Here is a 53,715-nt window from a genome sequence, read left to right on the forward strand (position 1 = left end):
ATGGAGCTCATCGTGGAGGACGGCGTGGCCGCCGAGGTCATCAAGACCATCCAGGCCGCCGCCCAGACCGGCGAGGTGGGCGACGGAAAGATCTTCGTCTCCACCATCGACGAGGTCATCCGCATCCGCACCGGCGAAACCGGCAACGCGGCCGTCTAGCCCGGCTTCGGGGCGTTCCCCGAAGCCGTCAACAGAACACGCCCGGGGAGGAGCCACGCGCTCCTCCCCGGTTTTGCGTCGTTTCAAGGGAGAGACCGGCATGGTCCCAGCCGACAGGCCTCAAAGCGCGGCCCGCCTCGTGGAGGGCAAGGCCCTCCTGGATACGGCCCTGGCCGACGGCAACGTGGACGTGGCCTACGTCAGGGCCCTTTCCGACGTCTACGACCGCTATTTCCGCGAACGCCTGGCCGAGTACGAGGAGGGCGCCTGCGCCCGCCCGACCTTCGCCCTGGTCGCCGTGGGCGGCTACGGCCGCGGCGAGCTGTGCCCGGCCTCGGACATCGACGTGCTGGTGGTCTACGGCGGCGAAGCGCCGCCGGACGCCCCGGAACTGGCCCGGTTCCTCTTTTTCCCCCTGTGGGACCTCGGCGTGGACCTCGGCCACGGGGTGCGCGCCATAAGCGAATGCCTGGACCTGGCCCGGACCGACCACCAGGTACTGGCCTCCTTCGTGGACATGCGCCTGGTGGCCGGCGATCCCGAGGTCGGCGAGGGCCTGCTTGCGCGCCTGCGTCGGGACGTCTTTCCGGCCCGGGCGGCCGATTTCGCCCGCTGGCTCGAGGCCGCCAACGAGGCCCGCAAGGCCAGCTACGGCGACGCCGGGGGCATGCTCGAACCCAACCTCAAAAACGGCCTGGGCGGGCTTCGCGACGCCCACCAGGTCCGCTGGCTCCTGGCCCTGGATCCGGCCCGCGACGGCGACGTCCGCATCCTCGCCCCGGAGCTGGCCGCCCTGGAGGAGGACGCCGCCTTCGTGCTCGCGGCCCGCATGCACCTCCACCGGCTGTGCGGCCGCAAGAACGACAAGCTCTATTTCGAGTTCCAGGAGCGCCTGGCCGAGGCCATGGGCTTCGGTCCGCGTGGCGACCGGGCCGGGGTGGAACGGTTCCTGGCCCGGCTTTTGCGCCGCATGGCCGACATCAAGGCCCTGCGCCGCTCGGCCTGGCCGCTTCTGGCCGGGGCCGTGGGCGCGGTGGATCTGGCCGCGCCGGCCATGCCCCTGGCGGGTGGCGTGGAAAAGGCCGCCGAGGGCATCCGCTTCGCCCCGGGCCTTTCCGACGCGGCGGCCATGGACGCGGTCTTCGACCTGCTCCTGGCCTGCGCCGCCGCCGGCTTGCCCCCGTCCCACGAGACCATGCGCCGGCTGCGGGCGCTTTCCGGCGAGCTCGGCCGCCTGGCCGGGGTCTCGCCGCGCACCGGCCGGCGGCTCTACGAGGGCCTGGGCGCGGTCATGATGGCCGACGCCACGGGCACGGCCATGGAGGCGGTCATGGCCTCGGGGCTGTTGCGCGCCGCCCTGCCGGAATTTTCCCGGGTCGAGGACATCGTCTCCTTCGACATCTACCACGTGCATCCCGTGGGCCGGCACAGCCTGGAGGCGGTGCGCCTTCTGGCCGAGCTGCGGGCCGGCGGCGGCGACGCCCGCTGGCGCAGATTGCTCGCGGGGCTTTCCCGGCCGGAGCCGGTCTTCTGGGGGGCGCTGCTCCACGACGTGGGCAAGGGCCTGGGCGGCGGCCACGCCGAGAAGGGCGCGGCCCTGGCCGAGGACATGCTCGCCCGGCTTTCCGCCCCGCCCGAGGCCCGGCATGCCGTGGCCGCGCTCGTGCGCGAGCATCTGCTTTTGCCCGAGACGGCCACAGGCCGCGACCTGGCCGACCCCGACGTCGTGGCCCGGGTGGCCTCCCGGGCGGCCACCGTGGAGCTCCTCGACATGCTGGCGCTCATCGCCCGCTGCGACGGCCTGGCCACCGGGCCGCAAGCCTGGACGGCCTGGAAGGAAAGCTTGGTCCTCGACCTCTACGCCAAGGTGCGCCAGGCCATCGAGCAGGGGCGCATCTTCGACCGCGACGACGCCGAGGTCATGCTGGCCACCCGCGACCGGCTGCGCGACACCGCCCGGGGACGCCTGGACCCCGAGGCCCTGGAGCGGGCCATCCTGGCCATGCCGCCGCGCTACCTGGTCGTGGAGAGTCCCGAGGCCATCCTGGCCCACCTGGAACTCCTGGGACAGCTGGACGCGGCCGAGGCCGAGGACCGCCGCATGCGGCCCACGCCCCGCGAAGGAAGCGGCCGGGAGGTGGTGGCGCTCTCCCACGAGGCCCTGCCCGGGGGCGGGGGCTTTCGCGTCACCGTGGCCGCCCGGCGGGTGCGGGCGCTTTTCGCCACCGTGGCCGGCGTGCTGGCGCTGCACGACCTGTGCATCCACGACGCCGACGTGTTCGTCCTCGACGACGGGGTGACCATCCTCTCTCTGCGCACGGCCAATCCCCCGGACGTGCTCTACGCCGACGAGGTCTTCGCCCGGGTGGCCCGGGCCGTGCGCTACGCCCTGTGCGGCAAGCTCTTCCTGGCCTACCGCCTGGCCCGCAAGCGGGCCTCGCCCCTTTGCACGTCGGCCGTCTCCGGGCCGCGCACGCCGCCGGAGGTCAACGTGGACAACAGGATTTCCGACCTCTACACGGTCGTCGAGGTGGAATGCGACGACCGGGTGGGCCTGCTCTACGACATCGCCCGCACCCTCTACGAGCTGCGCCTGGAGACGCACCTGGCCAAGGTCATGACCCCGGCCGGCCGGGTGCGCGACGTGTTCTACGTGCGCGGCTGCGACGGCCGCCGCGTGGAGGACCCGGAGCAGGTACGGGAAATCAAGGCCGCCCTGCACCACCGCCTGGCCGACGATATGTGCGTCATGCACTGAAGGTCCGCCCGGTCCGAAACAGGGCGGCGCGGTCGTGAATGCGCCTGCCGCGCTTGACGCCGGGCGTCGATGCGGCGATATATTGGACATCCGCGCCGCGCCGTGACGTTATGACGCGGCCGGCAAGGAGCATCCATGACGGACCGCGACGCGACTCTACTGCCGCCCCGCATCGGCGAGCAGGCCCCGGACTTCGAGGCGGAAACCACCCAGGGCATCCTGCGCCTGGAGGACTTCCGGGGCAGTTGGCTGGTGCTTTTTTCCCACCCGGCGGACTTCACGCCCGTATGCGCCACCGAGCTCATCGCCTTCGCCGGGGCGCGCGAGAAGCTGCGCGGCATGCATTGCGAACTGCTGGGCCTGTCCGTGGACTCCATCTTTTCCCACATCGCCTGGGTGCGCTCCCTGGAATCCAGGTTCGCCGTGACCATCGACTTTCCCCTGGCGGCCGACGTCACCGGGGAAATGGCCCGGCGCTACGGCATGCTCATGTCCGCCGAATCGCCCAACGAACCCGTGCGCATGACCTACGTCATCGACGACCGGACCATCGTGCGGGCGTTTTCGGCCTACCCCATGACCACCGGGCGCAACGTGGGCGAGATCGTGCGGCTGGTGGCCGCCCTGCAGGCCACCGACGCCCACGGCATCGCCACCCCGGCCGGCTGGAAGCCCGGCGAGCCGGTGCTCGCCCCGCCGCCGCGCACGCAGGCCATGGCCGAGGAGAGGGCCAAGGCCGGCGGCGCGGCCTGCCCGGATTGGTATTTTTGCAAAAAGGAGACTGCATGACGTCCGACAGACGTATCGATGCGGACGAAAGCGTTGCCGCGATAAAGCCCGACGGCGCCCTGACCCAGACGGCCAAGGACATCCTGCGGGCCTGCGATCCGCCGGCCACGGAGGAGGACATCAGCCGGGCCCTGGTGCGCCATTTCTCCCAGGTCCAGCCCATGGTGCGCGACCTCGTGCACCTGGGCCTGCTCGAGGAGGTCGACGGCCGGCTGGCCTTGACCGAGCTGGCCCTGGAGAAGCTGTCGCGCTGACGCGGCCCGATGCGTTCGCCGCGCCGTCGCCGTCGCTCGCCGGGCGCGGCGCGTCGTCTCGCGTCCGTTGGGGCGTGCACGCCCTTTACGGCCGGGGCGTCGGGTATTATGTACGCCTCGCGAGTCGCGAAGACGCCGCGTCCGCGACGCGCCGGGAGGTTGGCTCATGTCCATGGATCGGCCGGGGGAGGCCCCCACGCCGCTTGCGCCGGACGTCTGCGCCCGGTGCGCCGCCGCCGGCCCCACCTGCTGCGAGCTGACCCCGGGCCACGAGGACCAGTGCTTTCCCGTGTCCGAAATGGAGCGGGGCCGCATCGTCGAACACGTGGGGCTCGGTCGCGGGGCGTTCACCGCCGAGCCCAACAGCGCCTCGTTCCTCTCCGGCATGCACCGGCTCTTCCCCAGGGAACGCCGGGCCGTGGAGGCGCTTTTCCCCGCGGGCGGCCGGCATCTGCGCCTGTCCGTCTCCGCCGGGGGGCGTTGCGTCTTCCTGCGCGCCGACGGATGCTCCTTGCCAAGGCCGGCGCGGCCGTATTATTGTCGTCTGTTCCCCTTCTGGATGTCCTCGGGAAGGGTGTCGGCCTTCGCGGCCACGAACTGTCTGGTCCACCGGCAAGGGCGCACCGTGGCCGGCATGCTGGCCCTGCTTGAGGTCGCCGAGGCCCAGGTACGGGATTTGCATGGCCGGTTGCGGTTGGCCTGGGGATTGCCCCCCAAGGAAGGCATGCCCGCCGTCACTCCCCCCCCAGCGAGATTTGGCACGTGAAAAAGCTCTTCGTCCTTTTGATCCTCCTGCTCGTCGTCGGCGGCATCTCCGGCGCGGCCGGGCTCGTGGGCCTGTACTACTGGGCTTCGAGCGATCTGCCGAGTTTTCGTAAAATCACCGATTACCGGCCGCCGCTGGTCACCACCATCTACACCCGCGAAAACAAGGTGCTCGGCTACCTCTATTCCGAGAAGCGCTTCCTGGTGACGCTCTCGGAAATGCCGGAATTTCTGCCCAAGGCCTTTCTGGCCGCCGAGGACTCCACTTTCTACCAGCACGAGGGCGTGGACATCTCGGCCATCGTGCGGGCCATGATAAAAAACCTCCAGCGCGGCGGCATCAAGCAGGGCGGCTCCACCATCACCCAGCAGATCATCAAGCGCCTGCTGCTCTCCTCGGAGAAAAGCTACAAGCGCAAGATCAAGGAAGCCATCCTGGCCTATCGCCTGGAGAAGTATCTGACCAAGGACGAGATCCTCACCATCTACCTCAACCAGATCTACCTGGGTTCCCGGGCTTACGGCGTGGAAGCGGCCGCCCGGACCTATTTCGGCGTGCACGTCGGCGACCTGACCATCGCCCAGGCGGCGCTGCTGGCCGGCCTGCCGCAAGCGCCCACCCGCTACAGCCCCTTCCGCGACTTCGAGTCGGCCAAGAACCGCCAGAAGTACGTGCTCGGCCGCATGCTGGTCCAGGGCTGGATCACCCAGGCCCAGCACGACGCGGCCGTGGTCGAGCCGCTGGTGTTCAAAAGCATGCCCGACCCGTCCTGGGAGGTGGCTCCGTTCTACCTCGAGGAGGTGCGACGGGAGCTCATCGACCGCTTCGGCGAGGACCAGGTCTACAACGGCGGCCTGCACGTGCGCACGGCGGTCGACCTCAAGCACCAGGAGGCGGCCGAGCGGTCGCTGCGCGAGGGGCTGGTCGCCTCGGAGAAGCGCCGGGGGTACAAGCCGTCCCTGGATAAGCTCGACAAGGAAAAATACGAGGATTTCTACGCCCACAGCAACGTGCCCGAGTCCCTGCTCGTGCCCGGCCGCTGGGTCAAGGCCCTGGTGCAGGAGGTCTCGGCCCAGGGCGCGACGGTGCGCTTCGGCGACAAGTACGGCTTCATCCCGGCCGAGGAGATGAGCTTCGCCAAGGGCAAGGTCGAACCCGGGGACCTGGTCTGGGCCTCGGTTCTGGCCATGCCGGAAAAGCCCGGGGCGCAGAAGGCCGCCGAGGCCCCGGCCCAGCCCGGCACGCCGCCGGCCAAGGGCAAGGCCCCGGCCAAGCCCGCCCAGCCCGCCGCCGCTCCGGCCTCGGTCAAGCCCGGCCGGCCGGTGTGGAAGCTGGCCATGCAGCTCGAGCCGCGCATCGAGGGGGCCATTGTGTCCATGGACCCGCGCACGGGCGAGGTGCTGGCCTGCGTGGGCGGCTTCTCCTTCGAAAAAAGCCAGTTCAACCGGGCCACCCAGTCCTTCCGCCAGCCCGGGTCGTCGTTCAAGCCCATCGTGTATTCCACGGCCATGGACAACGGCATGACCCCGGCCACGGTGGTCATGGACGGGCCCTTTTCCTACCGCGATCCCTGGAGCGGCCAGGTCTGGTCCCCGGGCAACTACGAGGGCGACTACGGCGGCCCCATGACCATCCGCTCGGCCCTGGCCAAGTCCAAGAACCTGGTCACGGTGCGCGTGGCCCAGCAGGTGGGCATGAAGAAGATCGTGGACCGCGCCCGGGAGCTCGGGCTTCGCGGCGAATTCGTGCCCTATCTGCCCGTGAGCCTGGGGGCGGTGGCCGTCAACCTCCTGGACATGGTGCAGGCCTATTCCTCCTTCGCCCGCGACGGCTCCACCATCAAGCCCCGCTTCGTTCTGGATGTGAAAAGTCCCTGGGGCGAGGAAATCTACGTCAACAAGCCCGAGATCAAGCAGGTGCTCTCGCCCCAGACCGCCTACGTCATGGACTGCCTGCTCAAGGAAGTGGTGCGCGCCGGCACGGCCACGGCGGTCAAGGTCCTGAACCGCCCCCTGGCCGGCAAGACCGGGACCACCAACGAGTTCCAGGACGCCTGGTTCATGGGCTTCTCGCCCTATCTCCTCACCGGCTGCTACATCGGCTTCGACCAGCCCAAGCCCATGGGCAAGGGCGAGACCGGCGGCCGGGCGGCCCTGCCCATCTGGCTCAACTACCGCAAAGTGGTGGAGGACGACTATCCGGTGGAGGACTTCTCGCGCCCGCCCGGCATCGTCATGGGCAACGTGGACGGCGTGCCCATGGCCTTCAAGGAAGGCACGGAGCGCGGCTCCATGGCCATCATGGACGAGGAGCAGGAGAAGGCCTTCTTCACCGACCCCAACGCGCCGCTCGGCAAGGGCGAAGACCTGCTCAAGCAGATGTTCTAGGCCTGCCGGCGGCTGCCTGTTCCGCTGTCCTGTCGCCGGCAGGGTCGTTTCCCGGCCGGCCTTCGTATTCCCCGGACGCTTTTTTTCAGGCCGCGGCGGCGGACGTGCAGTCCGCCGTGTCGCGGCGTGCGCGGTCGCGCCGCGCGAGCGGCTGCGGCGACGCCTCCGTGCACGGGCTGCCAACGGCCATCGGCGGCCTGGGGGGGGCCGTGCGGCTGCCGGGAGAGGATAGAGGAAAGCGTATCGCCGATTTCCGCGGGCTTTTTGACGTAAACGACAGAGCTATGGCGGATATCGTTTAGGAATAATGTGTCCTGTGGCAAAATATGGATGATTATGTGAAGGAAATTGATCTTGTGTGTCGAATAGAGCGGGAAAAATTACAAGAAGTAACGGGGGAGGATGGCCTTGTAGCTTTGCAAATGCTGTGTACTTTGAGGGCGATGCATGCTGAAGAGCTTGGTGACGATGGATAGTGTGAAAGGTTACAAGATAAAAATATTTTTTTCCCCATAAACTCCTTTGGATCATGGCCGATAAGGCCGGCAAGGGTGCACGAAACCAAAGGAGAAACGCCATGACCACTGACCTCGTCAGCCTGAATTATTCCAGCTCCACGACGCTTTCCACCTTGACCGGCAGCTCGACGTCGAGCACGAGCTCCACGTCGGACTCGGACTCCTCCACGCAGCTCACCGTGTCCGGGGACGACAAGAATTTTTCCAAGGGCGCGGAGATGATGCAAAAGCTCAGCGACCTGGCCAGCTCGGACCCCGAAAAGTTCAAGGCGGCGGCCCAGAAGATTTCCGACAGCTTAAGCGAAGCGGCCAGCAACTCGTCGGATTCCAACGAAGCGAAAATGTACAGCGAAATGGCCGACAAGTTCTCCGAGGCGGCCCAATCCGGGGACATGTCCTCCCTGACCCCGCCCAAGGCCCCCAGCGGCGGCAACGCCCAGGCCTCCGCCGCCCAGGCCTACGGCAACGCGGCCCAGCAGGCCTCGGGCAGCAATCCCATGGAAAAGATGGACAGCATCATTTCGAGCGCCCTTTCGGGCGTGGGCGCGAGCGAATCCTAGCCTGTCACCGCACGACCTTCCCCGCCGCCCCGGACCGTCCGGTCGGGCGGCGGGGAACGGCCAGCCTCCGCCGTCCCCTGTCCCGGCGTCGTCTTGCCGGCCCGGGCCGGCAGCCGGACGGGTGGTCCAGGAGGGGCCGTCGCCCCTCCTGGCCGCCGGAGGCATCCCCCCCGGCTTCTCAACCATCCGCTTACGGCAGTTCCTGGTCCTTGCGGCGGCCGGGGGCGGTGTTTTCGAGGCTTTGGCTCGCGGCCGGCGGGAAGCGCTCGGCGAGGTGGCGCATGTCGGCCAGGTAGCGCCGGAAGCTGCTCAGGTAGAAGGCCAGGGCCGGGGCGAAGTTGCGGCCCACGAGCCCGTCGATGAGCAGTCGGCTGATCTCCTTTTCCCGCAGCAGCACGTCCTGGGAGAGCAGGAACACCCGGCGTTCCTCCAGGGTCATGCCGCGCATGGTCTTGGCCAGAACCGGCCGGGCCTGGGGCTGGTGCATCCAGAAATAGAGGAAGTCCAGGGCGTTGACGATGACGATCTTCTCCAGGTCGCCGCGTCGCTGGCGCAGTTCGGCCATGAGGGTCTTGGGCGCTTCCAGCAGGCTGACCGCGTCCGCGTCGGGATAGGCCCGTTCGATCTGGCTCTGGGCCTCGTAGAGTTGGCGGCACTTGTCGCGGTAGTCGCGGATGCGCAGCCGCACGTAGCGCGCCCGGTCGGCCAGGCCCTCGATGCCGGCGGCCACGCCGTCCGAGGCGAACTTGGACACGATGGCGGCGAAGGGCTCCAGGGCGGCCTCGGGCGCGGCCGCGCCGGAGAGGCGAAGCGCCAGGGCAAGCCCCTGGTTGATGCCGAGCGCCAGGGGGATGGACAGGATGCTGCGGAAGAGGTTCCCCACGGCGGCGGCCGTGGGCAGGCCCCGGTAGAGGTTGTGGCTGGCCAGGTACAGGCCGTTGGCCAGGGCCATGACCGCGAACAGGGCCAGGGGGTCGGTGGCCGTGGTGATGCCGAGCGTCTGTTCCAGGAGGAGCTTGCGCACGAGGATGTCGAGCAGGGGCACGGAAAAGCCGGTGTAGAAAAGCGAATCCGCGATGCGGTCGACGCTGACGTAGTCCGTGAGGGCCAGCATGGGGCTGCGGTGCAGGCCGCCGCAGCCGATGGCCGCCTGGATGATGTTGCGAAGGCCGGTGATGCCGAACCAGATGCAGGCCCCGCCGTAGGCCAGCACCCACCAGGAGTTGACCGCCGCGAAGGAGGCGGCGGCCACGCCGAAGCCGACGAGGATCTTCAGCGTGTTCTTGAGCGTGCCGCTCACGTAGCGCCACTGCAGCCGGTCTCGGCAGCGCGTGGTCTCGGCGGCGAGCCTGTCGCAGGTCGTTTCCTGGATGCCGCCCAGGGTGTGGATGTTGGCCGTGTCCGGCGTGGCCTTGTAGTGGCGGCGCACGATCCAGGACAGCCGCCAGCGGTGGCCGGCCAGGCGCAGGCCGGGCAGTTCGCGCAGGCGGCGCAGAAGCCGCGTGCACGGCCCCGGCGTGAAGGCGTCGGGCAGGGCGGAAAGGCGCGGGGTCACGGCCACGCCCACGGGGATGGCCCGGCGCAGGCTTTCCCGGGGCGATTGCATCCGCCGGGCCAGGTGGGCCCTGGCCCGGGCCGGCAGGGTGTCGGCCACCACCAGCCCCATGCCGTGGCTGCGGGTGGAGCGGCCGGCGGAGTCCGAGCCCAGGCGCACGCCCAGGGGGGCGCGGCGGTAGGCGTCGCAAAGCCCGGCGGCTTCCTGGCGCAGCTCCAGGAGCCGCGCCGCCGCGTCCGTCTCGCCGGTCTGGGAGGCGGCGGCGGAGGCCGCGACGAGCAGCCGCTTGACCGCCGCCACGTCGCCGGCGTTGCAGGCGGCCAGAAGCTCCAGCGAGCCGTCCGTGGACTGGGGCAGGGTCTCGAAGACGCGCAGGTTGAAGATCTCCAGGTGGGTGACCGCGCCCTGGCAGGCGAAAAGGGCCAGCAGCACGTCCTGCTGCCGCAGCTCCGCCGCGACGAGGGTCAGCCTGGCCGGCCGGTGCAGCCCGGCCAGGCGTCTGGCCAGGGCGGCCGGGGACTGGGCCAGGCGCTCGGGCAGGGCCTGCCCCGGCGCGGCCGCGTCCGGCGGGGTGATCTCCGGGTTGGCCCGGCGCGACAGGCAGCCGCCGAGCAGGGCCTCCACCTCCAGGGCGTCGCAGGCCGCGCCCAGGGCCTTCCATTCCGGGGCGTCTGCGGGCAGGTGGGCCAGTTCCCCGGCCCGGGCTTCGAGCAGCGGCAGGGCCGATTCGTGGATGTAGCGGCCCAGGTGGTAGGCGCTCGGCTGTCCCGCGCCCACGAAGGCCAGGAAGGCCTCGGGGGCGAGCGGCGGCAGGGCCAGCCCCGTCGCGGCGCGAAGCCCCGGGGCGTGGCGCACGTTGAAGGCGGCGAGCAGGGCCAGGGCGTTGTCGCGCCAGCGCGCCGATACGGTCCGCCCCTCCTCCATGAACCGGCGCACTTCGGGGCGGCCCAGGAAGGCGGCGAAGCTCCACGGCTCGGTCAGCCCCTCGGGCGTCCACAGGAGTTTGACCGTACTTTCTCCCTGGCGGGCCATGCATTCGACGGCGATGTCCGCGGCCAGTCCCATGATGGCCGCCGCCTCCAGCAGTTCGGCCGCCGTTTCCTGGCGCACGAAATGGTAGTGGACCACGGTCAGGCGGCGGATGCCCTTGATCCAGGCGTCGAGGACCAGGTGGGTGGGCGATTTGCGGCCCTTGGTGCTGGCGTCGTGGACGTGGTCGTCGAAGGCGATCTGGTTCTGGGCCTCGGGCATCTCCAGCAGGTGGCGCTCGGCCAGCAGCCGGCGCACCAGGCGCGGCTTGCCGGTCACGGCGGCCCGGAAGTCGTGGGCCAGCTCCAGCCGGCGGCGAGGGTCGCCCCCGGCCCGCACCAGATCCTTCATGAGCTGCAGGAGCACCCGGGCGGTGTTTTTTTCCAGGCCCGACTCGGCCGTGACCAGCACCTCGTCGCGCAGGGAGCGCAGGGCGGAAAGCCGTCGCTCGACCTGGTCCGCTTCCAGGGAGTTCAGCAGCCGGGCCGTGGCGTAGGCGATGCGCAGCTCGCGCGGGGCGGCCATTTCCTTGATGCCGTGGGGGTGGAGATAGGGGGCGAGCAGCCGCTTGAGACTCGAGGAAGGATGCCCCAGCACGTCGTCCACCAGCTCCAGCAGCACCCTGTCGCGCCTGTCGAAGCGCAGGCGGGACCAGATGCCCTCCGGCGTCGCTTTTGCGTGGTCGAGGGCGGCAGGGGCCGATGCCGGCTTGTCGGTGGAGGAAGTCATGAGCGTTTCGTATGTTACGGAAAAAAGGGGTCGTTGGGAAGGGGGAAAGGGGCCGGCGGCGGCGTCCCCGCCCGGAGATGTCGACGGAACTTGGCCTGGAGGCGCGGTTTTGCTAGGATCGCGGGAGCGTGACCTGACCAAGGGTCGCGCAGGGAGGCACGATGGCCAAAAGCAAGGTTCCCGCCGAGGCGTACGATCTGGTCGCGGACGCGGCCCGGGAGGTGCGGCGTCTGGAGGCCGAGGCCTCGCGGGCGCTGCACGAGGACGGGGACGCCGCCGCGCACCGGGCCAGGCTCACGGAAAAATGCCTGGCTCTGGAGGCCCTGCCCGAGGAGGCGTCGCAGGCGTTGACGGACAGCGACGCCGACGGCGCGGCCGCCTTCGTTGCCGGGCTCGAGGATTTCGCGCGCCGGGCCGGCATGGCCCTGTCCCTGGAGAGCATCTTCTTCATGGGCGCGCTGCTCTATCCGGAAGACTACCAGGACGGCGAGCCAAACGACCTGGAACGCTTCCTGGACCGCTTCGAGGCGGCGTGAGCACCGCCATGCAGGTCTTTTCCCCCATTGCCGTAAACGGCATGCGCATCGCCAACCGCTTCGTCCGCTCGGCCACGGCCGAGGGCCTGGCCGCGCCCGACGGGTCGGTCACGGACCGGCTGGAAGCGGCCATGGCCGCCCTGGCCAGGGGCGGGGTGGGGCTCGTCGTTTCGGGTCATGCTTATGTGGAGAAGCGCGGCCAGGCCGGGGTCGGCCAGATGGGCGTGCACACGCCCGCCATGGAGGCCGGCGTGGCCAGGCTCGCCCGGTGCGTCCACGCCCACGGCGGCCGCTTCGTGGTGCAGCTGGCCCATGCCGGCGGCCGGGCCGATTCGGCCCTGTCCGGGGAGCCGGCCGTGGGGCCGTCCGAAAGCGAGGGGAATGCGGCCGCCGGCATCGGTCCGAGCGGGGCCATGACCGCCGAGGACCTGGCCCGCGTCCAGGCCGCCTTCGGCGCGGCCGCCGCGCTTTGCCGCGACGCCGGCGCGGACGGGGTGCAGATCCACGCTGCCCACGGCTATGGCTTGAGCCAATTCCTCTCGCCGCGTACCAACCGCCGCAGCGGGGCCTACGGCGGGTCGCTGGAGAACCGGGCCCGGCTGCTGCTCGAAACCGTGGGGGCCATCCGCAGCCTGGTCGGCCGGGACTTTCCGCTGCTCGTCAAGATCAACAGCGAGGATTTCATCGAGGGCGGCATGACCGCTGCCGAGAGCCGGCAGGTCGTGGCCTGGCTCGAGGCGGCCGGCGTGGACGCGGTGGAGCTTTCCGGCGGCACCCTGGATTCCGGCCGGCTCTCGCCGGTGCGGCCGGGCCGCTTCGCCATCCCGGAGGGCGAGGCCTGGTACCGCGAGTCGGCCAGGGCGCTCAAGGCCCAGGGGCTGGGCATCCCGCTCATCCTGGTCGGGGGGGTGCGCAGTCTGGAAACGGCCGAGGCCGTCGTGGCCTCGGGCATGGCCGACATGGTGGCCCTGTCGCGGCCGCTCATCCGCGAGCCCGGGCTGGTGGCGCGCTGGCGCGCCGGGGACGTCGCCCCGTCGGCCTGCGTGAGCGACAACCTGTGCTTCGTGCCCCTGCGCAAAGGCGAGGGCGTCTCCTGCCTCACCGAGGCCCGGGAAAAACGCCGGGCCGCGTCGCGCCCGCAGGGCGAGGCGGAGTGAGGGAGCGGGGGGGAATGCCTCCGGCGGCGAGGAGGGGCCGGGGGCTCCTCCTGGACCACCCCCAAGGGGGAGAATTCTGTGCGTGCGAGGGGCGAAAGGGCGGAAGTCGGTTCGCCTCTTTTTCTTTCTGACGGGCTTGTGGCGGCCTTGCGCGCCATCCGGCCTCAGTCGGCCTCGTCCCGGATGAAGGCGATGGTCTTTTCCGGCAGGGCTTTCGGCGCGCCGCCGTTGCCGAGTTCGGTCAGGTCCTCGGTGATGGTGAGCATGAACTGGGTGAAGCGGGCCTGCTTTTGCACCCGCTCCCGGGCGTCGGGGCTGTGCCAGGCCTCCTTGAGCAGCTCCGCGGCGTGGTGGTGGATCATAAGGGCCAGGGGCTTGGGCATGGAGGCGTAATATTCGAGCATGTTGGCCTTCATCTCGTCGATGCTGGCCAGGAATTCCCCGAACTGCTCGGTCTGGCGCTCCTCTTCCATCTGCGTCCGCCTGCATTCCTCGCGAAAGCGGATTTCCATGATCTCCAGGCGCTTTTTGAGTTCGGCTGCGGCCACGAGCTTCTCTCCCTTGAGCCGGTCGAGCTCGGGCTGGTTCTCGCGCTGCCAGGTCGCGGCCTCGCCGCGAAAGCTGTTGATGAGCCTGGAAAAGAATTTCCCGATGTCTTCAGGGAACGACATGCCTACCTCGTTTGTTCGAAAAAGAGATCCATGAGCAGCGAGGCCTCGGTCGGGTCGGCCTCGGCCAGATAGCGGTGCAGGGCCAGCAGGCCGTCGAAGTCCACGACGGTGACGGCCTTCTCGATGAAGACCGACGTGCGCTGGTGCATGTAGGGCGTCATGCGCCGCTTGTTGCCCTCGAGCTGCTCGCGCACGATGACGGCCAGCTCGCGGATGTTGGCGCGCTGGCGCTCCAGGGCCAGCTTGCGGCGCGCCGCGAAGCCCCGGGCGGCGATGGCCTCGCGGATGCGCTGGTGCTTCTCCTGGCGGCGGGCCAGGCGGGTCTTTTTCCGGGAAAGGTACAGGTAAAGGCCGAACGCCGCGAGCAGGGCCGGGCCATACAGGGCGGCCACGGAAAGCGAGAAGAAGATGAGCGAAGTCTGGGCGGGGTGGGGCGGCATGACGTTCAAACGGACTTACCCGGCGGTTGACGGCGCGGCGGCCGCTCCGGACACGCAACGAAAGCGTCCGGGGGCAGGCGCTCGCGCCAGTCTCCTGTTAGGGCAAAGGACCGTCTGCGTCAAGTCGGCCTGATTTTTGCAAAGCTATGGAATCCATGCCTTTTATACGGCGAACCCGCCCGGGGCCGAGACCCCGGCCCCGGGCGTCGGCGCGGGAAACGCCTACAGCGAATTACGGAAGATGCGGGCCACCAGCTCCTCGGTCACCGGCACCGGGGCCAGGGGAAGGAGCATCTTGGAGAGCGACGAGGCCATGGCCGTTTTGGTCAGGGCCGGGACGTCGGCCTCGCTGAAGCAGCCGGCCATGGACGTGGACTGCCCCACGCCGTGGCACCATTGGCGCAGTTTTTCCACAACGTAGTCCGCTTCGCCCGGAACGCCCTTGAGACCTGGAATGATCGGGGCGAAGAGTTCGGCGATGACTTCCGGCACGGCCGGATAGATTTCCTGGACCATGGCCGGCATGAGGATGCCGAGTCCGTCGCCGTGGGTGACGGAGGCGTTGAGCGTGCTCATGGCGTGCTCCATGGCGTGGGTGATGTGGAGCAGGCCCAGATCGAAGCTGATGCCGGCGATGGCCGAGGCGTACATGAGCCAGTAGCGGGCGGTGAGGTTGCCGGGCTCCACGATGGCCGTGGGCAGGTAGGTGGCCACCAGGCGGATGGCGTCGCGGGCCAGGCCGATGGAGTAGGGGGTGGTGGTGATGGTGGTGGCCGCTTCCAGGGCGTGGTTCACGGCGTCGATGGAGGTGGAGATGGTCTGCTTGGTCGGCATGGTGGCCGTGAGCGCCGGGTCCTCGATGGTGAAGGTCGCGTAGATGTGGGGCGAATTGATGGCCGGCTTGTCCTCGCCGTCGGACTGGGCCACGGCGAAGGCGTCGCACTCCGAGCCCGTGCCGTGGGAGGTGTTGATGAGCACCAAAGGCGCGGCGTCGTCGATGGGCGCGCCCTTCTCGTAGAAGTCCACGGCCTTTTGGCCGGGGTGGCGCATGAGCACGGCGGCGGTCTTGGCCGTGTCCATGGCGCTGCCGCCGCCGATGGCCAGTATGGCCTTCGCCCCGAAGTCCAGGCCCATGGCCGCGGCCTCCTCGCAGTTGGCGTAGGTGGGGTTGGGGCGGACCTTGTCGTAGTGCTTCCAGGCGACGCGGGCGTCGAGCGCCGGCTTGACGGTCTTCCAGGCGCCGCTGGCCTTGTAAGCCACGGCGTCGGTGACCACGAGGAACTTGTCCGTGCCCTTGGCGGCCAGCCCTTCCAGTATGCCGTCGATCTTGGCCACGGCCCCGACACCGAAGTAGGTGACAGGGCGGGTGGGCTGCAGCACGAAGACCTTGCGAATGTCGATCTTCTTCTCCCATGTGGTCATGTCGTCCCTCCTTGTGTAGCATTGTTACACAGTGCGGCCGCGTGACTGACCCCAGGCGCAAGACAAAAGCGCGGCCGCATCCTTCATCCGCATCGTTGCGGTATGAATTATGAGTTTGGGAAACAGTAGCAGGCGGGAGGCGTTTTGCAAGGGACAATTTGTCCCCGCATCGCTTCCAACGATGCTGCGGCGCGGAAAACGTCCGAGATTTGCTGCGGGAGGAGCGGCGGCGGTGCATCCGCCCCTTGGTTGGCCGACGGGCGGCGACAGGGGCGGAGCCGAAAGGGCGGGACCGTTGGCGAGCACCGCCCGCCCGCCGAGGTGGACGTTCGCGCGGGGCTGCCGCTGAGGCCCCGACCGGCCGACCGGGCCGGCTGGGCGCGTCCCCGGCGTGGCTCGGTGCGACGTCCTGTCGGCCTGCGACTACGGCATTCCGACCACGCGGCCCCGGCGCGACCCGGGGACGTGGCGACGCGGGGCGGGCCGGGCGGCGGATCAGTACTTGCGCAGCTCGAAGAGCTTCTTGGTCTGGGTCGAAACGATGTGGAAGAACTTGTCCTGGGGGATGAAGATGTAGGGCACGTCCTCGGCCCGGCGGAAGAGGAAGTCCGAGAGGATCATGCGGTTGGCCGCCTGGTGGCCGATGATCATGATGTGCTCGGAATTGCCGCTGAGATAGATGGCCTTCTTGACGCCCCGGTAGACCCGGCCGGCCATGGTGGCGTAGCCCTCGCCGCCGGGATAGACGAAGTTGTACTTGTTGCGGCTGCGCGCCGCGAAAAGATCGGGCATGTCGCGCTCGATCTCGGCGTAGGACATGCCGTCGCAGGTCCCCACGTCGATCTCGTCGAATTCCGGGAAGGCGTGGTGGATGGTCGTGCCCTTGCGCGTCTCGAGCAGCGGTTCGGCCATCTCCAGGGTGCGCTTCAGGGTGCTGGTGAAGATGTAGGGCAGCGGCGTGCCGATGAAATGGCGCGACAAGGCCCAGGCCTGCTTGCGGCCCTTTTCCGTCAGGCCCGAGTCGCCGCCCACCCGGTCCTTCACGTTGTATTCGCTCTCGGCGTGGCGCACGAGAAAGAGGTTCTTGATCCAGTCGGACATGAGCAGGTCGCGGATGCGGCCGTAGTAGGGCATCTCGGCCGAGACATGCTCGGCCAGGATGCGGTTGTTCAGCGTATCCAGGCGCACCAGGTCGCGCACCTCGTCCGGCGGCTCGTAGATGTGGCGGTAGTAGCCGATGCGGGTGACGAAGCTGGCCTTGGCCTCGGCTTCGCTTAAGTGGGAGAATTCGGGCAGCCGGGTCTTGCGGGCCACGGACAGGGCCAAAAGCTCCGGGTCGTCGTTGATGCACTCGACGAAGAGCACCGGATGGTTGGGCAGTTGTTCGAGCAGGGTCTGGCGGCGCTTTCTCGAGACGTTGGTGGCGTCGAGGATGGCGATGTCGCCGTCGGTGGCGAGGAAGGCCTTGGCCTCGGCGAAGTTGACCGCGGCGATGCGTTCGCGAAGCCCGGCCGCCTGGGCGTTGGCGGGATTGTAGAAGTCGGGGTGGGAGGTGTTGCCCGGGATCATGCGCCGCCGCACGTCCCCGTTGTTGAAAAGGCCGACCTTGATGTCGTCCTTTTCCAGGTTTTCCTTGATCTTGGCGGCGATGGTGGACTTGCCCATGGCCGGCAAGCCCACCATGGCGATGTAGAGCTTGCGCGGCCGGGCCATGTGTCCTGTCCTTGGCGAAAGGTTTGGCGAACGCGGCGAGGATACGGACGGATCGTCGCCGTATGTTTAAAAAACGCCGACGTTTTGCGCAAGGGCGGCCGCCCTAGAGCAAGCCCACCTCCCAGTTGAAATGGCTGGTGCGCTCCCGCCGGGCCACGTCCTTGGGCAGGGGCTCGCGCAGGTCGGCGAACACGGCGTAGCCGGCCTTTTCCAGGGCGTCGCGGTGCTTGTGCAGGTCCATCTCCCAGTTGGCGTAGAGCCAGTAGGTGCGGTCGTACTTGACCGCCCACAGGCCCTCTTCCTTGGGGCTGACTACCGGCAGGCAGGTCTTGACCTCGCCCGAGAGCACCCGGGAAAGCCCGAGCGGCCAGGCTCCCTTGTGCACGATGCCAAGCGGCAGGGGCGAGAGCCCGGGCAGGGCGAGGAGGTCCTCGCCGGAAAGCTCCGGCGAGGCGAAGGCCCCGGCGAATCCCAGCCGGGCCAGTTCGGCCACGGCGATGGGATTGGCGATGTTGCAGAAAGGCCCGGCCCAGAAGGCCAGCCCCTTGGCCGAAGCCGGGAAAAGCCCGGTCTGCCAGGGCGCGCCGAGCACGAAGCGCTTGCCGCCGCGCGAGACGATGGCGGAAACGAGGCTCACGAATTCGCTTTCCTCGTCGGGCCAGATCACAGGCGGCAGCCACCACCAGACCGTGGCCGCGCGCTGCAGCGGCAGGTTGTGGGCCCGCTTGGTGGACACCCACACGCCGAACGGCCCCTTTTCCTTGCGCATGTCCGGGTGGCGCCAGACGCTGATGTTCGCCGGCTCGGCCCGGCCGGCCTTGCGGGGCTTGGGCAGCGTGGGCACGAACTCCACGGGCTTGGGCTCGCGCTCGGGAATCCTGGCCAGGGCCTCCTCGAGGGGCCGGATCTTCTCCATGAGCCCGGGCTCGCGGCGGTCGATGAGGTAGGCCGGCATGCCGGACTCCGGGCGCGGGCCGTCGGAGAAGGTCAGCGTCAGCCGGCCGCCCTTGGGCACCGAGCGGGTCACCTTGACGATGCGGTGGCCGGGCTCGTCCTCGGCCCCCAGGCGCACCAGATCGCCGGGAAGGAGCGCCACCCGGGCCGACAGGTTCCACTGGCCGGGCTTGACCCCGCGCGTGAGCTTGCCGGCGGGCATGCCCGAGCCGGTGCGCTCCTTGGTGTCCACGGGATTCTTGGGGCGCTGGGGCAGGAAATTGTAGTTGGTGGAGGCCCGGCCCAGCGACTGCTCCAGGAAGCTCGTGGCCATCTTCTTGGCCGAGGCGTCGTCCGGGGCGTCGCGCAAGAGCTTGTAGGCGGCCACCACGTGGTAGACGTAGTGCGGGCCTTTCTTGCGGCCCTCGATCTTCCAGGCCGTGACCTGCGGGATGGTGAGCAGGGCCTTGGTCAGGACGTCGAGGCTCAGGTCCTGGCAGGAGAAGTAGCGGCCCTTGGTCCCCCGGTGGTCGTAGAGGCGGCGGCAGGGCTGGACGCAACGGCCGCGCAGGCCCGATTTGCCGCCGAGGTAGCTGCTCCAGTAGCAGCGGCCCGAGACGTTGTAGCACAGCGCACCGTGGACGAAGGCCTCAAGGGAAAAGCCCTCGGGCGCGGCCTCGGCCATCTCGCGCATCTCGTCCACGGAGAGCTCGCGCGGCAGCACGGCCCGGGCGAAGGAGAGTTTGGGCAGCATGGCCAGGCCCGTGGGGCTCGACACGTTGGCCAGGGTGGACAGGTGCAGCTCGCCCGTGAACCCGGCTTGGCGGGCCACGGCGGCCACGCCGATGTCCTGGACGATGAGCGCGTCCGGGCCCACGTCGGCCACGAGGCGCTTGACGAGCCGGCCGGCCTTGTCGGCCTCGTCGGGCTTGAGCAGGGTGTTGACGGCCACGTAGGTGCGCACGTTTCGCGCCCGGGCCAGTTCGGCCAGGGCGGCCAGCTCGGAGACGGAGAAATTTCGGGCCAGCATGCGGGCGGAGAAGTGCTTGAGCCCGCAGTACACGGCGTCGGCCCCGGCGGCCAGGGCCGCCAGAAAGGAATAGGGATCCCCCGCGGGGGCCAGGATTTCAGGCTTTTTCGCCTCGGTCATAGGGATACTCGTTTGCAGGAATTGTCGGCGGGAGATGCCGCGAGGCGAATACAATAAGCGATTATCGACCGGGAGGGAACCGTTTTTGTCGGTTCCCTCCCGAAAAGAGGCCCAAGGCGCGCGGCCCGGGCCGGAAGGCGGATGCGGTCAGCGCGCCTCGGCCAGGGCCTTGGCCAGCCTGTCGCCGAATTCCCGGGCCCGGGCCGCCGATTCCGGGTCCCCGGCCGCCTCGCCAGGCGGGAAATGGCAGAACGGGAACAGGCAGGTCAGAAACGGCATGGCCATGCGCTCGGCCGGGATGCGCCACTGCTTGACCAGGATGTCCACGTTCTCCTCCTCCTCGCCGCCGGCCGTGGCGAAAAGGGCCAGCACCTTGCCCCGCAGCGGCGAAAAGACGTTGCCGTCCTCGTCGATCTTGACGAGGCTGAACATGCGGTCCACGAACATCTTGAGCTGCGCCGGCTGGCTGAACCAGTAGACGGGCGTGGCGACGACCAGGGCGTCGTAGCGGGGAAGCGTGGCCACGGTTCTGGCCAATTCGTCGTCCACGTGGCAGCGGAAGTCCTCGCCCTGCTGGCACTGGTAGCAGGAGACGCAGCCCGGGTGCCTGTATTCGAGCCTGGGGACGTCGATCGCCTCCGAGGCCACGCCCCGGGCGGCCAGGGCCTCCATGGCCAGCTCGGCCAGGGCGCGGGTGTTGCCCGCCTTGCGCGGGCTGCCGTGCAGGAAAACGACCTTGTGCGGCATGGGGTGCTCCTTGGGGCCGGACCGGCCGCTTCCGCGGCCGCGCCGGAAATGCCGGGGCGCGGTCCTGTTGCGTTCCGACAGGTTACAGGTCGTAGGTCATGGCCGTGAGCCGCTCGATGACGGCTTGCCGGTCCTTGAGGGGGAAGCCGGCCGGGTGCGTGCGCGCCTCGAGCCAGAGGCCGTCCGCCGCGTAGCGGATGATGCGCCCGAGCACGTTTTCCGCGTCCTCGCCGTGCCGGACCAGCTGGTCCCGCATCCAGGCGTGCCAGGCCTCGTGCAGGGCCACGTCTCCGGTCAGGGCCAGGGCGCAGGCGTCCATGAGCTTGCAGGAGAAGACGCCGTCGCACGGGGCCAGCACCGCCGCGACATAGGCCCGGGTGAACCGGCCGCGCGGGTCGTCGTCCCGCGCGATCAGGGCGGCCAGGGCGTCCTCGAAGGCCTGGACGATGGCCGCGAAGAGCCCCTCGATCAGCGCCTGCTTGCTCGGGAAGTGGTGGATGAGCCCGCCCTTGCTGACTCCGGCCCGCCGGGCGACGCCGTCCAGGGTCAGCCCTGCGGGGCCGCACTCCGCCACGATGTGGGCCGTGGCTTCGAGCAGCTGCGCCCGGACGAGCTGGGGCTGCTTCTTCCTTCTGCAGGCGTCGAACATGCCGCGTAAAGATACCGTCCGGTCGGTTTTGTCAAGGGGAGAAGACGCCACCCCCCGGCCACCGCCGTGCCGGCTCGCCGGCAAACCCGTTGCCGTATTGCGTCGGGACGGGTTTGGTGCGAAGGTCCCGCGATACATTTTTCGTTGGAGGGCGGGCCGTGAAGCTGGTCACCGAGCAGATGGAACAGTATTTGGCGGGCGGGGCCTGGATCCGCAAGATCTTCGAGCAGGGCCTGGAGCTCAAGAAGCAGTTCGGCGAAGAGGCGGTGTGCGATTTTTCGCTCGGCAACCCCGACCTGCCGCCGCCGCCCGTGGTGGGGGAGTGCCTGGCCGAACTGTCCGGCCAGATGGACAGGCCCTTCGCCCTGGGCTACATGCCCAACCCCGGCTATCCCGAGGTGCGCGCCGCCCTGGCCGTGCACCTGTCCAAGGAGCAGGGCGTCGCCGTTTCGCCGTCCGACCTGCTGCTCACCTGCGGCGCGGCCGGCGGCATCAACGTCTTTTTCCGCACCGTGCTCACTCCCGGCGACGAGGTGCTCTGCCCTTCGCCCTACTTCGTGGAGTACGGCTTCTACGCCGCCAACCACGGCGCGACCCTGAAGTCCGTGCCGACCCGGCCCGGCGATTTCGACCTGGACGTGGCGGCCATGGAGGCGGCGATTTCCGAGCGCACCATGGTGGTCATGATCAATTCCCCCAACAATCCCACCGGCCAGGTCTATTCCGAGGAGCGCCTGCGGGAGCTTTCGGCCATGCTGACGCGGAAAAGCGCCGGCCGGGAGCGGCCCATCTACCTCCTGGCCGACGAGCCCTACCGTTTCCTGGCCTACGACGGGGCGACCGTGCCCTCGGTGCTGCCGCTGTATCCTTATTCCCTGGTCATCGGCTCCTTTTCGAAAAACCTGTCCCTGCCCGGCGAGCGGGTGGGCTACGTCGTGGTCTCGCCGGACATGCCCGGCCGGGAAAAGCTCGTGGCCGGCATGGTCATCGCCAACCGCATCATGGGCTTCGTCAACGCGCCGGCCGTGGGCCAGGCGCTTTTGCTGCGTGCCCTGGGCCAGGAGGTGGACCGGGAGGTCTACTCCCGGCGTCGGGCGGCCATGGCCAGGGTGCTCTCCAAGGCCGGGTACGAGTTCTTCATGCCGCGCGGGGCGTTTTATTTCTTCCCCAAATCGCCGGACCCGGACGAGGTGGCTTTCGTCGAGCGCCTGGCGGCCGAGCGCGTGCTGGCCGTGCCGGGGCGCGGCTTCGGCCTGCCCGGCTATTTCCGGCTGGCTTTCTGCGTGAACGAGGCGGTCATCGACCGCTCCGAAGCGGGCTTCGCCCGGGCCATCGGACGCTGACCCCGGCGGGAGAGGGGGACGGCGCCGGATCGCCGCGCGGCGCCGGCGGGAAAATACCTGTTGACAGCTTTTTGGGGCCGGCATAATGCAGGCCATCCAATCCGGCTAAGTCTTTGTCACCGTCCCCGAGGATCTTTGCGTTTGCCAAGCTCCCGCGACCTTGAAGAATTAGCCAAATCCCAGTCTGGAGCTTTTGCAGATGTCCAAGAAACTCTATGTCGGCAACCTTCCTTTTTCCACCAACGAAGACGAGATCCGCGACCTGTTCGCTGCCTACGGCGACGTGGAGTCGGTCAACCTGATCATTGATCGCGAGACCGGCCGCCTGCGTGGTTTCGGCTTCGTGGAGATGACCTCCGAAGGCGCCGACGCCGCCATGGAAGCCCTCAACGGCAAGGCTTTCGGCGGCCGCGACCTGCGCGTCAACGAGGCGCAGGAGCGTCAGCCCCGCTCCGGCGGCGGCGGCGGTGGTTACGGCGGCGGCTCCCGTCGCAACAGCTGGTAGTCCCCACTGCCGGCGATCAACGACGTCAAGGCCCCGTCCGCTCGCCGGACGGGGCCTTTTTTTCCCGCTCCCGGCCAGGAACGGCCTCTTGCTTGACGCCTGGACAGTTGGCGGTTAAGTAGTCAAACTTTGCCCTTTACAGAGGTACCCCGGGACCATGTTCGACAACCTGACCGACAGACTCGAAGACGTCTTCCGCAAGATCAGAGGCCACGCCCGTCTGACCGAGGAGAACGTCCAGGCGGCCTTGCGCGAGGTTCGGCTGGCGCTGCTCGAGGCCGACGTCAACTTCAAGGTCGTCAAGGACTTCGTCGACCGCGTCCGCGAGCGGGCCATGGGCCAGGACGTCCTCAAGAGCCTGACCCCGGGCCAGCAGGTGGTCAAGATCGTCCACGACGAGCTCGTGGAACTGCTCGGCGGCCAGGCGCAAGGACTCGACCTCTCGGCCTCGCCGGCCGTGATCATGGTCGTGGGCCTGCAGGGCTCGGGCAAGACCACCACCTGCGCCAAGCTGGCGCTGAAGCTGCGCCGCGAATTCAAGCGCAAGCCCTACCTCGTCCCGGCCGACGTCTACCGCCCGGCGGCCATCGACCAGCTCCACAAGCTCGCCAACCAGCTCGACATCGAAGCCTATCCGTCCACCCCGGACATGAACCCGGTGGACATCTGCGCGGCCGCCCTGGAAGAGGCGAGGCGCACCGGCCACGACGTGGTGCTCCTCGACACCGCCGGCCGGCTGCACATCGACGAAACGCTGATGGACGAGCTGGCCGCCATCAAGGAAAAGACCCGCCCCGGCGAGATCCTCTTCGTGGCGGACGCCATGACCGGCCAGGACGCCGTGACCGTGGCCGCGGCCTTCAACGACCACCTCGACATCACGGGCGTGGTGCTCACCAAGATGGACGGCGACGCCCGGGGCGGCGCGGCCCTGTCCGTGCGCCAGGTCACGGGCAAGGCCATCAAGCTCGTGGGCGTGGGCGAAAAGGTCGCCGACCTCGAGATTTTCCATCCCGACCGGGCCGCCTCGCGCATCCTCGGCATGGGCGACATCCTCACGCTCATCGAGAAGGCGCAGGCCGACGTGGACGCCGACGAAGCGGCGGCCATGGAGAAGAAGCTGCGCAAGGCGCAGTTCACCCTGGACGACTTCCGCACCCAGATGCGCCGCATCAAAAAGCTCGGCTCCATCGAAGGCCTGCTCAAGATGATCCCGGGCATGTCCCAGGTCAGCAAGCAGCTCGGCGAGGCGCAGATGCCGGAAAAGGAGATGGCCCGGGTCGAGGCCATCATCAATTCCATGACCAAGGCCGAGCGGGTCGCCCCCAAGCTCATCAATACCAGCCGCAAGGAGCGCATCGCCAGGGGCTCCGGCACGACGGTCCTGGAAGTCAGCCAGCTGCTCAAGAATTTCACGCAGATGCAAAAGATGATGCAGCGCATGATGGGCGGGAAGGGCATGCCGAGCATGCCCAAGATGCCCCCCGGCATGAAGTTGCCCGGCGGCATGCCCGGCGGGATGCCGCAGATGCCTCCCGGCATGGGCGGCATGGGCGAGATGCCCGGGGGCGGCATGCCGCTCGATCCCGAGGCGGTCAAGACCGCCCGGGCCGCGGCCAAGGCCGCCGCCAAGAAGAAGAAGGAACAGCGGAAGAAACGGAAAAAACGCTAGCCGCAAGGCGCGGGCTTTCCACAACAAACGATCACGCATCGCATAAAGGGAGATACGTCATGGCCATGAAACTGCGTCTGACCCGCATGGGTTCCAAGAAGCGCCCGTTTTACCGCATCGTCGCCATGGACTCGGCCACCCGCCGCGACGGCCGGGCTCTGGAGTACCTCGGGCATTACAACCCCATGGTTGACCCGGCGGAAATAAAAGTGGATAGTGAAAAAGTGCGGTTCTGGCTTGAGCGCGGCGCCAAGCCCTCGGATACCGTGCGCGCCTTGCTGCAGAAGGCTGGCGTCTAAGGCCGCGGCCGACACCGCTTTGGAAGGAGAGGTCCGGGCCGAGAGCCGCGACGTCGCCGCGTTCGTCCCCGGGTACGGCCCGGGGGCAATCCGGAAACGGAGGCGGAAGTCCTTCGCTTGTTCTTACGGTTCCCTCAGGAGGTACGTATGTTGAAGGACTTGATCGAGTACATGGCCAAATCCTTGGTGGACAACCCGGATCAAGTGCACGTGTCCGAGATTGAGGGCGAGCAGACCTCGGTCATCGAGCTCAAGGTGGCCAAGGAGGACCTCGGCAAGGTCATCGGCAAACAGGGCCGTACCGCCCGGGCCATGCGCACCATCCTCGGAGCGGCTTCGACCAAGGCGCGCAAGCGCTCGGTGCTGGAGATCCTCGAATAGCCGGACCGGTGCGCCCCACCGGCGTTCCAGTCCGCATCCCAGCCATGGCCGGGGAAAAATACATCATCGTGGGCGATGTGGTCCGTGCCCACGGCATCCGGGGGGAAGTCTGCATCGACAGCCATGCCGACTCCCCCTCGTATTTCGAGAGGGGGGCCGTGGTGCGCCTGTCGCCCCGCCAGGCCCCGGGGCGCGGCCGCGACTACGCGGTGCGCGCCGCCCGCGTCCACAAGGAGCGCCTGCTCGTCAGCTTCGACGGCGTGCCGGACCGCAACGCCGCCGAGGCCCTGCGCGGCCTGGCCGTGTGCGTGCCGGCCTCGCGCCTGGACCCGCCCGATCCCGACGAAGTCTTCCTCCACGAACTGCTCGGCCTGCGCGTGCGTCTGGCCGGAGCCGCCCCCGCCGATCCGGACCTCGGCGTCCTCGAGGACGTCCGCGATTCCGGCGGCGCGGAGCTGTGGGTCATCCGCGACGCCGCCGGCAACGAGATCCTCTTTCCCGCCGCCGAGGAACTCGTTCCCGAGATCGACCTCGGGGCGCGCCTCGTGGTCATCGACCCGCCGCCGGGCCTGCTGGAGCTCTACCAGGGGAGCTGACCCCCGGCCGCCGGCCTGCCCCGACCGGGCGCGTTCTGTCCCGAGCGGACGCGTTCTGTCCCGAGCCGCGGCCTGGCCGTGGAACAGGCTCATGGCCGGGCGCGGCCATCGCGCCCCTGTCTCCGTCCCTGCCGGACGACCTCTCGCCGGCGGCTGTTTCCTTCGCATCCCCGTCGTCATCCGACACCCGGTCGGGCGACGGCCTGGGCGTCGTCGCCGCGCCCCCGTGCGCCGCGCCCGGTCCCTTGCCCAATAAAAAAGCCCGGCCGAGGCCGGGCTTTTCGCGTCTCGGGAGCCCCCGCCTACTGGCAGAGCTTTTCCTTCTTGGCGCTGTCGAGGAGTTCGCAGTCGCCCAGCGTGCAGGACTTCTGGTAGTCCTGGCACATGGGGCCGTACTGCTTGAGGTGCAGGTAGGTGAAGCCGCGCCCCTTGTAGTAGTCGGCCTCGTTGGGGCCGAAACTGATGGCCTTGTTGAAGTCCTCGATGGCCTGCTGGTACTTCTCGGTCCGGGTACGGCTTAAGCCCCGCATGGAGTAGGCCAGGGCGAAGTTGGGGTTCTTCTCGATGGCCTTGGTGTAGTCGTCGATGGCCTTGGGGTACTGCTTGAGGTAGTAGTTGGCGTGACCCCGGCTGGCGAAGTAGTCGGCCCGGTTGGGGTTGAGCTTGATGGCCTTGTCGAAGCTCTCCACGGCCTTCTGGAACTTGTTCTGCTTGCCGAACTCGATGCCTTTCTCGAAGGCGGCCTCGGCGTCGGCGGTCTCGCGGCTCTCGGGCAGGGAGGGCGTGGCCTCGGGCGCGGCCTTGGCGCGCGAGGGCTTCTCGGGCAGGGCCGCCGGCTCCTCGACCACGGGCGGGGCCTGCCGGGCCGGGGCCTGGCGCACGGGCGCGGCCTCCTCGGGCTCCTCGACCGTCTTGCCCTTGCTGAGGGGCACGACCAGCTTCTGGCCGGAGTGCAGCTTCTTGCCCATGTCGGGATTGAGCCGGGCCAGCTCCTTGGGACTGATGTGGAACTTGCGGGCCACCGAGTCCACCGTGTCCTTGCGGTGGGCGGTGTAGGTGCTGTGGGCCTCGGGTTCGGCGGCCTTGTGGGACTTGGCCTGGGATTTCTCGGCCGGCTCGGCCTTGGCCGCGGAAGCGGGCGCGGGGCCGCCGGGCAGGGCGATCTCCTGCCCCACGCCCATGCGGCTGGGGTTGAGGCCCTTGTTGGCCTTGAGCAGGTCGTCCACGGACACGCCGTGCTTGCTGGCGATGGAGCCCAGGGTGTCGCCCTTCTTGACCGTGTAGTGTCCGCCGCCCTTGGTCGGCGCGGACTTGGGCTCCTTTTCCTGGCGACGGTCCCGGTCCTCGGCGGCGCGCTCCTTGCGCGAGCTGGGTTCGGACTTCTTGTCGGCCTTGTCCTTTTTCGATTCCTTGGCCGGTTCGGCCTTGGACGAGGAGCCGCCGGGGATGGTCAGCGAGTCGCCGATCTTCATCTTGCTCGGCTTGAGACCCTTGTTGGCCTTGAGCAGATCGTCCACGGAAATGTTGTGCTTCTTGGCTATGGAGAGCGGCGTGTCGCCGGCTTGCACGGTATAGGCCCGGGCGGAGCCGGGACTGGCGGTGGCGAGAAGGCTCAGGCAGAGCATGGTCAAAAGGAGGCGAGACAATCGAGGCATAGCACCACCTTAGCGCTGACAGTTTACGAGCGGAGCCGGATGGCGGATACGAAACCGAAGATTCCTGTGTAGACTACCTCGGTCGATGGGGCAATGTTTTTCGGAAGTTGAAAAATTACAAGATGATGAAATGTTTGTTCATGTTCCGGCTGCGTTACGCGTTGCAGCCGGGGTGGTGCCTGCGGCCAAGGCCGGGAATCTGCCGTCGCGCCGCTCCATGAACAAGGATCGGTACGGCCTGTCCGTCGTCCCCTGCACCTGCTACGACCACGACCTGGTGGCCACGCCCGTTCGCGATGACGCCGGCAAGGGTTTGCCGCCGATTCGCAGTGCCTGCGCTTCGGCCTCCAGCTCGCCACGCCCGGCAACCCCAAGGTCCTGCCGGCCGGACTGCGGCTCCTGCGCCCGGGGTCGGGCGCAAGTCCGGCTTCGGCGAATACCGGCAGCGGCTGCACGAGGACGTCTGCTTCAGCGGCAAGCTGCGCCGGGTGGGGCTGGCCCTGCGGCTTCTGCCGGAGCCCGAGGCCAGGCAGGTGCGCCGGCTGTCGCGACGGACCATGGTGCGTCGGGGCAGGAGCTTGGCGCGGTCTTCGGCGCGGACATGGCCGCCTTGGGGTGTCCGCCCCCGGCCGTTCCGCCGCGTCCCTTTTCCGAGGCGGTGGCCGCAGGAGCGCGCTCCGTCATGCCCGAGGCTTTCGCGGCGGCGGTCACCGACGCCCTGCCGCATCTCCTGGCCGGGGACCGGCGGCAGGACTGGCGCTTCTCCTTCTACGACGCCGCGTCCGGCCAGAGCGAGGCGGCCCCTGTCGAAGCGCGTGAACGGCCGCGTCCGTTGCGTCAGTCGATGGGGTGCGGCGTGAAGAAGCGCAGGCGCAGGGCGTTGGTGACCACGGTGAAGGACGACAGCGCCATGGCCGCGCCGGCGATCATGGGGTTGAGCGTCGGGCCGCCGAAGATGTGCAGCGCCCCGGCGGCCACCGGGATGCCGATGGTGTTGAAGGCGAAGGCCCAGAAGAGGTTCTGCTTGATGTTGGCGATGACCGCCCGGGACAGGGCCAGGGCCGCCGGCACGCCGCGCAGGTCGTTTCGCATGAGCACCACGTCGCAGGACTCCACGGCCACGTCGATGCCCGAGCCCATGGCCATGCCGAGGTCGGCGGCGGCCAGGGCCGGGGCGTCGTTGATGCCGTCGCCGACCATGGCCACCTTGCGGCCCGTGCGCATGAAGCGGCCGATTTCCTCGGCCTTGCGCTCGGGCAGCACCCGGGCGATCACTTCCTTGACGCCGAGCCTGCGGGCCACGGCCTTGGCCGTGCGCGCGTCGTCGCCGGTGAGCATGGCCACGGCCACGCCGTCGCGGGCAAGCGCCGCGACCACGGCCGCCGCCTCGGGCCGGGGCGTGTCGGCCACGGCGAGAAGCCCGGCGAAGGTTCCGTCCACGGCCACGCGCACGGGCGACTTGCCCTCGTCGGCGAGCTTGGCTTCGTCGGCGTCGGCGGCCGTGCCGGCGAAGACGCCCTGTTCGGCCAGAAGCGCCGCCGTGCCGACCAGCACCTCGCGTCCGGCCACCCGCGCCGCCACGCCCTTGCCCGGATGGGCCTCGAAGCGCTCGGGCGCGGCCAGGGGCAGGCCCCGGGCCTCGGCCGCCGCCGTCACGGCCCGGGCCAGGGGATGCTCCGAGCGGGCCTCGGCCGCCGCCGCCAGGGGCAGCAGATCCTCGGCCGGGAAGCCCTCGGCCGCGACCACGTCGGTCAGCTCGGGCCGGCCGTGGGTCAGCGTGCCGGTCTTGTCGAAGACCACCACGCCCACGTCGCCGGCGGTCTGCAGCGCCGCCCCGGATTTGACCAGGATGCCCAGGCGCGCCCCGCGCCCCATGCCGACCATGATGGAGGTGGGCACGGCCAGGCCCATGGCGCAGGGGCAGGCGATGACCATGACCGCGACGAACACGCGCAGCGAAAAGGAAAAGCCCGCCCCGCCCAGGAAATACCAGCCGAGCCCCGCCGCCACGGCCACGGCCATGACCGCCGGCACGAAATAAAAGCTCACGGTGTCGGCCAGGTTGGCGATGGGCGCCTTGGAGCCCTGGGCCTGGCGCACCAGGGCCACGATGCGCGCAAGCGTCGTGTCCTCGCCCACGCGCGTGGCCCGCATGACCAGTGCTCCGGTGGAGTTCTGGGTGCCGCCGGACAGGGCGTCGCCCGGCCCCTTGGCCACGGGGATCGGCTCGCCCGTGAGCATGGCCTCGTCCACCCGCGATTCCCCCTCGGCCACGATTCCGTCCACGGGCACGCGCTCGCCCGGTCGCACGAGGAGCGTGTCCCCGACCTCGACTTCGGCCAGCGGCACGGTCTCCTGCGCGTCGCCCCGCACCAGCGTGGCCGTGTCCGGGGCCAGGCGCATGAGCGCGGCGATGGCTCCCGAGGTCTTGAACTTGGCCGCGGCTTCCAGGTACTTGCCGAGGCTGATCATGGCCAAAAGCACGCCGGCGGATTCGAAATAGAGGTCCATGGCCCGGGCGCCCGGGTCCGAGCCGGCCAGGATCAGGGCGAGATTGGCCAGGCTGTAGGCCAGGGCCGCGCCCGTGCCCATGGCCACCAGGCTGTCCATGTTGGGGCCGCCGCGCAAAAGCGCCGGGATGCCGTCGAGGTAGAAGCGCCGGCCGATCCAGACGATGGGCAGGGTCAGCGCCAACTGGGCCAGGGCGAAGGTCGCCGGCGCGGCGTCCGGGTGCAGGAAGTGCGGCAGGGGCAGGCCCAGCATGTGGCCCATGGAAAGCGTCAGCAGCAGCGCGCCGAGTACCAGGGCCGGAACCAGGGCGCGCTTCTGGCCGGCCAGGGCCTCCCGGGCCTGCTTCTGGCGGGCGGCGAAGGCCCCGCCGCCGTCCTTGGCCGGCGTAGCGCCGAAACCGAGGTCCGCGATGGCCTCCCGCAACTTCCGGCGCGAGAGCACGGACGGGTCGAAGGTGAACACGCCCGTCTCGTCGGCCAGGTTCACCGCGGCCGAGACCATGCCCGGCAGCCGGCCGGTCACGCGCTCGATGCGCGTGGAGCAGGCGGCGCAGTGCATGCCGGAGATGGCCAGTTCCACGGTGGCGTTTTCCGGGGCGGGCTCGCCCAGGGAAAAGCCCAGGTCCGCCACCCGGGCGCGGATGGCGTCGAGGCTGGCGACCTGCGGATCGTAGCGCAGGCGCAGGGTCTCGTCGGCCAGGTTGACGTCGGCCTCGGCCACGCCGGGAACGGTCCGCAGGACGCGTTCGATGCGGGCCGAACAGGCGGCGCAATGCATGCCGGAGACCGGAAGCAGCAGGGAGACGGACGTGGCGTCGGATGTTTCCATGTCGTTGGTGATAATCATTTTCGAAAGGGAAGCAAATACGGGCGTTGCGCCGGGGCGAGGCTGGCAATCAGGCGGCTTTGAGGATATGCACGGAAAAAGAGACGGCAAAGGAGCCCGGGGCATGCAATCCGACATGATGGCTTCCTTTTGGGAAGCGCAAGGTCGCGAACCGAACAGATGGGAACGGCTTCGCGACGTTTTCGAGAAACTGTCCATGGTGTTGGACATGCCCTCGCTGTGCCCGGGGGGCGTCGACGATCTGCTGGAACAACTGGAACAACGTCTGCTCGAGGCCGAACAGCTGTTTCCGGAACCGGATTGGCTGTCCGTGGACACGGCCACTCCCGAGGGACTCGAGACGTACTGCGCCAACCACGTCGGGGCGTTGCTTGGGGTATTGATCCGGGCCGTGGAGACGCTTTCCGAGGAGCGGGCCGCGGAGGCCGCCTCCTGCCTGGGCGCGGGAGGCGGAAGCGCCGAGGCCTGAGGCGGTGGAGAGGTTTTCCCCGAGGCCGGACGGGCGGCCGCGGGGGGCGGCGGCAGGCGCGCGCCGCAAAGAGAAAAGGGGTCATGCTTGCGCATAACCCCTTGAAAAGTCTGGTCGGGATGAGAGGATTCGAACCTCCGACTTCTGCGTCCCGAACGCAGCGCTCTAGCCAGACTGAGCCACATCCCGACGTGGAAGAAGAGCCTTTAGACCATCGCACGGGCTTTGGCAAGCACTAATGTCGGTTGTCAGAACGGCCGGAGTCATCTAATCATGGTCAACGGCACGGGCCGTCCGGACGCCGCCGCCCTGGCGGGCTTCGAGACAGGCCGCCAGGCCTCAGGAGACAGGCGTGATCAAGGTAGTGGTGGTCGATGATTCGGCCTTCATGCGCAAGGCCCTTGCGGCCATGCTGGGCAAGGACCCCGAGATAGAAGTCGTGGCCACGGCCCGCGACGGGGAGGAGGGGCTGGAGATGATCCGGCGCCACCAGCCCGACGTGGTCACCATGGACATCGAGATGCCGCGCATGGACGGGCTGACGGCCCTGCGGCACGTCATGATGGAAATGCCGCGCCCGGTGCTCATGGTCAGTTCCCTGACCACCGAGGGGGCCGAGGCCACGCTGAAGGCCATGGAGCTCGGGGCCGTGGACTTCATCCCCAAACAGCTTTCCAAGGTGTCCCTGGACATCGTCAAGATCGAGGACGAACTGCGGGCCAAGGTGAAGACCATCGCCCGCCGCCGCATGAGCCATTTGGCCAGGGCCTCCCTGGCCGGCCGGTCCCGGCCGGCCGGCCCGTCCGCCTCGGGAACCCCGGCCGCGGCGACGTCCGGGGCCGAACGCGCGCCGCGCCAGGCCGTCCGGCCGTCCGGCTCCCAGTGCCGGGACCTGGTGGCCATCGGCGTGTCCACGGGCGGACCGCCGGCGGTGCAGAAGATGCTCTCCGTGCTGCCCCAGGATTTTCCGGCCGGCATCCTCATCGCCCAGCACATGCCCGCCGCCTTCACCGGGCCCTTCGCCAAGCGCCTCGACGGCGTATGCCGCATCGCGGTCAAGGAGGCCGAGGACGGCGAACGGCTCCAGCACGGCGTGGCCTACGTGGCTCCGGGCGGCCGGCATCTGCGCATCGACCAGAAAGTCAGCCGCATCGACGTGCGGGTGGTCGACGAACCCCGCGAAGCCTTGTACAAGCCGTCGGCCACGGTGCTGTTCGATTCCGTGGCGGGGGGCGTGGGCCGTCGGGCCCTCGGCGTCGTGCTGACCGGCATGGGCAGCGACGGCCTCGAGGGCATGCGCGCGCTCAAGACCAAGGGCGGGCGGGCCCTGGCCCAGTCCGACTCCACCTGCGTGGTCTACGGCATGCCCAAGGCCATCGTGGACGCGGGCCTGGCCGACGAGATCGTGGACATCGACGACATGGGCGAAGCAATCCTCCAAAACCTCTACAAATGACGGGCCCCCAGGGGCCGGGCGAGGACGCGGCATGGCGGACTGCAAGGATCTTTGCCAAAGGCTTGGCAGCGACGACACGGACGTGCTTCGCGACGCCGCGTACGAAGCCGGCGAGAGCGGCTGCGTGGAGGCCGTCGGGCACCTGGCCAGGCTTTTGTGCTCGCGCAACCTCGGCGTGCAGGAGGCGGCGGACAGGGCGCTGCGCAAGATCGGCGGCAAGGAGGTCGTGGCCGCGGTCAAGCCGCTCCTGCGCTCCGACGACGCCCCCACCCGCAACGCTTCCATGGACATCCTGCGGGCCGTGGGCGTCCAGGATTTCCCCACGCTCATCGAACTGCTCCACGACGCGGACCCCGACATCCGCATCTTCGCCTCGGACATCCTGGGCTCCACGGACTCCAGGCTGGCCGTGGCCCCGCTGTGCGAGGCCCTGCTCAAGGACCACGAGGTCAACGTCCGCTACCAGGCGGCGGTGAGCCTCGGCGAGCTGGCCTTCGCCGATGCCTCCTCGTGTCTGGGCAAGGCCATGGAGGACGACGAGTGGGTCCAGTTCGCGGTCATCGAGGCTCTGGCCAAGATCCGCGACGCCTCCTCGGTGGGGGCGCTGGTCAAGGCCCTGGACAGGAGCTCGGACCTGGTCGCCTCCATGATCGTGGACGCCCTGGGCGAGATCGGCAACATCAAGGCCGTGACCATGCTGCTCAAGCGCATGGACGCCTCGCCCGAGGTCCTTCGCAACAAGATCGTCAAGGCCGTGGTGCGCATCCTCGGTGGCAAGGCCCTCTCCTTGCTGTCGGCGGCCGAGCGGGAGCGGTTTCGGGAATACCTGCTGGCGGCCCTTGCCGACGACGAGGAGGACGTCCAGGACGCGGCCGTGTCGGGACTGGGCTCCGTCGGCGGCGAGGCCGCGGCGACGGCGGTCCTGGCCCACGCCGCCCGCATCGACCGGGACCGGCATCCGGAACGCTACGAGCATGCCGTGGCCGCCATGCGGGAGATGGGGCTCACGGAAGCCCTGGGCCGGGCCCTGCGCGAGGGCGGCGACGCCAGGCGCATGGTGGCCCTGGACGTGCTGGCCGCGCTGCCCTGCGCCGCCTGCTCGGGCCTGCTCATGGACGCCTTCGCCGACCTGCCCGAGGAGATGCGCCCGGCCGCCGCCCATGCCCTGGCCGCCATCGCCGGCGAGGAGGCGGCCGCATTCTTCCTGGAGCTGCTCGGCGGCGACGACGAGGCCCTGCTGCTCGAGGCCGTGTCCTTCCTCGGCGGCAAGCTGCGCCTGCCCGCCGCCGGCGAGGCCGTCTTCGCCCTGCTCGGCCATCCCTCGGCCGCGGTCACGGAAGCGGCCCTGGATGCCTGCGTGGCCATCGGCGGCGAGGGCCTCGACGCCCGATTCCGCGAAATGTTCGCCAGCGACGAGCCCATGGAGCGTCTGATGGCCGTGTACGCCCTGGGCAAGATGGGCGTGCGCGACCACATGGACGTGATCCGCTCCGCCCTGTCCGACGAGGTGCCGGACATCCGCAAGATCGCCCTGGAGGCCCTGGCCGAGATGTGCGGCCACGAGGAGGAGGGGCTGCCGCTGATCGTGGCCGGCCTGTCCGACGAGAACCGCGACGTGCGCCTGGCCGTGGTCGAGCTCCTGGGCGGCTGCGACAGCGACAAGATCTATCCTTACCTCGAGCAGGCCCTGTCCGATACGGACGACTGGGTGCGCATCAGGGCCCTGGAGGCGCTCGGCAACCGCGGCGAGCGCGACGCGGTGCCGCGCCTTCTGGAGCTGGCCGGGGAACCGAGCAAGCTCGTGGCGCTCAAGGCCGTGGAAGTGCTGGGCGAGATCGGCGGCCCGGCGGCGTTCGAAGGGCTCCTGCGCCTGGGCGCGGGCGACGACCCGGAACTGGTCGCCGCCGTGGAGGCGGCCATAGCCAGACTGCGGGACGAGCAAGGGGAGCGCTAGTCCATGACCTCGCTTTTTTCCAAGACCATCTCGCTGCGCAAGGATCTCAAGATCTCCGACGCGGAGTTCGCCCAGTTGCGGGACTTCATCTACGCCCAGTCCGGCATCTTCGTGGCCGACAACCGCAAGTACCTGGTCGAGAACCGCCTGGCGACGCGGCTGAAGGAACTCAACCTCAAAAGCTTCTCCGAGTACCACGCCTACCTGCAGTACGACGCCGGCCGCCGTCAGGAGCTCAACCGCCTCTTCGAGGTCATCACCACCAACGAGACGAGCTTCTACCGCAACCCGCCCCAGCTCAAGGTCTTCCAGGACATGGTGCTCAAGGACGTTCTGGACAAGCAGCGGGCCGCCCGGCAGAAGCGCCTGCGCATCTGGTCCGCCGGCTGCTCCACCGGCGAGGAGCCCTACACCATCGCCATCATCCTCCACGAGGTGCTGCGCACGGAACTGTCCACCTGGGACATCCGCATCACGGCCAACGACCTGTCCGAGGCCGTGCTGGCCCAGGCCCGGGAAGGCGTCTACACCGACTACAGCCTGCGTACCACGCCCAAGGAGATCGTGGCGCGGTACTTCACCCCGGACGGGGCGAATTTCAGGATCAAGCCCGAGGTCAAGCGGCTGGTCGCCTTCGGCCAGATCAACCTGAGCGACCGGATGATGCTCAAGCGCGTGGAGCGCTCCCACATCGTCTTTTGCCGCAACGTCATCATCTACTTCGACGACGAGATGAAGAAAAACGTCATCGCGGCTTTCTACGACAACCTGCTCCCCGGCGGCCAACTGCTCATCGGCCACTCGGAATCCTTGCACAACATCTCCCGGGCCTTTCGTCCCAAGCATTATCCCGGAGCCATCATCTACGGCAAGGAGGAGTAGGGCGATGTCGGCTGGCGTCGATGACGGGACAGGCAGGCGTTGGCTCCTCGCGTTCTGGCCATAGCCAACCAGAAGGGGGGGGTGGGCAAGACCACCACGGCCCTGTCCCTGGCGGCGGCTCTGGCCATGACGGGGCGGCGGATCCTGGTCATGGACCTCGATCCCCACGGCTGCGCCTCGGCGCACCTCGGCATTTTCCTCGAGGGCGTGGCCGCTTCGTCGGCGGAGGTTTTTTGGGCCGCGTCCCCGGAGGCCGTGCCCTGGGAACGCGTGGTGACGCGGCCGGAAGCGGCGGCGTTCGATCTGGCGCCGAGCCATGCCCGGCTGTCGGACATGGAATGGGATCTGCGGGACAGGAAGGGGAAAGGCGTGCTTTTGCGGGAAGCTCTGGCGTCGGGACCGGCGTACGACCATGTCATTCTGGACTGCCCGCCCCATACCGGGGTGGTGCTGGTCAACGCGCTCGTGGCCGCGGACCTGTGCCTGATCCCCATCCAGACGGATTTTCTGGCCCTGCACGGCGTGCGCAACCTCTTCGACACCATGCGCGCCCTCAACGCCGCCCTGCCGCGCCCCGTGGCCTACCGCGCCCTGGCCACCATGTTCGACCGGCGCGCCCGGGCCTGTCTGCGGGTGCTGGCGCTTTTGCGCGAAAAATTCGTCGGCCGGATGTTCGAGACCGTCATCGGCCTGGACACCAAGTTCCGCGAGGCCAGCGCCGCCGGCCGCGTCATCCAGGACGTGGCCCCGGACAGCCGGGGCTCCCGCGAATACGCCGCCCTGGCACGTGAGGTGCTTTCCCTGTGAGTTCAAATCTGGAAAATTACTTCAAGGATTCCGTGTCTCTGCCCGAAGCCCACGCCGGCTCCTTCACCGAGGCGGAGCGGACCTTCCTCACCCGCTACGTGGGCGCGGACTTCGAAAGCGTGCTGGCCCGGGAAGGCCTTTCCCGGCCCTCGGCCGTGACCTCGGTCACCGGGCCCCTGTCCCCGGCCCCGGCCCCGGCCGGGACTGCGAAGGGCGACGTCGGGTTCCTCGCGCCCGCGCCGGCCGAGGCGCGGGCGCTCTCCGAAGACGCCGCCCTGGAAGAGCAGCTGCGCCAGGCCGGCGAATTCAAGCTGGTCGGCTTCCGGCTGGCCGGCCAGGAGCTGGCCCTGCCCATCGCCCAGGTCCAGGAGGTGCTGCGGGCCATGCCCGTCACCCGCCTGCCGGCCGCGCCGCCCCACGTCAAGGGCATGCTCAACCTGCGCGGCCGGGTGACGCCCATGATCGACCTGGCCGGGCTCATGGAATTGTCCGGCGCGCGCGGCGAAGATCGCTTCATCATCGTCTGCCGCTGCCGGGGGATGCTCGTCGGCCTCCTGGTCGAGGCGCTCACCACCATGCATCAGGCCAGGGGCGAGGATGTGGAGTGGGGCCTGGAGTCCCGTGTGGGCGTGGCCTCGGACATGGTTTCCGGCCTGCTCAAGGTCGGCGACATGCTCGTGGCCATCCTCTCCGTTGACAGTCTTTTTCAAAAGGTTTTGAAGAGTTGAGGAGGTAGTCGATGCCCAAGCATATCCTCATCGTGGACGACTCCAAGACCGTGCGCAACCTCGTGGCCTTCATCATGCGCAAGGAAGGCTTCAAGGTGACCGCGGCCGAGGACGGCCTGGACGGGCTCGAGAAGCTGTACACCGATCCCCAGGTCGATCTCATCATCACCGACATCAATATGCCGCGCATGGATGGCATCACCTTCATCAAGACCGTGCGCGAACAGGACGCCTACCGGGACACCCCCATCGTCGTGCTTTCCACCGAAGGCGAAGAGCGCGACATCCACGCGGGGCTTTCCATCGGCGCCAACCTGTACATGGTCAAGCCGGCCCAGCCCGAAGTGATGGTGCGCAACGTCAAGATGCTGCTGGGGTAGGACGAACGCCGCCGACAGCCGCGAGGTGCTTTGATGAGCCAGGATTTCATGGATCCGGAACTTTTCGCCGATTTCATCGTGGAGGCCAGGGAGCACCTCGAGACCATCGAGCCCAATCTCCTGGAACTGGAGCGCAACCCTGGCAACCTGAGCCTCCTCAACGACATCTTCCGGCCCATGCATTCCCTCAAGGGGGCCTCGGGGTTTCTCGGCTTAAACGCCATCAACGGCTTGGCGCACAAGGCGGAAAACATCCTCGACGAGCTGCGCAAGGGCAATATCCCGGTCAACCCCGAGATCATGGACGTGATCCTGGCGGCCACGGACATGCTGCGCACCATGATCGAAAACCTGGAGCAGACGGGCGGCGAGGGCGACGTGGACACCGCCCCGGTCATCGCCCGCATCGCCGCCCAGCTCGAAGGCGGGACGGCCGTTCCCACGCCGCCGCCGGCCCCGGCCGGAGCCGGGGATTTCCCGGCCGAGGACGCCCCGCCCGCCGCTCCCGAGGCTCCCGCCGCCGAGGCGCACAATCCGGCCGCCCCCGAGGAGCCCGAAGCGACCGAACCCGCCGGGCCTTCGCCCGCCTCCCTGGCCGCCGCCAAGATCGCCAAAATTTTCGACGAGCTGCCGCCCTTCGCCCCCGAGGCCTATCCCCTGACCTCCATCGGCGAGGGCCACATGGCCGACTTCCTGGAAGAGGCCCGGGAAATCATCGAACGCCTCAACGCCGCCCTGCTCGAGCTGGAGTCCGCCGGCGACGGCCGCTCCGAAAGCATCAACGACATCTTCCGCTATTTCCACAATCTCAAGGGCAACAGCGGCATCATCGGCCACAAGGAGCTCAACAGCCTCACCCACGAGGCCGAAACCCTGCTCAACCGGGTGCGCAAAGGCGAAATCCCCGCCACGCGGGCCATGGTGGACCTGCTTCTGGCCGTGGTCGACCAGGTCGAAGCCCTGGTCAGCCACATCGAACCCGCGACCAGCGTGGCCACGCCCCAGGACATCCGCCCCCTGGTCGCCCGGCTCAAGCAGGCCACCGAGGACGGCGAGGTGCTCGAACCCGAGCCCGAGGCCCCGGCCGCCCCCGAACCCGAACCTGAAGCCGAGCCCGAAGCGGCCGCCGAACCGGAGCCCGAACCCGCCCCGCAACCGCAGCCCGTCCCCGAACCCAAGGCCGCCGGACAGGAAGCCAAAGCCGGCTCGGGCTACGACCCCGAAGACGTGGCCGTCTTCGAATCCACCATCGACCAGCAGATGGTCTACATGACCCAGGCCCTGGCCGGCCTGGCCGAGAACCCCGAATCCAAGGACATGGTGGACGGCCTGTACCGGGCCCTGGTCACCATCCAGAATTCCTCGGGCTACATGGGCCTGGCCGATCTCAAGGTCCAGGCCGAACGCACCGCCGGCATCGTGGCCCAGGCCAGAAAGCAGGGCCTGTCCTTCGAACTGCTCCTGGACATGCTGCGTCAGGAATGCTCCATCCTCGGCGACATGCTCACCGCCGCCATGGCCTCTCTGCGCTCGGGCAAGGCCAAGGTCCCGGCCGCCGCCGCCTCCCTCCCCGAGGCGCCCAAGGCCGCCGCCCCGGCCCCGGAACCGGCCCCCGCGCCGCAACCGGAACCCAAACCGGAAGCCAAGCCGGAACCGAAGCCCGAACCGGCCCCCAAGGCCGCTCCCGCTGCGGCCGCCGCGCCCGCGCCCAAGCCTGAACCCAAGCCCAAACCGGCTCCCAAGCCCGAAGCCAAACCCGCGCCCGCGCCCGCGCCGGAAGCCGCCGCCGACGCCGGCAAGCCCAAGGTCTCGGCCACCATCCGCGTGGACCACGAAAAATTGGACCACCTCATGAACCTCATCGGCGAGCTCATCATCAACCGCAACCGCTTCGCCATGCTCGCCCGCTCCCTGGAAGAGGGGAAAAACGACGTCGCCCACATCGGCCAGCAGCTCACCGAGACCACCTACTCCATGGCCCGCATCTCCGACGACCTGCAAGACACCATCATGAAGGTGCGCATGGTCCCGGTCTCGACGGTCTTCTCCCGCTTCCCCCGCCTGGTGCGCGACCTGTCGCGCAAGTCCGGCAAGGAAGTGAACCTCATCACCGAAGGCGAGGAAACCGAACTCGACAAGTCCGTGGTCGAGGTCATCGGCGACCCCCTGGTGCACCTCATCCGCAACTCCGTGGACCACGGCATCGAGACCGAGGCCGAACGCGTGGCCGCCGGCAAGCCGCCCGTCGGGCGCGTGTGGCTTCGTGCCTACCACCGAGGCAACTCCGTGGCCATCGAGATCGAGGACGACGGCAAGGGCATCGACCCGGCCAAGATGCGCGAGGTGGCGGTCAAGAAAAACCTCATGAGCCCCGAGGAAGCCAAGGCCCTGGACGACCGCGACGCCATCGACATCATCTTCATGCCCGGCTTCTCCTCGGCCGAAAAAATCACCGACATCTCCGGCCGGGGCGTGGGCATGGACGTGGTGCGCACCAACATCAAAAACCTCAAGGGCACCGTCAACGTGACCAGCGAGGTGGGCAAGGGCACCAAGTTCACCCTGGCCCTGCCGCTCACGCTCGCCATCATCGACGCCCTCATGGTCGTGGTCGCCGGCCAGACCTACGCCCTGCCCCTGGACTCCGTGTCCGAGACCACCAAGATCGAGCTCAAGCGCATGACCGAGGTCAACAAGCGCAAATGCGTCACCCTGCGCGGCGAAGTGCTCGGCATCGTGGAGCTGGCCGAGGTACTCGACCTGCCCGTGGAGCAGGGCGACCGCGAAATCGTGCCCATCGTCATCCTCCAGGACAACGAACGCCGGCTGGGACTCATCGTCGACCGGCTCCTCGAACGCCAGGAAATCGTCATCAAGCCGCTCGGCACCTACCTCTCGGAATTCGACATGCGCGGCATCTCCGGAGCCACCATCATGGGCGACGGCTCCGTGGTGCTCATCCTCGACCCCCACGAACTCTACATGATGTCCACCCCCGGCGGCCGCTCCAAGGCGTAGCGGCCGGGCGGGGCGCATCCGTTTCCGGAGCCGGGAGGGGGTTTCCCTCCCGGCCTTTCCATTTTTGTTAGATTGACACCAACACAATGCCGGAGATAGGGGTTTCTCGTCGCAGTCTGGCCGGCGGCTGGCGCGTGCAGCGGCCCCGGCGTCGGCGATGGAGGGAACGGGCATGAAGATTGCGGGTTTTGTCGATGGAGAGGGGACGATCACGTCCCCGTACGGCGAATGCCGTCTGCGCCTCTGCGAAAACGGGACCGGCGCATGGACCCCGGTCAGGGACGTCGCCTTCGCGATCCGGTCGGACATGAGCCTGGCCGAGGTCAAGACGGTCGTTCGCGAGGCGGCGCGACAGCTGGAAGACTGTCGCATCGTCGTCTCGGCGGAAGCGAGAGGGCTTGTTCCCGTCGTCTTTCAGGAGGAACTGGGATTTCACACCTGGAAGTCGCAGGGGGCCTTGCAGGACCAGCTCGACGGGATCGCCGCCAGGGAGGCGGAACTCGCCAAGGCGTCCGCGCCGCAACCGCCCTTGGAAATGGGAGCGGGGTGCCGGGGCGGCTGCGGCGGGGGCCGTCGACAAAAGGCGTTCGACCCGGCCCCCGCCGTGCCGCTTTCTTCCCTGGAACGTACCGGCGAGAGCCGCTATCGGATCGACCTCGTCGACACGCTGAAACGAGACCCGGACCTCAACTCCAGAATGGTTCTTCTTCCTCTCTTGGAGGCGGGGGCGTTCGACGAGTTGGAAATTCTGTGCGACCATGTTCCCCGCTGGTTTTCGGGCGCCATCGAGGCGATGCCCCTCAGGGCGGAATGCCAGGCGGCGGAGCGGGGCGTCCGGGTGCTCGTCTTTCCCGAGAGTTAGAAACCGTTCTCGCCAGGACGAGCCACCGCACCGTCGCCGCTCCCGACACGGTCTCTTTTCTCCTTGACGGCCCGCCCTCCCCAGGCGTAACACTCACCAAAACTTTGGAGGAATCCCTGTAATGCCTGCCATGACCCGCACTCTGCTATCTTCGTCCTTTGTGACGTGCGTGGTCGTAGTAGGCGTCGCCATAGCGGCGCCTTAGCGGGGAATCTTTTTTCGTAATGTCCTTGAAGCCCCCGCCGGCGCGCCGGCGGGGGCTTTTTGCGTCCTTTGCCGCGCGTCCGGGGCATACGCTGACGGAGGTCAGTCATGATCCAGACGACCGGAGCGAGAATCATCGCCGAAAGTCTCGTGCGTCACGGCATCGACGTGGTGGCGGGCATTCCCGGCGGGGCCAACCTGCCGCTTTTCGACGCCCTCGCCGAGACGGCCATCCGCATCGTCCTGGCCCGCCACGAGCAGGGAGCGGGCTTCATCAGCCAGGGCATGGCCCGGGTGACGGGCCGGCCGCAGGTGTGCCTGGCCACTTCCGGCCCCGGGGCCATGAATCTGCTCACGGCCATCGCCGACGCCAAGGCCGATTCCGTGCCGTTGGTGTGCATCACGGGCCAGGTGTCGCGCGGGCTCATCGGCACGGACGCCTTCCAGGAGGTGGACGTCTACGGCCTGACCATTCCCATCGCCAAGCACAACATGCTGGCGCGTCGGGCGTCGGATCTGCCGCGCATGATGACCGAGGCGTTTCGCATCGCCGCTTCGGGCCGGCCGGGGCCGGTGGTCGTCGACGTGCCGCGCGACGTGCAGGCCGAGGCTGTGACCCTCGACGCCTGGCCCGAGCCGGCCCGGCCCGAGGCGCAGCCCATGCCCAGTCCGGCCGATCTGGCCCGGGCGGCGGCGCTTCTGGCCGGCAGCGAGCGGCCGGCGCTTCTGTGCGGCGGCGGCGCGGCCCGGTGCGGGGCCGGGGAGCTCGTCGCCGCCCTGGCCGAGGCCCTGGACGCGCCGGTGGTGACCACGCTCATGGGGCTTGGCATCGTGCCCCACGACCATCCCAGAAACGCCGGCATGGTGGGCATGCACGGCCGGCCGGCGGTCAACCACGCCCTTTGCCACTGCGACCTGCTGGTGGCCGTGGGCGCGCGCTTCGACGACCGGGCCACGGGCGACGCCAAGCGCTTTTGTCCCGAAGCGGCGGTGGTGCACATCGACATCGACCCGGCCGAGCACCACAAGAATCGTCGCGCCCACGTGGCCCTGGCCGGCGACGCCGCCAGGGTGCTCGAGGCCTTGCTGCCGCTGGTGCCGTCGCGGCCGCGCCCGGACTGGGACGGCCATCGGGCCGGGCTGCGGCGCGAGCACGCCTTCATGCCGCCTGGCCTCGACGACCCGAAAAGCCCCTACGGCATGCTGGTGGCGGCGGCCGACATCCTCGGCCCCGAGGCCATCGTGACCACGGACGTGGGCCAGAACCAGATGCGCGCCGCCCAGGTCTGGCCGTGCCGCCGGCCGGGGAGCTTCCTCACCTCCGGGGGCCTCGGCACCATGGGCTTCGGCCTGCCCTCGGCCATCGGCGCGGCCCTGGCCTCGCCGGGCATCCCCGTGGCCTGCGTCACCGGCGACGGGGGACTGCTCATGAACATCCAGGAGATGGCCACGCTGGCGGAGCTTGGGCTGCCGGTCAAGATCCTGCTCATGGACAACGGCGTGCTGGGGCTTGTGCGCCAGCAGCAGGAGTTTCTCATGGGCGGGCGGCACACGGCCTCGACCTTCGGGGCCCGGCCCGATTTCCCGGCCCTGGCCAAGGCCTTCGGCATGGCCTGCGTGGACCTCGAGCACTGCCGCGACGCCCGGGGGACCCTGGCCGCCGCCTTGACCGCGCCCGGGCCGGCCCTGGTGCGCCTGGCCGTCGATCCCGACGCCCACGTCTATCCCATGGTGCCTCCCGGCGCCGCCAACAGCGAGATGATTCTGGAGAAGCGCCATGCAAAAGCCTAGCGGACACGCGGCAAAGGAAACGGCCCGGGCCGTGGTGGAACTGATCGCGACCGATGCCATGGACGCCGTGCGTCATGTGGCCGCCTGCCTGGCCCGGCGGTCCCACGCCTTGCTCGGGCTTTTGTGCCTGCCCGGTCCGGACGGGGAAGGGCGGCTGCTGGTGGCGTTGGCCGACGACGGACGCATTCCGCGTCTGCTGCACGAGCTGTCGGCTTTGCCCGGCGTGCGCGAGGCGCGGCAGGGGGAAATGGAACTTCTTGATTTCCAGCGAGTTGTCGCCCAGGGTTTGGCCGCCTGAAAGACGTTTGCGGATTGCGTTCCCGTACGCTATGGATTCCCGGCGGCGTTTATGCCGGGAGGTTTGCCTAGTGGATGCCGGATTCGTACCGTTGTTGCCGGCCGAGCGCCTGCCCCTGGAGGCGGTCAATCGTCAGGCGAAGCTTTTCGCCGCAAGCCCGGCGGCGGGCGTGCTCGACCGCCTGCCGCTGGGCGTGGCGGTATGCAACGGGGCCCGCCAGATCGTGTATTCCAACCAGAAGTTCCGGGAGCTCGTGGCCCTGGACTGCGAAGGGCACGAACTTGTCGGCAAGCGCCTGGGCGAGGCGCTCTCCTGCCTGGGCGCGGGCCTGGAGATGGGCGGCTGCGGCACGAGCGAGCTGTGCCGCTCGTGCGGCATGGCCCGGGCGCTTTTGGAATCCATTTCCTCGCCGGGCACGGCCCAGGGCGAATGCTCCCTGGCCCGCCAGGGGGGCAACAAGCTCGAAAGCCTGGACTTCCGCATCTGGATATGGGCCATGGCCCACGGCGGCGAGACGTTCCACGCCGCCATCCTCACCGACATCCGGGCCGAGAAGCGCCTGGCGCTCATGGAGCGCATCTTCTACCACGACATCCTCAACATGGTCTCGGGCATGCGCGGCATCTGCGAACTGATGCGCGAAGAAGAGGAGTGCGCCCGCAATTCCGAACTCGACCTGCTCGCCTTCGCCGCGGAGCGCATCAACGACCTGATCCTGTCCCAGCGCGACTTCAGCCTGGCCGAGCACGGCGAGTACGATGTGGCGCACAACAAGATGGGCACGCTCTCGCTGCTTTCCGACGTCACCGGCCTCATGCGCCGCGATCCCTCGGCCCGGGGCAAGGAACTCGTCGTCGCCCCGGACAGCGCCGACGCCTTCTTCACCTCGGACCGCAAGCTGATCACGCGCATCCTGGTCAACATGCAAAAAAACGCCCTGGAGGCTTCCCGGCCCGGCGACACGGTCGTCGCGGGCTGCGACAAGGACGGGGAGTGGGTGCGGTTTTGGGTGCGCAACTCCGGCGTCGTGCCCGAGGAGGCGAGGCCGCAGATATTTCGCCGCGCCTTCTCCACCAAGGGCGCGGGCCGGGGCCTTGGCACCTACGGCATGAAGCTCTTCGCCGAGAACTACCTGGGCGGTGAGGTCGGGTTCAGGAGCGAGCCGGCTTCGGGCACGGTCTTTTTCGTGCGCCTGCCGGCGGCCTGAGGCCGGCTTTCAGGACGCGGCGTCCCGGTCGGCCTCTTCCAGAAGGTCCCGGTAGGCGACCGCGATGCGCGACGCGGGGGCAAGGCCCAGGCGCGCGAAAATGTCCTCGGCGATGGCCGTGCCTTCCTGCGCGGTCTGGCCCTCTCGCAGCACGACCTCCAGTTCGAGAAAATCCCCCAGCCCTTCCACCCGGTCCAGATGGATGCGCGTCTGGCCGCGAAGGAAGAGCAGCCGGCGCTTGACCACCCGCCCCCGGACGCCAAGCGTTTGGGCCAGCACCTGCCGCAGTTCCTCGGGGCGGGGCGCGGCGTAAATGGCGTAGCGGCTCTCCCGGGGGCCGGAGGCGTCCGGGCGCTCGTAGGCGATGAGCTCGCCCTCGCCGTTGCAGACGCGCAGCTTGAGCCTGCCGCTGGTGCAGGAAAAGAAGGTGTCGTCCTGGAGAAGCTCCGCCGGCGGACCGTCGGCCAGCGCCCGGACCGGGCCGCTCAGGCGTTCCACGCTGTCGATGCGGGCCTTGATTTCGATGTTTCTGGCCATGGAGTTCTCGGGGCGGGCGTCGGGCCGGCCGGCGGCCGCGTTTTTGCCGCGGGCCGCCGGCCGCGGGGGGCTAGAAACCGGGCAACTCGGCGAAGAGCTTGACGGACATGGGCTCGGCCAAGAGGCTCGGGGTCTTGGCCTTGAAGCCGTTGAGATGCGGCGTGTCGAGGTGGCTGGCCAGGAGTTCCCGGCTCTGCCAGGCCTCGACCAGGACGAATTCCCCGGGCCGCGCCGTGGACTCGTAGAGGTCGTAGGCGATGTAGCCGGGGTCTTTTTGCGTCGGCGCGACAAGGGCCATCAGGCCGGCCTTGAGTTCCGCTTCCTTCCCGGGCTTGGCCACGAACCGGGCCACCACGTTGACGATGCCGTCGGCCATGGGCGTGCTCCTTCTGTTGGGGTTTGCCGCAGGGATGATCCGGGCTAGGCTGTTTTGATGGCAAGGTCAACGGAAGTCACGATATTTTATGACAAAGGCGTAACCGCTCCGCGTCGTCGCCGGAAAGTATTGACCGGCCTGGGGATGGCCCCTAGATTCCACGTGAACGCGTGTTCGAAAGGCGGTCTGATGTCGGGCAACGGTCGCGAGGACGAAACCCGGATGCGGCTTCTGGAAGCCGCCGGCGAAATTTTTTCCTGCAAGGGCTACCAGGCCGCCACGGTCCGCGAGATCACGAGGTCCGCCAGGGCCAACCTGGCTGCCGTGCACTACCATTTCGGCAGCAAGGACCGGCTGTACCAGGCCGTGCTGGAGCACGCCCACCGCGAGGCCGGCCGCCGCTTCCCGCCGGACCTCGGCCTGCCGGCGGGGGCCGACGCCAGGGCGCGGCTTTACGCCTACGTGCGCGCCCTGCTGCTGCGCCTGGAGGACAAGAGCCGCCATGCTTGGCTCGCTCGCCTCATGGCCCGGGAAATGGCCGAACCCACGTCCAACCTGACCCTGGTGGTGGAGCGCTGCCTGGCCCCGGCCAGCGCCGTGCTGCGGAGCATCGTGGCCGATCTGCTGGGTCCCGGGGCCCAGCCCCTGGAGGTGGCCCGCTTTTCCCAGAGCATCGTCGGCCAGTGCCGGCATTTCGTCCTGGACAGGCAGGTGCTGTCCAGGCTCCACCCCGACTGCGATCCCTGCCAGGGCGGCATCGAAGCCGTGGCCCTGCATGTCGTCCGGTTTTCCCTGGCCGCGCTCGGCTGTGTCGACGCCAGGGACTATGTCCCCCCAATCCTTGCATCCGAATGTGGAGACGCCTTGTGAGCCGCATGATTTCGCGCGCCGTTGTCCTGGCGCTTTCCGTTTTTACGTTGTTTTCCTGCAGCAGTGGCGAGAAGAAGCAGCAAGCCGCCGGCCGCGCCGTGCCGGTCCTGGCCGTGCCGGCCAAGATCCAGACCCTGCCCCTGGTGGTGCGGGCCGTGGGCAACGTGGAGCCCATTGCCTCGGTTTCGGTCAAGCCGCAGGTGGGCGGCACCGTCGTCGCCCAGCCCGTGCACGACGGGGCCGACGTGGCCAAGGGCGACCTGCTCTTTCGCCTCGACCCCCGGCCCTACGAGCTGGCCATCCGCGAATCCCAGGCCAAGCTCGACCGCGACAAGGCCCTGCTCGTCAAGGCCGAGGAAGACCTCAAGCGCTACGCCGAACTCAAGACGAAAAACGTGGTGGCCCAGAGCCAGTACGACGAGACCTATTCCCAGGCCAAGACCCTGGAGGGCACCATCCGCCTCAACGAGGCGACCCTGGCGCGCTCCCGGCTGGACCTCGAATATTCCGAGATCCGCGCCCCCATCGCCGGCCGCGTCGGTTCGGTGCTCCTGACCGTGGGCAACGTGGTGGCGGCCAACGACGACCGCGTCATGTGCGTCATCAACCAGATCAACCCCATCTTCATCTCCTTTTCCGTGCCCGAGCGCTACCTGCCGGCCATCCGGGCCCAGGCCGCCAAGGGTGGGCTGACCGTCTCGGCCGTGCCGGCCGGGGAGGAGAAGCAGCCGCCCGTCGTGGCCCAGCTTTCCTCGGTGGACAACGCCGTGGACTCCAAGACCGGCTCCATCCGCCTCAAGGCCGTCTCCCAAAACGCCGACCATCGCCTGTGGCCCGGCCAGTTCGTGCGCGTGGGCCTTGGCCTCGACACCCTCAAGGACGCCGTGGTCATCCCCACCCGGGCCGTCATGGACGGCCTCAAGGGGCCCTACGTCTACGTGGTGAAGGAGGACGGCCTGGTGGACGCCCGCACGATCACGCCCGGCCCCATCGTCGAGGACCTCACGGCCGTGGACAAGGGGCTCGAGGCCGGCGAGATGGTGGTGGTGGACGGCCAGGTCAGGCTCGCGCCCGGGACCAAGGCCGAGGTCAAGCCGGCCACGGACGTGGTGGTCGCCGGCGAGAAGGACAAGACGGAGGCGGCGCAATGAACCCGGCCGCCATATTCATCAGCCGGCCGGTCATGACCACCCTGGTCATGGCCGCCATCCTCATCTTCGGGGTCATGGCCTATCTGAAGCTGCCGGTCTCCGATCTGCCCAACGTCGACTTCCCCACCATCGAGGTGCGGGTGTCCCTGCCCGGGGCCAGCCCCGAAACCATGGCCGCCTCCGTGGCCAACCCCCTGGAGAAGCAGTTCGCCACCATCGCCGGCCTCGATTCCATGACTTCGGTCAACACCGTGGGCTCGACCCGCATCACCCTGCAGTTCGCGCTGGGCCGCAACATCGACGCCGCCGCCCTGGACGTGCAGTCGTCCATGACCACGGCCGGCAAGGACCTGCCCGACGACCTGCCCTCGCCGCCGTACTTCCGCAAGGTCAACCCGGCCGACGCGCCCATCCTCTACCTCGCCATCTCCTCCGACGTCATGCGCCTGTCCGACGTGGACGAGTACGCCGAGAACATGATGGCCCAGCGCATCTCCATGGTGCCCGGCGTGGCCCAGGTCACGGTCTACGGCTCCAAGAAGTACGCCGTGCGCATCCAGCTCGACCCCGAGGCCATGGCCGCCAAGGGCATCGGCGTGGACGAGGCCTCCACGGCGGTCAAAAACGGCAACGTCAACCTGCCCGTGGGCACGGTGTCCGGCCCGTCCAAGGAATACACCGTGCGCTCCAGCGGCAAGCTGCTCTCGGCCGAGGGCTACAAGCCGCTCATCGTCGCCTGGCGCAACGGCTCGCCCGTGCGCCTGGCCGAGATCGCCAAGGTCACGGACTCCGTGGAGGAGACCCGGCGCTACAACTGGTTTTCCGGCACCCCGGGCCTGGTCCTGGCCATCCAGCGCCAGCCCGGCACCAACACCGTGGAGGTGGTGGACGCCGTGAAAAACCTGCTGCCGCACTTCCAGACCCAGCTGCCGGCCTCGGTGTCGCTCAAGGTGCTCTACGACCGGTCCGTGTCCATCCGCGAATCCGTGGCCGACGTGAAGTTCACCCTCGTTTTGACCGTGTGCCTGGTGGTCATGGTCATCTTCCTGTTCCTGCGCAACATTCCGGCCACGGTCATCCCGAGCCTGGCCCTGCCCATGTCCGTGGTCGGCACCTTCGCCGCCATGTACGTGCTGGGGTTCAGCCTGGACAACATCTCGCTCATGGCGCTCACGCTCTCGGTCGGCTTCGTGGTGGACGACGCCATCGTCATGCTGGAGAACATCGTGCGCCACCTGGAGATGGGCAAGACGCCCCTGGCCGCGGCCATGGAGGGCTCCCGGGAGATCAGCTTCACCATCGTGTCCATGACGATCTCCCTGGCCGCCGTGTTCCTGCCGGTCTTCTTCATGGGCGGCGTGGTGGGGCGGCTTTTCCACGAATTCGCCGTGACCATCATGGTGGCCATCCTCATCTCCGGCTTCGTGTCCATCTCGCTCACCCCGATGCTGTGCAACCTGGTGCTCAAGCCCCACGCCGTGGTGCGCCACGGTGCGGTCTACAACGCCATCGAACGGGCCTTCGACGGCCTGCGGGACTTCTACGACGTCAGCCTGCGCCTGGTGATGCGGCATCATTTCGTGACCTTCTGCATCTCCATCGGCCTGCTCGGCCTGACGGCCTGGCTTTTCACGGCCATCCCCAAAGGCTTCCTGCCGAGCGAGGACACGGGGCAGCTCACCGTGACCACCGAGGCCGAGGAGGGCATCGCCTTTTCGGCCATGATGGACCGGCAAAAGCGCCTCAACGATCTGCTGTCCAAGGACCCGGACGTGGCCGAGTACATGTCCGTGGTCGGTTCCGGCGGCCCGAACAACACCAACAACAGCGGCCGCATGATGATCGCCCTCAAGGCCATGCACCAGCGCGAAGCCAGCGCCGACGAGGTCATGCAGCGGCTGCGGCGGGAGTTCGCCCAGGTGCCCGGGCTGCGTTCCTACCTGCAAAACCCGCCGCCCATCCGCATCGGCGGCCGCACCACCAAGGGCCAGTACCAGTTCACCCTGCAGGGGCCGGACACGGAGGAACTGTTCCGGGCCGCCGCCGCCTTCGAAGCGAAGATGCAGGGCATTCCGGACATCCAGGACGTGAGCTCCGATCTGCAGATCAGAAACCCGGAGCTGCGCATCGACATCGACCGCGACAAGGCCTCGGCGCTGGGCATCTCGGCCTTCCAGATCGAGGACGCCCTGGCCACGTCCTACGGCAACCGGCAGATCTCCACGATCTACGCCACCAACGACACCTACCAGGTCATCATGGAGCTGGCCCCGGACTACCAGGCCAACCCCGAGGCCCTGGCCCTTTTGTACGTCCGCTCCGCCGACGGCCAGCTCGTGCCGCTCGACACCCTCATCAAGCGCTCGGTGGCCGTGGGGCCGCTGTCGGTCAACCACTCGGGCCAGTCTCCGTCGGTGACCATCTCGTTCAACCTGCGTCCCGGCGCGTCGCTCGGCAACGTGGTCGCGGCCGTGGAGGATCTGGCGCGAAAGGAACTGCCCGGGTCGCTCTTCACCAGCTTCCAGGGCGAGGCCCAGGCCTTCCAGAGCTCGCTCACCGGCCTGTCGCTCCTGCTCGGCATGGCCGTGCTCGTCATCTACATCGTGCTCGGCATCCTCTACGAGAGCTTCATCCATCCGCTCACGATCCTCTCCGGCCTGCCCTCGGCCGGCGCCGGGGCCCTGGCCACGCTCATGCTCTTCGGCATGGACCTCAACATCTACGGCTTCGTCGGCATCATCATGCTCATCGGCATCGTCAAGAAAAACGCCATCATGATGATCGACTTCGCCCTGGAGGCCCAGCGCGGCCACGGCCTGTCCGCCCGGGAGGCCATCCTCGAAGGGGCGGTGACGCGTTTCCGGCCCATCATCATGACCACCATGGCCGCGCTCATGGGCACTCTGCCCATCGCCCTGGGCTTCGGGGCGGGAGCGGCCGCCCGGCGGCCGCTGGGGCTTTGCGTGGTCGGCGGCCTTGTGGTATCGCAGCTTCTGACGTTGTATTTCACGCCGGTGTACTACATCTACCTGGACGCGCTCCAGGATTGGCTCAGGCGGCGTTTTCGCGGCCGGGCGCGTCACGAGGCCCGGACCGCGTAGGCAGAAAGCTCGCATCCCCGAGGAGCGTCCATGCCGTGGACGTGGGCCATGCTCGGCATGGCCACGGCGGCCGGTCTTCTCGTCGTATTCCGGATATGCCTCAAACAGGGCGGCCATGCCCATGAGTCGCCATGCCAGCCCGCCCCCGTCCCCGGTCCGACCGGGGACGGGGAGGCGGGGGGCTTTTCGTGCGGCGTGTACGGCGACCGGCTGGAGCGGCTGCGCCGGGGCGCGGACGGGCTTTTGGGCGGGGCCGACGGCGCGGCCGAGGCCGAAGCCGCCGGGGACCCGGAGCTTTTCGCGCCGCCCGGGGAGGAGGGCGCGGCGCGCCTTGCGCGGGGCCTGGCCCGCCTTCGTGTCGGCGCGGCCGGGACCGAGGCCCTGCGCCGGCTGCACGACCCGGCCACCGGGCCGCGACAGCTCGCCGACCTGATCGCCGCCGACCCGGTCCTGACCGGCCGGGTGCTCAAGATCGTCAACAGCCCGCTTTTCGGCCTGCGCGCGGCCGTGACCCACCTGTCCCAGGCCATCGGCGTCATGGGCCTGGCCAATCTGCGCATGCTGCTTTTCGGCGAGTTCCTGGAAAGCGCTGGGGCCGGGGCCGGCCTGCCCGCCGCCCTGCGGCGCGAGCTGTGGCTGCATCTCGGCGCCACGGCCGCCCTGGCCCGGCGCATCGCCCCGGCCTTTCCCGGGCTCGACGCCGGGATGCTCTTCACCGCCGGCCTCATGCACGACATCGGCCGGCTCGTCCTTTTCGGGGCGGATTGCGGGGTGGGGTCGGGCGGGGTCCATCACGCCGTGGCCGGGGAGGCGGCCTGCGCCGCCTTCGACCTGCCTCTGCCCATCCGCCAGGGCGTGCTGCTGCACCATGCGCCGGTCTGCCTGGACCTCGAGGACCTGGACGCGGGAATGGCCGGCATCCGGGTGGCCGTGGCCCTGGCCGTGGCCGACGGCCTGGCCCATTGCCTGGAGGCGGGCGAGGCGGGGGGCGAAGTGGCCCTGTCGCCGCTTCGGGCCTCCTACAGGCCGCTTGTGCGGGAGAGCGCGCTTCGCCAGTGTCTGGCCGCGCCGGAGCTGCTCTTCGAGGTGGCGCGGCTGCGGGCCATGCTGCGGCTGGCCGCCGCCTGAGGGGAGACTCCCTTTCCAGGGCACGACGACGGCCATGCCTTGGAAAAGGGGCTTGGCGAAACTACGGCAGGAGGAAGGCCGGCAGCGCGCCGGGCAAAAAGACGGTCGTAAGCCCGGCCAGCAGGCCGGTGACGCCGGCGATCGAGGCGGCGAATCCGGCCGTGAGCATGAACTTGTGGCGCAGGGCGTTTTCCTGGGGCATGACCACGGCCGCGAAGAAGAGCGTGAGCAGGCTGCCCGTGCCGTAAAGGGCCACGGCCATGGTCAGGCGCGCGGAGAGCTCGCCGACCAGCGGCAACAGCCCGAGCACGATCCAGCCCATGGCGAAAAGGGCCAGGATCTGGCCCACGAAGGCGACCCTGGCCGCCAGGCGCAGAGTGAAGTTGTAGTAGTCCCGGCCGAAGTCGTCCCGGTCGCGCCGCCAGACAAGCCAGGCTCCGGTGTAGGTCCCGGCCAGGCACAGGGACAGGGCCACGCCCTCGGCCAGAAAGCGCCAGAACAGGGAGACGGCCGGCGGCAAAAGGGCGGCAAGCGTCGTCGGCGCGGGCAGCTTCAGGGAAAAGGGCCGCAACATGGCCAGCCCGGCGAAAAAGGCCAGCCAGAGGAGCAGGGTGGCGGCGAAGCCGATGGAGCCGTGCAGGGGCTTTTGCGCCTTGAGCCGCTGCCACAGGCCGCGATAGCAAAGGAATGCGGCCGCGCCGGCGACCACCGGCCCGGCCAGGGCGGCCAGGGGCAAGGGAACGCCCGCGAAATACGGCGCGGCGGCGGGGGCGAGAAAGCGCACGGCCGCCAGCGCGGCGCAGAGCGCCACGAAGACCCAGAGTCCGCCGAGCAGGGCGAAGGTGGCGGCCTGCTGGCCGAACTTGTCGATGAAGATCTTGAGCCGTTTGACCTTGGCCAGCCCGGCCACGGCGGTGATGGTGGGCACGCCGGCCACGGCCAGGGCCAGGCCGAGATGCGCGGCGCACAGGACCATGACCGCCCAGAAGACGGCGATGCGGAGGGCCTCGGGCATGGGGAGCGTTCTCCTTGAATCCGGGTTGGCGGCAATGGCGCGAGACGCCCTGCCGTGGGCTTGTGCCCTAAATTCGTCGTGGATGCAACAAAGCGGCCGGCGCGGCCGGGCAAGAATCGGCTTGCGCAATCAGTTCCGCTGACGTACTTTCGTTGGAAGTTGCGAGAGTTGCCAACATCTATCCACACCTTGCGCGCATGATGGGAAAACGGCTCCATACGGCGGCGGTCCTTTTCATTGCCTGCCTGCTTGGCGCATGCGGGCCGGGCAATACGTTGCGCACGCCGAGCGGCAGCGACGACTTCCGTCTCAAGGGCGTGGAATCCTCCCTGGAAAAGACCCAGGACGAGCTCAAGGAACTCAAGCGCCAGCAGGGGCACAACGAGGCCGCCCTGGCGCAGTTGCGCAAGCAGGTCGGCGACATGGCCGCCGCACTCAAGTCCAGGGGCATGGCCCTGCCCGCCGCTTCCGAACCCCAAGCCAGCGCCCTGGGTGTGGGCTTCGCCAATCCCGGCGTCGCCGCCGGTGCGGCCGAGGCCCGCGCGCCCCAACCGTCCGCTCCTGCTCCCACGGCAGCCCAGGTGCCTCACCAGCCGGGCGAACCGGAACCGCCCCACGGCATCCCCATGCCCGCGCCGGCCGCCGCCAACGCCGAAAGCCCCCCCGCGCCCCAAGCGCCGCCGGCCGCGGTCGCGCCCGTGCGCCAGCCCCCCGCGCCGGAGCCCGTGAGCAGCCGGCGCGGCGGCGGTCG

General features: G+C 68.8%; 44 protein-coding genes, 1 tRNA gene and 1 pseudogene. 32 read left to right on the forward strand and 14 right to left on the reverse strand.

The annotated features are described in order from the left end of the window. The 7 genes from Q1K70_RS19635 to Q1K70_RS19665 all read left to right on the forward strand — a co-directional run bounded on the left by Q1K70_RS19635 (position 1) and on the right by Q1K70_RS19665 (position 8,191). Positions 1 to 159 (forward strand): P-II family nitrogen regulator, encoded by a 159-nt coding sequence (locus Q1K70_RS19635; RefSeq protein ID WP_300163650.1) that lies wholly within the window; start codon positions 1 to 3, stop codon positions 157 to 159. Positions 160 to 259: 100 nt separating this feature from the next. Next, the gene (locus Q1K70_RS19640) at positions 260 to 2,917 is read left to right on the forward strand and encodes an HD domain-containing protein (protein WP_300163531.1); all 2,658 of its coding nucleotides are present in this window, start codon (positions 260 to 262) and stop codon (positions 2,915 to 2,917) included. A 135-nt stretch (positions 2,918 to 3,052) separates the two neighbouring features. Next, positions 3,053 to 3,706, forward strand: a complete 654-nt coding sequence (locus Q1K70_RS19645; RefSeq protein WP_300163534.1) for a peroxiredoxin — start codon at positions 3,053 to 3,055, stop codon at positions 3,704 to 3,706. Further along, positions 3,703 to 3,960, forward strand: coding sequence for a hypothetical protein (locus tag Q1K70_RS19650; RefSeq protein WP_300163537.1), 258 nt, complete (start codon positions 3,703 to 3,705; stop codon positions 3,958 to 3,960). The genes Q1K70_RS19645 and Q1K70_RS19650 overlap by 4 nt, the downstream gene beginning before the upstream one ends. Positions 3,961 to 4,126: 166 nt before the next feature. Beyond that, positions 4,127 to 4,726 (forward strand): zinc/iron-chelating domain-containing protein, encoded by a 600-nt coding sequence (locus Q1K70_RS19655; RefSeq protein WP_300163540.1) that lies wholly within the window; start codon positions 4,127 to 4,129, stop codon positions 4,724 to 4,726. Further along, entirely contained in the window at positions 4,723 to 7,113 is a 2,391-nt protein-coding gene (locus Q1K70_RS19660) for a PBP1A family penicillin-binding protein (protein ID WP_300163543.1), read from the forward strand. Before Q1K70_RS19655 ends, Q1K70_RS19660 begins: the two co-directional genes overlap by 4 nt. Positions 7,114 to 7,690: 577 nt before the next feature. Next, positions 7,691 to 8,191: a hypothetical protein gene (locus Q1K70_RS19665; protein WP_300163546.1), complete on the forward strand. Its 501-nt coding sequence runs from the start codon at positions 7,691 to 7,693 to the stop codon at positions 8,189 to 8,191. A 190-nt stretch (positions 8,192 to 8,381) separates the two neighbouring features. Here the strand turns inward: Q1K70_RS19665 and Q1K70_RS19670 are convergent, their stop codons facing one another. Then, entirely contained in the window at positions 8,382 to 11,504 is a 3,123-nt protein-coding gene (locus Q1K70_RS19670) for a hypothetical protein (RefSeq protein WP_300163549.1), read from the reverse strand. Positions 11,505 to 11,665: 161 nt separating this feature from the next. Between Q1K70_RS19670 and Q1K70_RS19675 the strand changes: the two genes are divergently transcribed. Further along, positions 11,666 to 12,040 carry a hypothetical protein gene (locus Q1K70_RS19675; protein WP_300163552.1) on the forward strand — a complete coding sequence of 125 codons (375 nt, stop codon included), beginning with the start codon at positions 11,666 to 11,668 and terminating at the stop codon, positions 12,038 to 12,040. Continuing rightward, positions 12,037 to 13,197, forward strand: coding sequence for an NADH:flavin oxidoreductase (locus Q1K70_RS19680; RefSeq protein ID WP_366521744.1), 1,161 nt, complete (start codon positions 12,037 to 12,039; stop codon positions 13,195 to 13,197). Before Q1K70_RS19675 ends, Q1K70_RS19680 begins: the two co-directional genes overlap by 4 nt. Before the next feature lie 164 nt (positions 13,198 to 13,361). Here the strand turns inward: Q1K70_RS19680 and Q1K70_RS19685 are convergent, their stop codons facing one another. The 7 genes from Q1K70_RS19685 to Q1K70_RS19715 all read right to left on the reverse strand — a co-directional run bounded on the left by Q1K70_RS19685 (position 13,362) and on the right by Q1K70_RS19715 (position 20,922). After that, positions 13,362 to 13,868, reverse strand: coding sequence for a hypothetical protein (locus Q1K70_RS19685; RefSeq protein WP_300163555.1), 507 nt, complete (start codon positions 13,866 to 13,868; stop codon positions 13,362 to 13,364). A gap of 2 nt (positions 13,869 to 13,870) precedes the next feature. Then, on the reverse strand, positions 13,871 to 14,308 hold the full coding sequence (locus Q1K70_RS19690; RefSeq protein ID WP_300163656.1) for a hypothetical protein: 438 nt from the start codon (positions 14,306 to 14,308) through the stop codon (positions 13,871 to 13,873). A 222-nt stretch (positions 14,309 to 14,530) separates the two neighbouring features. Then, positions 14,531 to 15,730, reverse strand: coding sequence for an iron-containing alcohol dehydrogenase (locus tag Q1K70_RS19695; RefSeq protein WP_300163558.1), 1,200 nt, complete (start codon positions 15,728 to 15,730; stop codon positions 14,531 to 14,533). Between the two features lie 495 nt (positions 15,731 to 16,225). Then, entirely contained in the window at positions 16,226 to 17,443 is a 1,218-nt protein-coding gene (locus tag Q1K70_RS19700) for a 6-phosphofructo-2-kinase/fructose-2,6-bisphosphatase (protein ID WP_300163561.1), read from the reverse strand. A gap of 103 nt (positions 17,444 to 17,546) precedes the next feature. Continuing rightward, positions 17,547 to 19,526, reverse strand: coding sequence for a U32 family peptidase (locus tag Q1K70_RS19705; protein ID WP_300163564.1), 1,980 nt, complete (start codon positions 19,524 to 19,526; stop codon positions 17,547 to 17,549). Positions 19,527 to 19,673: 147 nt separating this feature from the next. Then, entirely contained in the window at positions 19,674 to 20,273 is a 600-nt protein-coding gene (locus Q1K70_RS19710) for a flavodoxin family protein (RefSeq protein WP_300163567.1), read from the reverse strand. Between the two features lie 82 nt (positions 20,274 to 20,355). Continuing rightward, the gene (locus tag Q1K70_RS19715; protein ID WP_300163570.1) at positions 20,356 to 20,922 is read right to left on the reverse strand and encodes a TetR/AcrR family transcriptional regulator; all 567 of its coding nucleotides are present in this window, start codon (positions 20,920 to 20,922) and stop codon (positions 20,356 to 20,358) included. 158 nt (positions 20,923 to 21,080) lie between these two features. Here Q1K70_RS19715 and Q1K70_RS19720 point away from each other — a divergent pair, with 158 nt between their 5' ends. From Q1K70_RS19720 to rimM, 6 genes are all read left to right on the forward strand, one after another. Beyond that, positions 21,081 to 22,265, forward strand: a complete 1,185-nt coding sequence (locus Q1K70_RS19720) for a pyridoxal phosphate-dependent aminotransferase (RefSeq protein ID WP_300163573.1) — start codon at positions 21,081 to 21,083, stop codon at positions 22,263 to 22,265. Positions 22,266 to 22,464: 199 nt separating this feature from the next. Then, positions 22,465 to 22,770: an RNA-binding protein gene (locus Q1K70_RS19725; protein WP_300163576.1), complete on the forward strand. Its 306-nt coding sequence runs from the start codon at positions 22,465 to 22,467 to the stop codon at positions 22,768 to 22,770. Between the two features lie 157 nt (positions 22,771 to 22,927). Then, complete coding sequence (ffh, locus tag Q1K70_RS19730) at positions 22,928 to 24,442, forward strand: signal recognition particle protein (RefSeq protein WP_300163579.1); 1,515 nt, start codon at positions 22,928 to 22,930, stop codon at positions 24,440 to 24,442. A 59-nt stretch (positions 24,443 to 24,501) separates the two neighbouring features. Further along, positions 24,502 to 24,741 carry a 30S ribosomal protein S16 gene (rpsP, locus tag Q1K70_RS19735; protein ID WP_300163581.1) on the forward strand — a complete coding sequence of 80 codons (240 nt, stop codon included), beginning with the start codon at positions 24,502 to 24,504 and terminating at the stop codon, positions 24,739 to 24,741. A 147-nt stretch (positions 24,742 to 24,888) separates the two neighbouring features. Next, on the forward strand, positions 24,889 to 25,122 hold the full coding sequence (locus tag Q1K70_RS19740) for a KH domain-containing protein (RefSeq protein WP_300163583.1): 234 nt from the start codon (positions 24,889 to 24,891) through the stop codon (positions 25,120 to 25,122). A 44-nt stretch (positions 25,123 to 25,166) separates the two neighbouring features. Further along, on the forward strand, positions 25,167 to 25,718 hold the full coding sequence (rimM, locus tag Q1K70_RS19745; RefSeq protein WP_300163586.1) for a ribosome maturation factor RimM: 552 nt from the start codon (positions 25,167 to 25,169) through the stop codon (positions 25,716 to 25,718). 302 nt (positions 25,719 to 26,020) lie between these two features. Here the strand turns inward: rimM and Q1K70_RS19750 are convergent, their stop codons facing one another. Both Q1K70_RS19750 and Q1K70_RS19755 read right to left on the reverse strand, forming a co-directional pair. Beyond that, entirely contained in the window at positions 26,021 to 27,373 is a 1,353-nt protein-coding gene (locus tag Q1K70_RS19750; RefSeq protein ID WP_300163589.1) for a LysM peptidoglycan-binding domain-containing protein, read from the reverse strand. Between the two features lie 837 nt (positions 27,374 to 28,210). Next, entirely contained in the window at positions 28,211 to 30,712 is a 2,502-nt protein-coding gene (locus Q1K70_RS19755; protein WP_300163592.1) for a heavy metal translocating P-type ATPase, read from the reverse strand. A 121-nt stretch (positions 30,713 to 30,833) separates the two neighbouring features. On the opposite strand from Q1K70_RS19755, the gene Q1K70_RS19760 reads away from it, so the two are divergent. Then, positions 30,834 to 31,199, forward strand: a complete 366-nt coding sequence (locus tag Q1K70_RS19760) for a hypothetical protein (RefSeq protein WP_300163595.1) — start codon at positions 30,834 to 30,836, stop codon at positions 31,197 to 31,199. 111 nt (positions 31,200 to 31,310) lie between these two features. Here Q1K70_RS19760 and Q1K70_RS19765 read toward each other — a convergent pair. Further along, positions 31,311 to 31,388: transfer RNA gene (locus Q1K70_RS19765), tRNA-Pro, on the reverse strand. A 163-nt stretch (positions 31,389 to 31,551) separates the two neighbouring features. Between Q1K70_RS19765 and Q1K70_RS19770 the strand changes: the two genes are divergently transcribed. The 11 genes from Q1K70_RS19770 to Q1K70_RS19820 all read left to right on the forward strand — a co-directional run bounded on the left by Q1K70_RS19770 (position 31,552) and on the right by Q1K70_RS19820 (position 44,786). Further along, positions 31,552 to 32,655 carry a chemotaxis response regulator protein-glutamate methylesterase gene (locus tag Q1K70_RS19770; protein WP_300163598.1) on the forward strand — a complete coding sequence of 368 codons (1,104 nt, stop codon included), beginning with the start codon at positions 31,552 to 31,554 and terminating at the stop codon, positions 32,653 to 32,655. Between the two features lie 31 nt (positions 32,656 to 32,686). Continuing rightward, on the forward strand, positions 32,687 to 34,609 hold the full coding sequence (locus tag Q1K70_RS19775; protein ID WP_300163601.1) for a HEAT repeat domain-containing protein: 1,923 nt from the start codon (positions 32,687 to 32,689) through the stop codon (positions 34,607 to 34,609). A gap of 3 nt (positions 34,610 to 34,612) precedes the next feature. Beyond that, the gene (locus tag Q1K70_RS19780) at positions 34,613 to 35,491 is read left to right on the forward strand and encodes a protein-glutamate O-methyltransferase CheR (RefSeq protein WP_300163604.1); all 879 of its coding nucleotides are present in this window, start codon (positions 34,613 to 34,615) and stop codon (positions 35,489 to 35,491) included. A 39-nt stretch (positions 35,492 to 35,530) separates the two neighbouring features. Then, the gene (locus Q1K70_RS19785) at positions 35,531 to 36,298 is read left to right on the forward strand and encodes a ParA family protein (RefSeq protein WP_300163607.1); all 768 of its coding nucleotides are present in this window, start codon (positions 35,531 to 35,533) and stop codon (positions 36,296 to 36,298) included. A 32-nt stretch (positions 36,299 to 36,330) separates the two neighbouring features. Next, the gene (locus Q1K70_RS19790) at positions 36,331 to 37,026 is read left to right on the forward strand and encodes a chemotaxis protein CheW (RefSeq protein WP_300163610.1); all 696 of its coding nucleotides are present in this window, start codon (positions 36,331 to 36,333) and stop codon (positions 37,024 to 37,026) included. 11 nt (positions 37,027 to 37,037) lie between these two features. Beyond that, complete coding sequence (locus tag Q1K70_RS19795; protein WP_029457474.1) at positions 37,038 to 37,406, forward strand: response regulator; 369 nt, start codon at positions 37,038 to 37,040, stop codon at positions 37,404 to 37,406. Positions 37,407 to 37,439: 33 nt separating this feature from the next. After that, on the forward strand, positions 37,440 to 40,424 hold the full coding sequence (locus Q1K70_RS19800) for a chemotaxis protein CheA (RefSeq protein WP_300163619.1): 2,985 nt from the start codon (positions 37,440 to 37,442) through the stop codon (positions 40,422 to 40,424). Positions 40,425 to 40,596: 172 nt separating this feature from the next. After that, complete coding sequence (gene anfO / locus Q1K70_RS19805; protein ID WP_300163622.1) at positions 40,597 to 41,286, forward strand: Fe-only nitrogenase accessory protein AnfO; 690 nt, start codon at positions 40,597 to 40,599, stop codon at positions 41,284 to 41,286. 312 nt (positions 41,287 to 41,598) lie between these two features. Continuing rightward, on the forward strand, positions 41,599 to 43,281 hold the full coding sequence (gene ilvB, locus Q1K70_RS19810; protein ID WP_300163625.1) for a biosynthetic-type acetolactate synthase large subunit: 1,683 nt from the start codon (positions 41,599 to 41,601) through the stop codon (positions 43,279 to 43,281). Further along, positions 43,268 to 43,579 carry a hypothetical protein gene (locus Q1K70_RS19815; RefSeq protein ID WP_300163628.1) on the forward strand — a complete coding sequence of 104 codons (312 nt, stop codon included), beginning with the start codon at positions 43,268 to 43,270 and terminating at the stop codon, positions 43,577 to 43,579. Before ilvB ends, Q1K70_RS19815 begins: the two co-directional genes overlap by 14 nt. Before the next feature lie 70 nt (positions 43,580 to 43,649). Further along, positions 43,650 to 44,786, forward strand: coding sequence for a HAMP domain-containing sensor histidine kinase (locus Q1K70_RS19820; protein WP_300163631.1), 1,137 nt, complete (start codon positions 43,650 to 43,652; stop codon positions 44,784 to 44,786). Between the two features lie 9 nt (positions 44,787 to 44,795). On the opposite strand, the gene Q1K70_RS19825 is transcribed toward Q1K70_RS19820, so the two are convergent. Both Q1K70_RS19825 and Q1K70_RS19830 read right to left on the reverse strand, forming a co-directional pair. Next, positions 44,796 to 45,323: a class IV adenylate cyclase gene (locus Q1K70_RS19825; protein ID WP_300163634.1), complete on the reverse strand. Its 528-nt coding sequence runs from the start codon at positions 45,321 to 45,323 to the stop codon at positions 44,796 to 44,798. A gap of 70 nt (positions 45,324 to 45,393) precedes the next feature. Beyond that, on the reverse strand, positions 45,394 to 45,699 hold the full coding sequence (locus Q1K70_RS19830; protein ID WP_300163637.1) for a putative quinol monooxygenase: 306 nt from the start codon (positions 45,697 to 45,699) through the stop codon (positions 45,394 to 45,396). Between the two features lie 189 nt (positions 45,700 to 45,888). Here Q1K70_RS19830 and Q1K70_RS19835 point away from each other — a divergent pair, with 189 nt between their 5' ends. The 4 genes from Q1K70_RS19835 to Q1K70_RS19850 are packed head-to-tail and all read left to right on the forward strand — an operon-like array spanning position 45,889 to position 51,949. After that, positions 45,889 to 46,569 carry a CerR family C-terminal domain-containing protein gene (locus tag Q1K70_RS19835; protein ID WP_300163640.1) on the forward strand — a complete coding sequence of 227 codons (681 nt, stop codon included), beginning with the start codon at positions 45,889 to 45,891 and terminating at the stop codon, positions 46,567 to 46,569. Positions 46,570 to 46,574: 5 nt separating this feature from the next. Then, the gene (locus Q1K70_RS19840) at positions 46,575 to 47,720 is read left to right on the forward strand and encodes an efflux RND transporter periplasmic adaptor subunit (protein WP_300163659.1); all 1,146 of its coding nucleotides are present in this window, start codon (positions 46,575 to 46,577) and stop codon (positions 47,718 to 47,720) included. Continuing rightward, positions 47,717 to 50,821, forward strand: coding sequence for an efflux RND transporter permease subunit (locus tag Q1K70_RS19845; protein ID WP_300163642.1), 3,105 nt, complete (start codon positions 47,717 to 47,719; stop codon positions 50,819 to 50,821). Before Q1K70_RS19840 ends, Q1K70_RS19845 begins: the two co-directional genes overlap by 4 nt. 30 nt (positions 50,822 to 50,851) lie before the next feature. Next, complete coding sequence (locus Q1K70_RS19850) at positions 50,852 to 51,949, forward strand: HDOD domain-containing protein (RefSeq protein WP_300163645.1); 1,098 nt, start codon at positions 50,852 to 50,854, stop codon at positions 51,947 to 51,949. A 61-nt stretch (positions 51,950 to 52,010) separates the two neighbouring features. Here the strand turns inward: Q1K70_RS19850 and Q1K70_RS19855 are convergent, their stop codons facing one another. Continuing rightward, entirely contained in the window at positions 52,011 to 52,964 is a 954-nt protein-coding gene (locus tag Q1K70_RS19855) for a hypothetical protein (RefSeq protein WP_300163647.1), read from the reverse strand. Positions 52,965 to 53,239: 275 nt separating this feature from the next. On the opposite strand from Q1K70_RS19855, the pseudogene Q1K70_RS19860 reads away from it, so the two are divergent. Then, positions 53,240 to 53,715 (forward strand): annotated as a pseudogene (locus Q1K70_RS19860) (tol-pal system protein YbgF); the annotation flags it as partial.

This window comes from Solidesulfovibrio sp. (assembly GCF_029978005.1).
In the GTDB taxonomy this organism is placed as follows: Bacteria; Desulfobacterota; Desulfovibrionia; order Desulfovibrionales; family Desulfovibrionaceae; genus Solidesulfovibrio.

Excerpts from the sequence above, each read along its gene's own strand:
- Q1K70_RS19825 (WP_300163634.1), bottom strand. The coding sequence starts at position 45,323 with ATGGCCAGAAACATCGAAATCAAGGCCCGCATCGACAGCGTGGAACGC.
- Q1K70_RS19675 (WP_300163552.1), top strand. The coding sequence starts at position 11,666 with ATGGCCAAAAGCAAGGTTCCCGCCGAGGCGTACGATCTGGTCGCGGAC.
- Q1K70_RS19715 (WP_300163570.1), bottom strand. The coding sequence starts at position 20,922 with ATGTTCGACGCCTGCAGAAGGAAGAAGCAGCCCCAGCTCGTCCGGGCG.
- Q1K70_RS19640 (WP_300163531.1), top strand. The coding sequence starts at position 260 with ATGGTCCCAGCCGACAGGCCTCAAAGCGCGGCCCGCCTCGTGGAGGGC.
- rpsP (WP_300163581.1), top strand. The coding sequence starts at position 24,502 with ATGGCCATGAAACTGCGTCTGACCCGCATGGGTTCCAAGAAGCGCCCG.
- Q1K70_RS19685 (WP_300163555.1), bottom strand. The coding sequence starts at position 13,868 with ATGTCGTTCCCTGAAGACATCGGGAAATTCTTTTCCAGGCTCATCAAC.
- Q1K70_RS19690 (WP_300163656.1), bottom strand. The coding sequence starts at position 14,308 with ATGCCGCCCCACCCCGCCCAGACTTCGCTCATCTTCTTCTCGCTTTCC.
- Q1K70_RS19650 (WP_300163537.1), top strand. The coding sequence starts at position 3,703 with ATGACGTCCGACAGACGTATCGATGCGGACGAAAGCGTTGCCGCGATA.
- Q1K70_RS19855 (WP_300163647.1), bottom strand. The coding sequence starts at position 52,964 with ATGCCCGAGGCCCTCCGCATCGCCGTCTTCTGGGCGGTCATGGTCCTG.
- rimM (WP_300163586.1), top strand. The coding sequence starts at position 25,167 with ATGGCCGGGGAAAAATACATCATCGTGGGCGATGTGGTCCGTGCCCAC.
- Q1K70_RS19845 (WP_300163642.1), top strand. The coding sequence starts at position 47,717 with ATGAACCCGGCCGCCATATTCATCAGCCGGCCGGTCATGACCACCCTG.
- Q1K70_RS19635 (WP_300163650.1), top strand. The coding sequence starts at position 1 with ATGGAGCTCATCGTGGAGGACGGCGTGGCCGCCGAGGTCATCAAGACC.
- Q1K70_RS19670 (WP_300163549.1), bottom strand. The coding sequence starts at position 11,504 with ATGACTTCCTCCACCGACAAGCCGGCATCGGCCCCTGCCGCCCTCGAC.
- Q1K70_RS19780 (WP_300163604.1), top strand. The coding sequence starts at position 34,613 with ATGACCTCGCTTTTTTCCAAGACCATCTCGCTGCGCAAGGATCTCAAG.
- Q1K70_RS19710 (WP_300163567.1), bottom strand. The coding sequence starts at position 20,273 with ATGCCGCACAAGGTCGTTTTCCTGCACGGCAGCCCGCGCAAGGCGGGC.
- Q1K70_RS19700 (WP_300163561.1), bottom strand. The coding sequence starts at position 17,443 with ATGGCCCGGCCGCGCAAGCTCTACATCGCCATGGTGGGCTTGCCGGCC.
- Q1K70_RS19655 (WP_300163540.1), top strand. The coding sequence starts at position 4,127 with ATGTCCATGGATCGGCCGGGGGAGGCCCCCACGCCGCTTGCGCCGGAC.
- Q1K70_RS19665 (WP_300163546.1), top strand. The coding sequence starts at position 7,691 with ATGACCACTGACCTCGTCAGCCTGAATTATTCCAGCTCCACGACGCTT.
- Q1K70_RS19705 (WP_300163564.1), bottom strand. The coding sequence starts at position 19,526 with ATGACCGAGGCGAAAAAGCCTGAAATCCTGGCCCCCGCGGGGGATCCC.
- Q1K70_RS19850 (WP_300163645.1), top strand. The coding sequence starts at position 50,852 with ATGCCGTGGACGTGGGCCATGCTCGGCATGGCCACGGCGGCCGGTCTT.
- Q1K70_RS19645 (WP_300163534.1), top strand. The coding sequence starts at position 3,053 with ATGACGGACCGCGACGCGACTCTACTGCCGCCCCGCATCGGCGAGCAG.
- Q1K70_RS19840 (WP_300163659.1), top strand. The coding sequence starts at position 46,575 with ATGATTTCGCGCGCCGTTGTCCTGGCGCTTTCCGTTTTTACGTTGTTT.
- ffh (WP_300163579.1), top strand. The coding sequence starts at position 22,928 with ATGTTCGACAACCTGACCGACAGACTCGAAGACGTCTTCCGCAAGATC.
- Q1K70_RS19835 (WP_300163640.1), top strand. The coding sequence starts at position 45,889 with ATGTCGGGCAACGGTCGCGAGGACGAAACCCGGATGCGGCTTCTGGAA.
- Q1K70_RS19795 (WP_029457474.1), top strand. The coding sequence starts at position 37,038 with ATGCCCAAGCATATCCTCATCGTGGACGACTCCAAGACCGTGCGCAAC.
- anfO (WP_300163622.1), top strand. The coding sequence starts at position 40,597 with ATGAAGATTGCGGGTTTTGTCGATGGAGAGGGGACGATCACGTCCCCG.
- Q1K70_RS19800 (WP_300163619.1), top strand. The coding sequence starts at position 37,440 with ATGAGCCAGGATTTCATGGATCCGGAACTTTTCGCCGATTTCATCGTG.
- Q1K70_RS19830 (WP_300163637.1), bottom strand. The coding sequence starts at position 45,699 with ATGGCCGACGGCATCGTCAACGTGGTGGCCCGGTTCGTGGCCAAGCCC.
- Q1K70_RS19740 (WP_300163583.1), top strand. The coding sequence starts at position 24,889 with ATGTTGAAGGACTTGATCGAGTACATGGCCAAATCCTTGGTGGACAAC.
- Q1K70_RS19750 (WP_300163589.1), bottom strand. The coding sequence starts at position 27,373 with ATGCCTCGATTGTCTCGCCTCCTTTTGACCATGCTCTGCCTGAGCCTT.
- Q1K70_RS19760 (WP_300163595.1), top strand. The coding sequence starts at position 30,834 with ATGCAATCCGACATGATGGCTTCCTTTTGGGAAGCGCAAGGTCGCGAA.
- Q1K70_RS19815 (WP_300163628.1), top strand. The coding sequence starts at position 43,268 with ATGCAAAAGCCTAGCGGACACGCGGCAAAGGAAACGGCCCGGGCCGTG.
- Q1K70_RS19695 (WP_300163558.1), bottom strand. The coding sequence starts at position 15,730 with ATGACCACATGGGAGAAGAAGATCGACATTCGCAAGGTCTTCGTGCTG.
- ilvB (WP_300163625.1), top strand. The coding sequence starts at position 41,599 with ATGATCCAGACGACCGGAGCGAGAATCATCGCCGAAAGTCTCGTGCGT.
- Q1K70_RS19775 (WP_300163601.1), top strand. The coding sequence starts at position 32,687 with ATGGCGGACTGCAAGGATCTTTGCCAAAGGCTTGGCAGCGACGACACG.
- Q1K70_RS19755 (WP_300163592.1), bottom strand. The coding sequence starts at position 30,712 with ATGGAAACATCCGACGCCACGTCCGTCTCCCTGCTGCTTCCGGTCTCC.
- Q1K70_RS19725 (WP_300163576.1), top strand. The coding sequence starts at position 22,465 with ATGTCCAAGAAACTCTATGTCGGCAACCTTCCTTTTTCCACCAACGAA.